Below are 51101 nucleotides of genomic sequence, written 5' to 3'. Positions count from 1 at the left end.
GTGCAGAAAAGCCTCCGACCGAGACGAACCTCCGACTAAGGCGGCCCAAGCGCCGGAGCGCCGGAGCGCGGAGCCTCGTTTACGGGTCAGCCACGAGGCGCCGACAAGCGGCTTGATCCAGCAGAAACCACTCTCAACCGCGCACGCCTATTCGGCTACGAACTCGACTGGTCCCCGGCGCCGCGGTCCGCATCGCCCGAGCGCAGGACGTCCAGTTCGTGACGGATCATCCGCCCGAGCTCGTCCGCGTCGAGCGTGCGCGAGCCTCCGTGCGCACGGAGGTGGAAGAGTGCGTCCAGTCGTTGCGTGCGCCACTCGTGTTCCGCCGCGGTGTCGGTGGCCGCCGCCGCACGGTGGATCTCGCGGTCGAAGAGGTTCGGCGAATCCATCTGGCGCTGGCGCACCTCGGCGGTCAGTTTGGACTTCAGCGGGTCTTCCTCGAAGTGGTCCGTGGCACGCAGCGCCTCGGCGTAGTTCCGCGCGGAGGCCGCATCGCCGTCGTCCTCCGCGAGGAAAGCCGCCATGGCGAGGGCGCCCTGGATGCTCTTCCAGCGGCCGAAGTTGCCGTCGAACGGCAGTTCGGTGAGGATGCCCAGTGCGCGCCAGGCGTTCGTGCGGTCGTCGAGCTCGACCAGCAGGAGGTGGGCCAAATCGCGGACGTCTTCAAGCTGCGCGCCGGCCTTGGCGTTGAATCCGCGGCTCAACCGCGCAACCGGCGCCAGCACGCGCTGGTCCCACGGATACTCACGGGCAATTGAGATGAGCACCGATTCGGGCGAACCCTCCTCGACAGGAATCACTGTGAGCTCGTCCAACGTCGCCTCTGGCGGGGGCTCCGTGGTGTGGACGCGCAGCGTCGACCCGCAGGCGATGGTGACGGTCTGTCCGCTCTCCAACGTTGCCTCGATGTAGGCGGGCGTCCCGAAGCTGTCCTGGACGGTGCGCAATCCGGTGACGGGGAGGCTCGGTGCGCCCGTGCGCGTGATGAAACGGTTGCCGGGCGCGACCTTCTCGGCGCGTACGGACCTAATGTGAGTCTGCTCCACGACGCTCCTACCGGCACCAGCCGACGTGGGCCAGCGCCTGCCGGATCAGGTTGCCGCGTCCGCCCTGGAACTCGTCCTGCACGTCGGGGCTCATTGCGTCCTCGGGACTCAGCCAGGTGAGCTCGAGGGCATCCTGGCGGGGGCTGCACTCGCCGCGCACAGGGATGATGTAGGCGAGGGAGACCGCGTGCTGCCGGTCGTCGGTGAGGCCGGTCTCCGAGGGGGAGGGGAAGTACTCGGCGATCGTGAACGGCACGGGGCTGGCGGGCAACTGTGGCATGGCCATCGGACCGAGGTCCTTCTCCATGTGCCGGACCAACGCCGCGCGGATGGTCTCGCGGTACAGCACCCGTCCGGAGACAAGCGTCCGGGTGAACTGGCCCTCTGCGTCCGCCGTGTACAGCAGGCCGATCTCGTTGACGTAGCCCAGCGGGTCCAGGCGCACCGGGATCGCCTCCACATACAGGATGGGAAGGCGCTGCCGGGCCTCGTAGAGGTCCTCGTCGGAGAGCCAGCCGGGGTATGGATCGGGGGTGCGCACGTTCATACGTCATGTTTATCCCATCACGGCGGTCAGGGCACGCCCCCATCCCGCCCGCGGACGGATTGCCCCGCAAGCGAACACCGCGGAATACCGCGGACGCCCAGGGGGTTACGCTAGATTGCCGCGGAACGACGGCGGCCGGCCCGCCGCCGGCCCCGCCCCGGTCCCGCAGTGGGCAATCGCTCGGGCCGCCGCTTCCCAGCCTCAGCCCCGCCCTTTCGAACCCGCCCACCGGCGGGTCCCTTTCCGGACAGGAACATCCGTGCAGAACACGAGCAGCCCCACCCCAGCGGCCGCGCTTGCCGACCCGAGGAGACTGACGGCCTCGTCCCGCACCACGATCGGCGTGCTGCTGGTCGCCTCCTTCGTGGTCATCCTCAACGAGACCATCATGAACGTGGCACTGCCGCGGCTGATGGTCGCCTTCGACGTCTCGGCGGACACCGTGCAGTGGCTCGCCACGGCCTTTATGCTCACGATGGCCGTGGTCATCCCGACCACCGGGTATCTGCTGCAGCGGTTCTCCGTCCGCAGGGTCTTCGTCCTCGCCATGGGGCTATTTTCCGCCGGAACGCTGCTCGCGGGTTTGGCCCCCGGGTTCGAGGTATTGCTCGGAGCCCGCGTGGTCCAGGCCAGCGGCACGGCGATCATGCTGCCGCTGCTGATGACCACCATCCTGAACCTGGTGCCGCCGTCCCGACGCGGCGCCATGATGGGCAACGTCAGCATTGTTATTTCCGTGGCCCCGGCCGTGGGACCGACGATTTCCGGCCTGATCCTGCAGTTCCTCGAGTGGCGCTTCATGTTCCTGCTGGTGCTCCCGATCGCCGTCGCCGCGCTCCTGATCGGCGCACCCCGGCTCGATCCCAAGGCCGACGCCGGCGACATGCCCTTCTCCATCCCTTCCGTCCTGCTGTCCATTCCCGGTTTCGGCGGCCTCGTGTACGGCCTGAGCCGGATCGGCGGAGGACACGACGGCGCCGCGGCACAGGGGCCCGACGCCGGTGCCATCGTCGCGCTGGTCGTGGCCCTGCTGTGCCTGGCCGCCTTCACGCTGCTGCAGTTGCGTTTGCAGCGCAGCGACCGGGCCGTCCTGGACCTCCGGCCCTTCACCTACCGTCCGTTCACCGTGGCGCTGTTGCTGATGGTGCTGGCCATGGTGGCGCTGTTCGGCGTCATCATCCTGCTTCCGATCTACCTGCAGAACGTGCGCGGGTTGGATACCTTGGGCACGGGGCTGCTGCTGCTGCCGGGGGGACTCCTGATGGGTCTGCTGGCCCCGTTCGTCGGCCGGATGTACGACCGCGTGGGCCCGCGCCCGCTGATGATCCCCGGATCGGTTCTGCTCGCCCTGGTGCTCTTCGCATACTCGCGGCTGACGCCTGAAACGCCGATCTGGATGTTGGTGACGATGCACCTGCTGATGTCGCTGGCCTTCGCGTTCCTGTTCACCCCGGCGTTCACCACGGGCCTGAACCCGCTGCCGCACCACCTGCATTCGCACGGCTCCGCGGTGCTCAGCACGCTGCAGCAGCTTGGCGGTGCCGCCGGTACGGCCCTGCTGGTGGGCATCATGGCGTCGTCGACCGCACTCTCTGCCGCCACGGGTGCGGGCCCGATCGCGGCGCAGGTGGACGGGTTCCGCGCCGGGTTCCTGACGGCGGCGATCGTCAGTCTCGGCGTCGTTTTCCTGGCCACCCTCCTTGGCAAGTCCACGGTGGAGGACCCGTCCGGCGAGTAGCCGCGCCGCTCCACCGCGCTCCACGTTTCGACGAAGGTAGGCGACCCCCGTCCCCGTTTCGACGAAGGTAGATGTCCGTTTCCGAACGAAAACGAGCATCTACCTTCGTCGAAAGGAGAGGGGTGGGCATCTACCTCCGTCGAAACGGCACCGGTCTTACCAGGCTGCGCGCCAGTACTGGGCCGGACGGGGGTTGTCGTCCCGCCCGAGTCCGAGTTCCTTCGCGGCCATGGCGGGCCAATGCGGCTGGACCAGTGCGGCGCGTCCGATGCTGACGCCGTCGGCGTGGCCGCCGGCCAGCACGTCCTCCGCGTGGTCCGAGTCCTCGATGAGGCCGACGGCCGTGACGAACGAATCGGTCCCCTCCAGTGCCTCCCGGACGGCGGCGGCCAGCGGAACCTGGTAGCCGGGGCCGGACGGACCGTGGAACGCGCCGATCCCGCCGCTGGAGAGGTCGAACACGGTGACGCCGAGCTCGCGCGCCTCGCGCACGAAGCGGACGGTGTCCGCGATGCGCCAGCCTCCCTCTACCCAGTCTTCACCGGAGAGCCGGATCGCCAGCGCCTTGTGGGCGGGCCACACCTCGCGGACGGCCGCGATGACCTCGCGGGCGTAGCGGGTCCGGTTCTCGAAGCCGCCGCCGTACTCGTCGGTCCGGGTGTTGGTCAGCGGCGAGAGGAACTGGTGGATGAGGTAGCCGTGCGCGCCGTGGATCTGGACGACGTCGAAGCCGGCAGCGTCCGCGCGCTCGGCCGCCTGGGCCCAGGCACGCACCGAGTCGGCGATGTCCGAGGTGGTCATCGCGCGCGGGGACGCCAGTTCGTGGATGTCGGTAGGCGACGGCGCGAGGGTCTCCCAACCGCCGTCATCCGCGGGGATGGAACCGCGGGCGCCGGCCGCGGCTGCCTCGGGCAGCCAAGGGTAGGTCGAGGCCTTGCCGCCGGCGTGGGCCAGCTGGATGCCCGCTGCCGCGCCTTGGGAATGGATGAAGTCGACGATGGGGGTCCAGGCGTCGCGCTGGGCGTCGTTCCACAGGCCGGTGTCCTGGTCCGAGATGCGCCCTTCGGGGACCACCGCGGTGGCCTCGGTGTAGACGATGCCGAAGCCGCCGGCGGCGCGTGCACCGAGGTGCATCAGGTGCCACGCGTGCGGGACACCGTCCTTGTCGGTCACAGAGTATTGGCACATGGGGGCCAGCGCGGTCCGGTTGCGCAGGCTCAGGCCGGAGCCGTCGGGGGTGGTCAGGGTCGCGGGTTCGAAAAGTAGTGGCACGTCCTTTGCAACCGGCGGAGTTAGACACGTATTCCCACGATGGGTTGTGTCTACTCGCTACTGGCTCTGGGTTACTCGACGGCGGGTCGCCCCATGATCCGGAGATCCGGTCCGCCGTCCGGGCAGGCGGTGTGGACTGTGAGCCCGGTTGGCCCCTCGAGGACCCTGGCCGGTACCCCCGCGTCGGCGAGCCGGTCCAGGAGACGGAACGCGTCGCCGTCGTACTCGAAGGAGAGCTCCAGCCCAATCACGGAACCTGCGCGGACACCTACTCGGCCGCCGTTTTTCGCGGCCAGTCGCACCATGTCTCCGATAGGCGCCAACTCCTTGGCCCCAAGGTCCCGGAGGGTTTTGACCGCGCCGGCGGCGTCGGGCGTGATCCAGAGGGGCATGACGTGTAGGGAGGGACCAGCTGGCTCCAGTCGCGGCTTTTCGGCGGTGGCCAGGATTTCTAGACCGTCCGGGCCGGCGATCACGGCGGTCCGATCGCGGGTGGACTCGCTGATGACGACGCCGGTGCCGGCCTCGCGCGTGCGGCTCGCGAACTCGTCGAGGTCGCCGACCTCGAACGCGAGGCGCGTCGTTCCGGCGGCCGGATCGGCGGCTCTCCTGCGTTGCAGCGCCACGCGCCCGTGGGCGGAATCGAACTCGGCCCAGTGGCCTAGATCAAGGGCCTTGACGAGCCCCAGACCCTCCAGCAGCCGGGTCCAGGCGTCGAGACGTTCGGTGGTCCGGATGGGGCGCAGTCGCAGCATGGTTCGATGCTAGGCCCCGCCGTAGCGGGCGACGAAGTTACGGAGGAGCAGGCCGGGCCAGCGGACGTCGGATCGGTAGGCCAATTCGGTGAGCGAGTCCGCTTCCGACGACGGAAAGTATCCCGCGTCACGGTAAATGTCTATGCGGGTGGCCAAGCCTCGGGCGTCCAATTCGGGGTGGAACTGCGTGGCGTACAGGTTTTCGCGGAACTTGAACATTTGCACCGGGCATGCGGGGGACCCGGCGAGCAGCACCGCGTGCTCCGGGAGCGACGCGACGGCTTCCTTGTGCCCGACGAACGCCGTAAAGGTCTCGGGCACACCGGCCGTGAGTGGGTCGCGGCGACCGGCCGCGGTCAGTGTCACTTCGGTGGTGCCCACCGGCTCGCCGTGGGTGCGGTCAAGGACTGCGCCCTGGTGCGTGCCTAGGGTGCCGACGCCGTAGCAGGCACCAAGGAACGGGAAGTCTAGTTCGACGACGACGTCGAGCAGGCGCCCCAGTTCCGCCTCGACCCGTAGCTGCACGGGCGACTTCCTGTCTCGCGGATCGGACGTGTTGAAGGGGCTGCCGCCGACCATGATGCCCGCGTAGTCCTCCAGCGCCGCGGCCCGCTGAGACGCGTCATCCGAACCGAGGCCGTCCGGGAGCGAACCCTTCTCCAGACGCACCACCTTCAGCCGTCCCGCATCCAGCCCGGACAGCTCCAAAAACCCGCGCAGCTCGTCCGCGGCGGCGGAATCGTCCTCACGGGTAGAAATCAGCAGAAACGGATTCTGCCCCACAGGCATCACGCGGCCCCGACCGCGGGTGGCGGAAAGGCCACGCCCTCGCCGACCACCCGTAGGAAGACCTGTGCGCCGGGCCGTGCGACGCCGGCATTCCAGTGCCTGATGCTGATGGTCTGGGCTGTTCCGGTGTGGTCGGGACGGTCGTCCAGACGGATGGTGACGGTGACATCCGGACCGAAATAGTCGGTTTCGATGATGGTGCCGTGGATTTCTCCGCTGCCAGCGATGCGGATCTGTTCCGGCCGCAACAGCAGTTTCATCGCGCCCTGGCCCGGGGGCAGCCGCACCGGGATGTGGCCCAACGCGCAACTCGCCAGCGATCCACGAACATCGGCGTCGAGGATCACCGCGTCGCCGAGGAACCGGGCCGTCTCAAGATCTGACGGCCGTGTGTAGACCACGAAGGGCGCTCCCACCTGTGCCAGCTTTCCGTCGCGCAGAATCGCCACTTGGTCGGCGAAGGACAACGCCTCCGACTGGTCGTGAGTGACCAATATCGTGGTGACACCGGCGGCGGCGAGTGTCTGTGCGACGGCCTTCCGCGTGGCGACGCGCAGGCCCGCGTCGAGGGCGGAGAAAGGTTCGTCGAGGAGCATCAGTTCGGGTTCGCGCGCCAACGCCCGAGCCAGCGCCACGCGCTGCTGCTGACCGCCGGAGAGCTGGTCCGGGCGGCGCCGGGCGTGTTCGGCTGTCAGCGAGACCATCTCCAGTAGTTCGACGACGCGGTCCTTGGCACGCCTACCCCGAAACCGTGCCCGGTTCAACCCAAAGGCGATGTTCGCTGCGACGTCCAGATGCGGAAAGAGCGCACCGTCTTGGGCGACCAAGCCGATGTTGCGCTGGTGTGGTGGGACCATATGTGCCCCTTCGGCGACCACGCGGTCATTGAGTCGCACCGATCCCTCGTCGGGAACCTCGAAGCCCGCGATGATCCGCAACAGGGTGGTCTTCCCGGACCCCGAAGGTCCGACGATCGCCGTCGTGGTGCCGCGCAGAACGCCCAGCGAAATATCATCCAGCGCGCGCGTGTTCGGGAAATGCTTGGAGACACCTGTGATGGCGAGGTGTTCGTGGCCGGTGTCGAGGGGGAGGGAAGTAGGGTTCATTTCTTCTCCTTGAAGACGCGCGCCACCAGAATCCACGTGGGAGCGATAGCGAGCAGGACGAGCAACGCGGCGTAGGGTGCGGCGGCGGCGTAGGCGTTGACGGACGTGTGTGTCCACAAGCGCGTCGCCAGCGTCTCCATGCCGGTGGGGCGCAACAATAGCGTGGCGGGAAGCTCTTTGATGGCGGTCAGCAGCACCAATAGCGCGCCGGAGGCGATCCCTGGCAACGCGAGCGGTAGCGTCACGCGGAAGAACACCGTCACCGGATTCCTACCGAGGGACACGGCGGCCTCCTCCGTGTGCGCCGACGTGAGCACGGCGGCACCGACGATGGGGCCGAGCGCCAGCGGCAGGAACAGCGTGCAGTAGGCCAAAGTCAGCAGCCATTGGGTCTGGTACAGAGAGTACAGAGTGTTCACACCGAGGAAGACGACGGCGAGGCCCACCACGATTCCCGGAATCGTGTGCGCCACGTATACCACCCGCTCCAGGTGACGCGCCCAACGCGCGCCGGACTTGGCGATCGCCAGGCCGAGCGGAATGGCCAGCGCCGTCGTGAGCAGGGCGCCGCCGCCCGCGGCCGACAGTGAACCGCCGAAGGCCTGGGCAACCTCCTGTAGGGACCCTGGGCGCGAAACGCCGCGGATGCTCCAGACCAACATCGCTCCCAGTGGGCCGCCCACGGCGACGACCACCAGCAGCCATGCCCCGGCGGCCCACACGAGTCCCGCCCCACCGAGGGCCAGCAGCGGATGGGGGCGGCGGGCTCCGGAACCGATGCGGGCGTAGCGTGTGCCGGTGCGCCGGAACCGTCCCTCAACCACCAGAACCAAGATGGTGATTAGCAGCAAAACAGAGGACAGTGACACGGCGCCCAAGCGGTCGAAGCCCATGTTGAATGAGGTAAAGATCGCGCGGGTGTAGGTGTCGACCCGCAGGATAGAGACGCTGCCGAAATCCGCGAGCACATACAGCGCGCAAAGTAACCCGCCGGCCGCCATGGCAGGCATCACCAGCCGCAGCGTGACGCGGAAGAACGTGCGGGCCGGGGACAGACCCAGCGAACGGCCGGCCTCCTCCTGAGAGGTGTCCACGGACAGGAGCGACGCGCTCACCGGAAGATACACGTAGGGGTAAGTGACCAGCGTGAGCACGAACGCGGCCGCCCAGAAGCCCTCGAAAGTCGACGTCGGATCGATCAGGTCCGCCAGCGACGACCACCCAAAGGCAGCGACGTAGCTGGGTACGGCCAGCGGCAGGGCGGCGGCCACCGCCAGCGCCCGGCGGCCGGGCACGTTCGTTCGCGTCGCCAGCACCGCGAGGCCTACCCCTATGGCTAGGCAGAGGATGGTCACTACGGCGACGAGCCCGAGCGACGTTGCCGTGAGGCGGCCAACGCGTTCGGTCAGCAGTTCCGCGAACAGCGCGTCGAGCCCGTACTCGCCGGTCCGGATAACCAAGTAGACGACGGGGATCAGTGCGACGGCGGCGGCCAGTAGGGCGCCGACGGTCAACACCGGGTGACGCGCCATCCAACCCCGGCCCCAAGTACGCCGAAGGGCGGCCACACCCTGCGGGTGCGGCCGCCCTGTCACCTCGGCTGGTGGAGAGATCAGGCGAGCCCGGCTTCCGTGATCATCTTGATCGTCGTCTCGAGGTCGTCGAGGTTGTTCAGGTCAACGTCAGGAACGTCGAGTTCAGTCAGTGCCGGCAGGCCCTTCGGGCCGGCGACGTCCTCGAGCATCGGGTATTCGCTGGTCTCCTCGGCGAAGTACTGCTGGCCCTCCGGGGAGAGGAAGTACTCCAACAGCTGCGACGCCTCGTCGTCGGCCGCGTGTTTGATCAATCCGATGCCGGAGATGTTCACTAGGGCGCCGACGTCGCCACCGGTGAACATGTGGTTGGCTGCCTTGAGTTCCTCGGCGTCAACGCCCTGTTCCTTGGCCAACTCGTACAGGTAGTAGTGGTTGACGAGGCCGAACGGGATCTTCCCGGCGTTGACATCGGCGACGATGGGGTTGTTTCCGTCACGGATAGCCGGATCGTTCCCGGCCAGGTCCGCCAAGTACTTCTCGGCGGCTTCGTCGCCCTTCATTTCGCGCAGCGCGGTCACGAACGACTGGAAGGAAGCATTCGACGGCGCGACCCCCACCTTCCCGGCGTACTCGGTGGAGTTGAGTTCCTCGACGGTGGCGGGGAGATCCGCTTCCTCCACCATGTCCTTGTTGTAGACGAGGACGCGGGCGCGCGCGGTGACGCCGGTCCACTCGCCGTCGTCGTCACGGAACTCCGCCGGGACGCTCTCCAGTAGCGATTCGGGCAGTGGCTCGAAAAGTCCGGCCTCGGCCACGGCGCCCAGCGCGCCGGCGTCCTGCGCCAAGAAGATGTCGGCCGGGGACTTGTCACCCTCCTCCAGCAGCTGGGCGGCCATAGCGGCCGTGTTTCCGTAACGCACGTCGACGGCGATTCCGGTCTCTTCGACGAACCGGTCGATGATCGGCTGCACCAGTCCCTCGTTGCGACCGCTGTAGAGCGTGATGCGGTCTTCGGTGGACCCCGCGGCGCCGTCCGCCGAGCTGGAACCGGACGGGTCGGTCGAACCTCCGCAGGCGGTCAGGCCAAGGAGCGCGGCCGCGGCAACTGCCGCAACGACGGGACGCTTCAGGTACATGCGAGGAGCCTTTCTTGGGTTTGCCGTGTCAGCTCGAGACGGCAGTATCAACAAATACACGACCAGCGCCTATTACACCATCTGCGTGTACCCAAATTGCGTATGTGACGGTAAGGACTCCCTGTTCTGGGTGTGGTGGCCACCGCGGGGATCATCACTTACGCTGGGTTCGGTTAATGACCATTAACCGATGACCGTATGCCCACACAGGAGGCCACAATGAGGATCGCCGAGTCAGTCGCGCTCGTGACGGGAGGGGCGTCCGGCCTGGGGGCCGCCACGGCCAAGGCACTGTACGACGCCGGTGCGTACGTCGTGCTCGTCGACCTCCCCTCCTCCGACGGCGCCGCCGCGGCCGAACGCCTGGGCGCCCGGGCGAGGTTCGCCGCGGCCGACGTGACCAGCGAAAGCGAGGTCCGCGCCGCCGTCGAACTGGCTTCCTCGCTGGGCCCGCTGCGCGTGGCCGTCAACTGCGCCGGCGTCGCCACCCCGGGCAAGGTCCTGGGCCGCGACGGCGTCCTGCCGCTGGAGGCGTTCGAGCGCGTCGTGCGGATCAACCTCGTGGGGACGTTCAACGTGCTGCGGTTGGCGGCGGAGGCGATCGCCGCGACGGAGCCGGTGGTGGATCCGGCGACCGGTACCGGGGAGCGCGGCGTGGTGGTCAACACGGCCTCCGTCGCCGCGTTCGACGGCCAGGTCGGCCAGCCCGCCTACGCCGCGTCCAAGGGGGCGGTGGCCGCGATGACGCTGCCGATCGCCCGGGAACTGGCCGGCAAGCTCATCCGCGTCGTGACGATCGCGCCCGGCATCTTCGAAACCCCGATGCTGGCGGGACTGCCGGCCCAGGCGCAGGAGTCGCTGGGCAAGCAGGTGCCGCACCCGGCCCGGCTCGGGAAGCCAGCCGAGTACGCGGCGCTGGTGGGCCACATCGTGGAGAACCAGATGCTCAACGGCGAAACCATCCGGCTGGACGGCGCCATCCGCATGGCGCCGAGGTGACCGCCGTGACGCGCGAGGACACTCACGCCACGGCGGCCGCCGCGGGACTGCCGAACGCCGACTTCCTGGCCGTGGAGGCGCAGCTTCCGCCGCGCGAACGCATCAAGCTGGCCGAGGTGCGCGAGTTCCTGGACCGCGAGGTGCTGCCGCACGCCTCCGGCTGGTGGAGCCGGGAGGAGTTCCCGCACCACCTGCTGGGCCGGCTCGGCGAGCTCGGCATCAGCACGCCGACCCGGCACGGGTATTCGCACCTGTTCCATGGCCTCCTGATCGCCGAGCTGGCGCGCGCCGACGCGTCGCTGGCCACGTTCTTCATGATCCACCACGACCTCTTCGTCGAGTCGCTGCACGCGTTCGGCACCGACCGCCAGCGGAGCCTGTATCTGGAGGACGCGGCGGCCCTGCGCACCACCGGCGCGTTCGCGCTGACGGAACCGGACCACGGCTCGGATGTTGCCCGCGGCATGGAGACGACGGCGCGGCGCGACGGCGACGAATGGGTCGTCAACGGACGCAAGCGGTGGATCGGCAACGGGACCTTCTGCGACCACATGCTGCTCTGGGCGAACGACGCCGACACCGGGGAAGTGCGCGGGTTCGTCCTGGACACCTCGCTGCCGGGTTTCACCGCCACGCGGATCGAGGACAAGATCGCGTTGCGCACGGTGCAGAATGCGGACATCGTGCTGCGCGACGTGCGGATTTCAGAGCTGGACCGGTTCCCCGGCATCGATTCGTTCGCGGACACCAACCAGCTGCTGCGCTCCAGCCGCATCATGGTCGGCTGGGTGGCGGTCGGCCAGCAGCTGGCCGCGTTCGACGTCGCGCGCGACTACGTGCTTCGGCGGCGGCAGTTCGGACGCCCGCTGGCGTCGTTCCAACTGGTCCAACAGCACCTGGCGCAGATGCTCGGCAACGCCACGGCGTCGTTGACGATGATGGCGCAGCTCGCGGCCCTGCAGCGTGTGGGGCAGGAGAACATGCCGCAGGCGGCGCTCGCCAAATCGTTCACGACCCTGCGGATGCGCGAGACCGTCGCGGCCGGGCGGGCGCTGCTCGGCGGCAACGGGATCGTCGCGGACCGGCGCATGGCCAAGATCTTCGCCGATGCCGAGGCGGTCTTCACCTACGAGGGCACCTACGACATCAACTCGCTGATCGTCGGCCGCGCGGTGACGGGAATTTCGGCCTTCGGCTAGCCCCGCGGACGGCCCCGGGCGCCGGAGGCGGGGCACCGGGACGCCGCGCGCGTCAGCAGACGCTCGGCTCGCCGCCCGCGGAGTAGACGCCGGTGGAGGAGATGACGCCGGTGCCGCCCAGGAGGACGTTCGTCCAACCCTCCGTGTTCGCCAGCGCGTCGGCAACCGGGGACGGCATGCACGATTGCCTGGTCAGCAGCAGCGGGGCGCCGTTGTAGGCGGCCGAGACCGCGCCCGTGAGGCCGTCAGGGTAGTTCGCGCCGGACGTGAAGAACTGCCGCTGCGATCCCGACCAGAAGTAGTGGTTGGCGATCGCCGCCGACGTCGCGTAGCGGTCGGCGCCGTACTTGCGCGTGACGGAAATGCCCGGCACCGCGGCCTCGATCTCCGCGACGACATCCGGCGAGACCACGCTCGGCCCGCCGGCGATGTGGACCGCCTGGGGCTTGAGCCGCCGGAGCGCGGCGGCGGTCGACGGCGGAAGGGCGTCGGTCTGTGTCAGCAGCAGGGGTTGTTTGGCCCGCGCCGCCACCGCCGCGAGCGAGAGCGCGTCGGGGTAGTTGCGTCCGCTCGCCAGGAAGACGGTGTTCGCGGAGCTCCAGGTGTCGGAGATGTCCTTGGCCGTTTCGTAGCGGTCCCCGCCCTGGAGCCGGGTCACCGGAGCGATGTCCGCGAGCTCTCGTTCGGCATCGGAGCCCACGGACAGCCCGCCGCCCAAGACATAGATGGCCTTCGGGGACAGTCGACGGATCTCGGACAACGTCTGCGACGGCACGCCCGCCTGCGGGGTCAACAACAGGGGCGCGTTCCTGGACACCGCAAACGCGGATCCGGATAGCGCGTCCGGGAAGTCGTTGCCGGACGCCACGACGACGGCGGGCGCGGCGGACGGGAACGTCTTGCGGGAGATGGCGACGGCGGTCTCGTACCGGTTGGCGCCTCCGAGGCGCACGGGCGCCAGTCGGGTCGGCCACACGTCGCCGTCACCCAGGTACTCCGTGGTCAGCCGGTAGGGGGTGGACCGCCGGTTGTTCGCGAAATCCTTGAGCGTGGCGAGGTCGCCGTTCCAGACGTTGCCGTCGACCTCCTGTGTGCTGCCGATCAGGTCGGCGGTGAAGGTGTACTGCCAGATGTTGAACGTCGTCCAGCCTTCGGGGAGTTCCCGCGCGTTCTTCGGCACGCTGGTCGCCGTCGGCACGAGCGAGACGTGGAGCGGCCAGTCCTTGAACGCCGTCGAGTCGCCAGTGCACACGTCCCACCACGATTGGGCCGTGTAGATCATCGGGAGGCGACCGGTGCGTTCCTCGACGGTGCTGCCGAAGTCCTCGATCCACGACACCATCTGGGCCGGCGTCAGGCCGTAGCACGCGTCGCCCTCGCCCTCGGGGTACGTCGTGCTGGTGTACGGGTTCCATTCGATGTCCAGCAGCGGGGGGAGCGTCTTGCCGTCGGCGGACCAGCCTCCGCCGTTGTCCATGAACTCGATGGCTTGGTCCCTGCCCGAGGAGTGCGCGGGTTTGGCGAAGTGGTACGCGCCGCGCACCATGCCCTGGTTGGCCGATCCGTTGTACTGCTGGGGAAAGTAGGGGTTCTTGTACAGGTTGGCGTACGGGCCCCACGACTCCGTGGCCTTGACGTACGCGAAGCGGGTGTCCTTGCCCCACGCGTAGCTCCAGTCCACGTTGCCCTGGTGGCCCGAGACGTCGACGCCCAGCACGCCGGGCGGACGCCAGGTGCGCAGCGATTCGGTGTTCGCCTGGATCTGCAGGGAGGCGGTTTCGGCGTGGAACACCCCGGATGTGCCCGGGGTGGGCGTGGTTTGGGGCTGTTCCGCGGCCGTTCCAGCGGCGACATCCTCCGCGGCGGCAGCGAGCCGCTCCAGTTCCTCGATCGTGGGAGCCTGCGGGTTGTCGGTCTCTTCGAGCCTTTTCAGCCCCTGGCCCATGTGGGCGTCCGCGGCTCCGGTGCCCAGCGCCGCGTAGGCCTGCTCCGAGAGCCGGACGCGTTCAGCCGCCCCCGGATCGCCGGCTGCCGCCAATTCCTTGCGCAGAGACGCGGCGGCCTGGGCGGCCTCCGAGGGATCGGGGGCGGGCTCCGTGGTCGCTGGGGCCGGTGCCGTGGTTACGGGGACCCGCACTGCGGGTTCGGCTTCCAGGGGTTGAGCCCCGGCGGGTAGGGCAACGGATGCGGCCAGCGCCAGGGCGACCGTTGCTGCGACGAGGTGGGAAACCGGGTTGCGGTGAAGCATAAACGTCCTGGGGTCGCGACCGCTCGGGGCCGTGTGAATGCAGGGAAGCATGGGGCTGGTGTGCTTCCAGTGTACCCGCGATGTTTCGTAAGGCTAGGGCAGTTGCTCCCCGGCGGTGACGGACAGGTCCAGGCGGTTGCCGTCGACCGGTGCCGGGCACACCGCGTGGGGAGTGAACGCAAAGGGATAGTCGAGTGTGCGGTTGAAGTCGAGGACCACCGTTCCATCAGCGGCCGGCGCGGCGGTCAGGAACCGCCACGCCGGCGTCGTGACCCCGTTGGTCTGGTCGTGGAAGGACAAGATCAATTCACCGGAGCCCCCGGCCACCGCCGTGAGCCGGTGCTCCCGGTCTTCCATCTCGAAAACCACTTCTCCCACGGCCGTCGCGGTCAGTCGCGTGTCGTCGCGATAGGTGGCGATCCCGACGCGCCGCGGGCGGTCGGCGGGTTCGAACCGGCCGGACACGACCCACGCCGCGTCGTGGGGAAAGGTCGGGACGCCGCCGAAATCGTCGAGCGCCGTGGTGCGGCGCTCGCGGGTGCGGACCATGTACCGCGCATCGCGCAGCCCCAGCTCGACGACCGTCGAGCCGCGCCGCACCCAGAGCAGGGATTCGCCCTCGCCCAGCGAACGGTGGTGCGTGCCCACCAACGGGACGTCCGGTTCCGTGGAGGCACCGCCGTCGTGCTCGACTACGCCCTCAGGCGCCGCGGCCTCCAGCACGGCGGCGCCACCGTCGACGCTCCACAGGCCGGGGAACAGATCGATCCTGCCCGGCGCGGCCGGTAGCCATTGGAAGGAGGTCAACGTGAGCCAGCCGTATTCGGAGGCGAGGGAATCCTCGCGGTTCCGGCGCCAGCGCTTCCAGGATTCGACGTCTGCCATGCAGCCAGTGTCCCATTAGTGTTGAGCGGTGCCTTCCTTCCGCGCCCAGCTGAACATCGTCTCGCTACGCCCCGGGCACCGCCCCGAGGCGGTGATGGAGGCCGCCGTGGAATCCCTCGCCGCGCGGCACCACGTCGAGGCCAACCAGCTGGACATCGTGGCCGGGACGCCGAGGATTACGTTGCGCTTCACGGTAGGCGACGACGAGTGGGACGGCGAGACGCGGCGTGCGTGCGAGTCGGCGGCACGGATGCGGGCCGCCGTCGAGGCCGTCGCCGTGACGGAGCGGCTGGTGGTCCTGCGGCGGATCCGCGGACGCTGGAGCCCGATGCGGCACCCCGGCGGCGGGTCCTAGAACTCGAGTCCTAGAACTCGGTGCGCTGGCCGCGGGCGGCGCGGCGTTCGGCGTGGCCGATCTGGTAGCGCCGGTTCTCGGTCGCGAGCAGCGTGATGAACGCACAGAGGCCCGCCATGATCGCCACCGCGGCGGATTCGTTCTGCCCGATCAACCGGGCCATCATCAGCCAGAAGAGGCCCCAAGCGAAGCCGATGGCCACCACGATCCGTCCGCGCTCGGACATGCAGAACGACACCGCGGCCCACGTGGCCCCGAGCAGCGCGACCACGCCCCACAGGCTCGCCGGCAGCAGCACGTCGATGCCGCGCGAGGTCAGCCAGACGCCCAGATTCATGGGTGCCACCACCAGCATCCATCCGAGGTATAGGCCCACGGGCGCGTCCACGAGGATCCGCTCCGTCCGGCTCCGGGCGGTGCGCAGGTTGAGCATGCGCAGTCCGTAGACGAGCAAACCCGTCGTGACGATGGAGATCCACAGCGACGTCGAGACCATGCCGTTGCGTGCGGCCAGCAGCCACAGCGCGCCCAACACCCCGGCGCCGCCCGCGACGTAACCGAGCGATCGTTGTCGGGGCGAGGACCGTTGCGTGGGGTGCCACTGGTAGGCGGCGAAGGCCCCGAGGGCAAGGAAGACGACGCCCCAGAGGGCAAACGAATCGACTTCGATCGAGAGCAGCGCGACGTCCGGATGGAACGGCGAATCCGGTGTGGCATGGACGGTGGTTCCGCCGAACCAGCCCAGTGCCGGGAATCCGAGGAACAGTGTCAGTGCCGCGGCCACGGAGACGGCTACGCGGCGGTAGGCGTCCTGCCGGTTCTCGGCCGGGTCCGGGTCCGTGGACGGGAGGTTGTACGGGGGAATGTAGATCGGTTCCTCGTCCGGCTCCTCGACCCAGACGGGCTGCCGCTCCGGAAGTTCCTCCTCCTCGAGGAGGTCGTCGATGGGGCTTTGTGGAAGCGTGTGCGAGGTCTCGATCGCCTGGCGCGCTCTTTCGACGAGGGTGGCATGTTGGGCGGCCGAGGCCGCCCGTTCGGCTTCCTCGCGCTTCAGGAGCTCTTCGCGGGCGCGTTCCGCCGCGGCCCGTTCGGCCTCCAGCCGCTTCGTTTCGGCGCGTTCGGCCGCCGCGGCGCGGTCGGCGGCTTCCTGGGCGGCGCGGGCGCGTTCGCGCACCCGGCGGGCGGCGGCGCGCTCCCGCGAGCGTTCGGCCGCGGCGGCCCGGCGGCGCCCCATGGCGTCGGACAGTTGGACGCGCGTCGTAGCCCAGTCGGGCTGGTGCAGGTTGTCGAACCAGTCGCTGAGTCGCTTGGGGGAGCCCGACGCGTCGACGGCGGGGCGGCCCGTGCCCATGTGACGCGCGGCGGGCGGCCTGGAGGGGGTCGGTGGGGTCGTGGGCCGGGCGGGCTTGTCCTGGGCGGACTTGCCCTGTCGCGGCGCGTTTTTCGCCGGCGCCGTGGGGCGCGGCGCCTCTGGCGGAAGGGCGTGAGCGTCGGCGGTGGATCCGGGCGCCCTGGGCGCGTCGGAGGTTGCGGAGCCGACCGGCTGGCTCGAACGGAGCCGCTCGAGCGCCGACGAGGTCGCGGAGGTCCCCTCGCGCGTCTCAGCCATTGCCGTGCATCCCTTTCGATCGCGAGTGGAGGGCCATCAAACCCGCCAGAACCACACCGACTAGCGTACCCAATGCCATCCCGATCATGGCGGAGGCCCAAGAGGGAAGTCCGGTTGCCGTACCCGTGGCGTAACCCAGCGACACCATCCAAACCGCCCAGAGCGCGGCGCCCACACCCGACAACACGAGGAAAGGCGCCAGCGGCACGCCGGCGATCCCGGCGGCGGCAACGGAGGCCGTCCGACCGCCGGAGACGAACCTCACGCCCACCAATCCGGCATAGGTGGTTTCCCGTCCGACGCGGTTGACCAGCCGAATGGTGTTGCGGTGGATCCAACGACCCCAGGCGAACCGGTCGAACCAGCGCGTCAGGCCATGCCGGAACACCAGATAGAGGGCGATGTCGCCGACCCAGCAACCCGCGGCGGCCACCAGGGCGGCGGCGGGCAAAAGCAGGTGCCCCTCGGCCGCGAGCGGGCCGGCGCCGAGCACGAGCAGTTCCGACGGAAGCGGCGGCAGGAGCGCGTCCAGCGCGACCAGCACGAACGTCAGCGGGTAGTACCAGGATCCGAGGTCTCCGGAAAGGGCGGCGTCCAGGCTCACTCCGGCCGCTCGCGAAGCGTCTGCCCCGAACGGTACTCGACCTCCGCGCCGGAGAGCGGATCGGTGAACGCGATGGAGCGGGCGAGCAGTTGCAGGGGGCGCGCATGGTCGTCGGGGGCCTGGTCCAGCAGGACGGGGTAGAACGCGTCGTTGAGGATCCCGCGTCCGAGCGCGGCCATGTGCACCCGCAGCTGGTGCGTCTTGCCGGTGTGCGGCTGGAGACGGAACAGCCCGACGTCGGTGCCCGCGTGCGTGCCCGCGCTCTTCCCGGTGCGCAGCAGCGAGATCCGGCTCTCGGCGTTCGGCGTCCCGGGCTCGACGACGGACAGCAGCGTGCCCTTCGTCTTGGCCATCCGGTTCCGGAAGACGACGGGACCGTCGTGGGCGGAACCGCCGGGGAGCGCGCTGACACACTCGTATTCCTTGCGGATCTGGCGCCTCTCGAACAGGATCTGGTACTTGCCGCGGGTGCGCGGGTTCGTCGAGAACAGGATGACGCCGGCCGTCGCGCGGTCCAGGCGGTGCATGGGAATCAGGTCGGGCAGGCCCAGCCGGTTGCGCAGTCTGACCAGGGCCGATTCCTGCACGAACCGGCCGCCCGGCGTCGTCGGCAGGAAATGCGGCTTGTCGACCACCAGCAGATCGTCGTCCCGGTGCAGGATCGTTTCGGTGAACGGGATGGGTTCCTCCGCCGGCAGGTTCCGGTAGTACCAGAGGAACTCGTGCGGGCCCAGCGGGGTGTGCGCGTCGAGGGGACGGCCGCCGAGCCCCACCACCTCGCCGTCGTGGAACCGCCGGACGATCCCGTCCGGGTCGACATGGCCGAACCGGTGCAGGACGTAGTCCATAACCGTGTCCCATTCGCCGTCCCTGGGCAGGCGCAGTCGCGTCGCGTTGACGCCGTCGCGCACGGGGAGGGGGGATTGCATGGCCATCCCCCCAGTGTCCCACGGTGCGACCGTGGCCCCGCGACGCCGGCGGGTCCGTTCAGCCCCCGACGTACGCGGCGAGGTGCTTGCCGGTGAGGGTGGAGCGGGCGGCCGACAGGTCCGCCGGCGTCCCCTCGAAGACGACCTTGCCGCCGTCGTGCCCGGCGCCCGGACCCAGGTCGATGATCCAGTCCGCGTGCGCCATCACGGCCTGGTGGTGCTCGATCACGATGACCGACTTGCCGGAGTCGACGAGTCGGTCGAGCAGGCCCAACAGGTTTTCGACGTCCGCGAGGTGCAGGCCGGTGGTCGGCTCGTCGAGGACGTAGACGTCGCCCTTTTCGGCCATCTGCGTGGCCAGCTTCACGCGTTGCCGCTCGCCGCCGGACAGCGTCGTGAGGGGCTGGCCGAGCGTGAGGTAGCCGAGCCCGACGTCGACGAGCCGGTCCAGGACCTTGTGCGCGGCCGGGGTGCGGGCGTGCCCGGAGCCGAAGAACGCCTCCGCCTCGGCCACGGACATCGCCAGGACCTCCGAGATATCCAGGCCGCCGAGGGTGTACTCCAGCACGGCGGCCTGGAAGCGCCGGCCCTCGCATTCTTCGCACGTGGACTCCACGGTCGCCATCACGCCGAGTTCGGTGAAGAGGACGCCCGCGCCGTTGCAGGTGGGGCAGGCGCCCTCGGAGTTGGAGCTGAAAAGGGCCGGCTTCACGCCGTTGGCCTTGGCGAACGCCTTGCGGATCGGTTCGAGCAGTCCCGTGTAGGTTGCCGGGTTGCTGCGGCGCGAACCCTTGATCGCGGCCTGGTCGATGACGACGACGCCCTCGCGGCCGGCGACCGAGCCGTTGATCAGCGAGCTCTTGCCGGAACCCGCGACGCCGGTGACGACGCACAGGATGCCGAGGGGGATGTCGACGTCGACGCAGCGGAGGTTGTGTGTCGACGCGCCGCGTACCTCGAGGGCTCCCGCGGGCGCGCGCACGGAGTCCCTGAACCGGACCCGGTCGTCGAGGTGGCGGCCCGTGACGGTGTCGCTCGCGCGCAGGTCCTCCACGGTGCCCTCGAAGCAGACGCGGCCGCCCTCCGTGCCCGCGCCGGGGCCCAGATCGACGACGCGGTCCGCGATGGCGATCGTCTCCGGCTTGTGCTCGACGACGAGGACCGTGTTGCCCTTGTCGCGCAATTGCAGCAGCAGCTGGTTCATGCGCTCGATGTCGTGGGGGTGGAGGCCAATGGTGGGCTCGTCGAAGACGTACGTGACGTCGGTGAGCGAGGACCCGAGGTGGCGGATCATCTTGGCGCGCTGGGCCTCGCCTCCGGAGAGCGTGCCGGCCGGCCGGTCCAGGGAGAGGTAGCCGAGGCCGATCTCGGCGAACGAGTCGAGCAGGTGCTGCAGGCCCCTCAACAGGGGAGCGACCGTGGGCTCCTCGAGGGTTCGGACCCAGACGGCCAGGTCGCTGATCTGCATCGCGCACAGGTCGGCGATGCCCCGGCCCTGGATCTTGGCGGACCGGGCCTCGGGGCTCAGCCGCGTCCCGCCGCACTCCGGGCAGGCCTGGAACGTGATGGCCCGCTCGACGAAAGCGCGGATGTGCGGCTGCATGGCCTCGACGTCCTTGGAGAGCATGGACTTCTGGATCTTCGGGATCACGCCCTCGAAGGTGAGATTGATGCCCTCGACCTTGATCTTCGTCGGCTCCTTGTACAGGAGGTCGTCGAGTTCCTTCTTGCTGAACTTCGCGATGGGCTTGTCCATGTCGAAGCCGGCGCCGCTGAAGATACGGCCGTACCAGCCGTCCATGCTGTACCCGGGGATGGTCAGCGCGCCCTCGGCGAGGGACTTGCCGTCGTCGTACAGCGCGGTGAGGTCGAAGTCGGAGACCGCCCCCGTGCCTTCGCAACGCGGGCACATCCCGCCGAGGTAGAGTACGTTGCGCACCACGCTCCGCTCGGTCCGTCCGCCCTTCTCGGTGCTCATCACCCCGCTGGCCTTGCGCGTGGGGACGTTGAAGGAGAACGCGGTCGGCGGGCCGACATACGGGGCTCCGAGCCGGCTGAACAGGATCCGCAGCATCGCGTTCGCGTCCGTGACCGTCCCGACCGTGGAACGCGGGTTGGCGCCCAGTCGCTCCTGGTCCACCAGGATGGCGGTGGTCAGCCCCTCGAGCGCGTCGACCTCGGGGCGCGCCAGCGAGGGCACGAAGCCCTGCACGAACGCGCTGTAGGTCTCGTTGATCATGCGCTGGGACTCGGCGGCGATCGTCCCGAAGACCAGGGAGCTCTTGCCGGAGCCGGACACCCCGGTGAACACCGTGAGCCGCCGCTTCGGAATCTCGACGCTGACGTCCCTGAGGTTGTTCACCCGGGCGCCCTGCACGCGGATCACCGCGTGCGTGTCCGCGGCGTGGGGCACGGCGCCCGGGGCGTCCGTCGGCGCTGGCGTGCTCATCGCTGCTCCATCGTCGTGGCCCGGCACCGCCGGGCGCGGTTAGTCGTCGATACGGAAGCCTAGCTTGATCGCCACCTGCCAGTCGGCGACCTTGCCGTCGACGATGTGGCCGCGGATCTGCCCCACCTCGAACCAGTCCAGGTTGCGCAGGGTCTTGTTCGCCTGGGCCACGGCGTTGTCGACGGCCGCCTCGACGCCGTCCGGGGACGTGCCGACGATTTCGGAAACGCTGTACACGTGGTTCGCCATGGGAGATCCTCCAAGTATCGGCGGCCCCGACCTGCGCGGGGCCCGTTCGGCCAACCTACCGCCGCGGTGCGCGTCCGTCCATGGCCGTCCGCCGCCGGCGTCCGCGGTCCCCTCAGCGGGCGGTGCCCGCCGAGGCGGCCACGTTGCTCGGCAGCGACTGGCACTGGGGGCACCAGTAGAGTTCTGCCGTTTCGGTGAGCTCGTGGGCGATGTCCTGTCCGCAGCGCGGACACGGCCGCCCGGCGCGCCCGTAGACCCAGTGCGGTTCGGGATGCGCGGCCGGGGTGGTGACGCGGCGGGCGCTGTCCTTGTTGGCGTGCAGCAACTGGTGGGCCAGGTCGACGACGAGCCGCAGGTCCGGCACCTCGCTCACCGGAAGGTGCGGGTGCACGCGGGCGAGGAAGAGCATCTCGGACCGGAAGACGTTGCCGAGCCCGGCGATCAGCCGCTGGTCCACCAGCGCGTGGCCGATGGCACGGTCCGGGGAGAGCAGCAACCGCCGCGTGGCCTCTTCGGCGTCCCAGTAGTGGCCCAGGGGGTCGGGACCCAGGTGTCCGACGACGGCGGGTTCCTCGACCGTGCGGATCACCTGCAGGGACGCCAGCTCGAAGCCGATGGCGTGGAAGTCGTTGTTCTTCAGGACGCACTTGGCCTTGAACGCCGGTGAGCGCCAGCGCTCGCCGGGGGCGTAGACGTCCCACCGCCCCTCGCCGGCGAGATCGCAGTGGATGCTCAGTTCACCCAGGCGGATGAGGAGGTGCTTGCCGCGGGAGACCACCGATCCCACGCGGGATCCCGCCAGGCTCAGGCCGATGTAGCGCGGCACGCGGAAATCGGTCGACCGCAGGACACGACCGGTCAGGGCCGCGTCCAGCATCCGCGCCATGCGGTGGACACTGTCTCCCTCAGCCAATGAACATCACGTCCTCGATTGCGGTTCCCCTACCTCTTGCAATCCTTGCATGAACGCGCACGTTGCGGGCGGGAAATGTCCGGCGGATCCTGCGGGCGGCCGTATTCGGGGTGTTCACAGGCGGAACCGGATGCCGCTGGGGGACGAATAGAAGCCCGCCTCCAGCAGCGCGGATCCGAGCGCCGAATCCAGGATCGGCAACCCGTTGGCCCGTTCCATGGACATCTTGTCCACCCGGGCGGTCCGCAGCGCGGCGACCAGCGCGCGGGACGCGGCGGCGAGCGCGCCGGCGTCGTTCCCGAAGGCCAGCACGGTCTTGCCGCCGCGTTCGACGTACAGGCACAGCGCCCCATCCACCAGCACGACGACGGCGCCCGCCTTCCGCCCGGGGCGGTGGCCCGTGGCCGCGGGGGAGTTCGGGGACGCCTCCAGCGCGGGCCACGGGAGGGCGGCCCCGTAAGGGTTCGCCGGATCGGTGGCGGCCAGGGCGACGGCTGCCGGAACCCGGCCGGGCGTCCCGGCGGAGGAACCGGCGCCTCCCGCCGCGGAATCCGCCGCGTGGACCGCGTCGAGGTCGGTGTCCCGAGTGTGGCCGCGGAGCCGGTCGACCGTCGCCGGGACGGAGAACTGCGCCGCCCCGAGGCGTTCGATGAAGTAGCCGCGGCGGGTCCGCCCGGACTCCTCCAGCCGGCTCAGGACCCGGTACAGCAGCCCGAACCCGCCGGGGACGTCCTCGGCCATCACGGAGCCGCGCGTCAGCACGCCGTAGCGGTCCAACAGGTACTCCGCCGTGGCGTGGGCCCGCAGTGTGGGGTCCGCCTCCGGCGCGGGCAACCGCGACCAGCGTCCGGCGGCCCCGGGCAGCGAAGGCGTGGCGAGTGCGGCAGCGCCGGGCCGCAGTCCCGCCCCGCGTGCCTCGGTGGCGAGGCCGGCGTCGTGCATTCCGGGTCCGCGCATGCCGCGGAGCCGGCCGATGCGGGCCGCGCGGGCGCGGGGAGCGCCGGCGCGCTGCTTGTGCGCGGTCCGTCCCCCGCCCAGCAGGCCGCGCACCGGGGCGAAGGTATCGTTCCCGACGAGGCCGGCCCACACCAGTTCCCAGAGCGCGCCGAGGATGTCCACGTCGTTCAGGGCAGAGTGGGCTTCCCGCACCGGTTCGGCCAGCTGCCGGAAGAAATAGCCCCCTCCCGTGCCGAGGACGTCCAGCAGGGATCGGTGCACCGCGCCCGGCTCGAAACCCGACTGAGGGGTCAGCGTCAGCGGCGCGTGTTCGGCCAGGTGCAACGACACCCAGCCGTCGTTTCCCGCCAGGCCGCCCGCCCCGGACCACAGCACTTCGCCGGTGGCCATGAGCCCGTCGAGCATCGCCGGCTGGTAGTCCCGGACGCGCGCCGGCAGCACGAACGTCTCCCAGGCGCTCGCCGGGACCGGGACGCCGGAGAGCTGGTCGATCACGGTCGCGACCCCGTCGATGCCGCGCAGGTTCTCGCCGACGAACTGCCATTTGGGGAGGAACCGCCCGTAGGTGTCGGTGTCCACGGGCTCGACCTCGGCCCGGAGCGCGGCCAGGGAACGGCGGCGGATCTTCCGCAGGACCTCGGCGTCGCACCATTCGCTGGGCGCCGGGCGCGCGGCGTCGTCCGTCTGCGCGGTTTCGGTGGGCCGGAACTCGCCCTCGACGACGCGGCCCTCCGTGCCCAGCCGCCGCAACACCGAGAGCACGACGGCGGTGCCCAGTCCCAGCCGCTCCGCCGCCTCGGCGGCGGTGAACGGGCCGTGGGTGCGGGCGAAGCGTCCGACGAGGTCCCCGAGCGGGTCCGCGACCGGCTCGATGAAGGCCAGCGGCACGCCAATCGGCAGGGGGACCCCCAGCGCGTCGCGCAGCCGGGAGGCGTCCTCGATCGCGGCGTGCACCTGCCGGCCCGCGACGTTGACGGTCAGGGCGCGGTTCGCGCGCACCAGCGCCCGGACGTGGGCCTCGGCGCCCCCCGACCCCGGATCGGGGTGGAGCCGGCGGTCGATGTCCCCGGCCCCGAGCGGGCCCAAGAGGCGCAGCAGGTCCGCGGTGCCCTCGAGGCCCTTGAGTTTGCGGTCCTCGGTGAGCCGCTGGAGTTCGGCCTCCGTGCGGGCGATCACCGCCGGTTCCAGGAGCTCGCGGAGTTCGGCGCGGCCCAGCAGGTCGTTCAGGAGCCCGGGGTCCAGCGACAGGGCGGCGGCGCGGCGCTCTGCCAGCGGGGAATCGCCCTCGTAGAGGAACTGGGCGACGTAGCCGAACAGCAGGGACTGCGCGAACGGCGACGGTTGGCGGGTGGTGGTCTCCAGGATCCGGAGCTCGCGCTTGCCGATGGCCGCGGCGATGGCGCGCAGCGCCGGGAGGTCGTACACGTCCTGGAGGCACTCGCGGACGGTCTCGAGGATGATCGGGAACGTCGGGTACTTCCGCGCGACGTCCAGCAGTTGGGCCGACCGCTGGCGCTGCTGCCACAGGGGCGTCCGCTTGGCGGGGTTCTGCCGCGGGAGCAGGAGCGCCCGCGCCGCGCACTCGCGGAAGCGCGAGGCGAACAGCGCGGAGCCGCCCACCTCCGCGGTGACGATCGCGTCGAGCTCGTCCTCCTCGAACAGGAACAGCTCGGCACCGGGCGGTTCGTCCTCCATCATCGGGACGCGGAGCACGATCCCGTCGTCGGCCGCCATGGCGGAGCCGTCCAGGCCGTAGCGCTGGTGCAGGCGCGCGCCGACGGCCAGGGCCCAGGGGGCGTGAACGGGCAGGCCGAAGGGGGAATGCAGCACCACGCGCCAGTCGCCGAGCTCGTCCTGGAAGCGCTCGACCACCAGCGTCGTGTCGTTCGGGACCACGGTCGTGGCCTCTTGCTGTTCGCGCAGGTAGGCGGTGACGTTGGCGGCCGCCCACGCGTCCAGGCCCGCGGCCGCGAGGCGGGCGCCGGCGTCGTCCGGGGTGGAGGCGGCGAGCTCGCGCCGGAAGGCCCCGAGGGCCCGCCCGAGCTCCACGGGGCGGCCCAGGGAGTCGCCCTTCCAGAACGGGAGCTTGCCCGGTTGGCCGAACGCTGGGGAGACCAGGACGCGGTCGTGCGTGATGTCCTCGATCTTCCAGCTGGTGGCTCCGAGGGCGAACACGTCCCCGACGCGCGATTCGTAGACCATCTCCTCGTCGAGCTCGCCCACGCGCCGGCCGCCCTTGGCGGCGTCCTCGGAACCGACGAGGAAGACGCCGAACAACCCGCGGTCGGGGATGGTGCCTCCGCTGGTCACCGCGAGCCGCTGGGCGCCGGGGCGGCCGAGGATGGTGCCGGCGCCGCGGTCCCAGACGATCCGCGGTCGCAGCTCCGCGAACTCGTCGGACGGGTACTTGCCGGCCAGCAGGTCCAGCGTCGCCTCGAACGCGGAGCGCGGCAGGGACGCGAACGGCGCCGAGCGGCGGACGACGTCGAACCACTCCTCCGCGTCGACGGAGCCGAGCGCCGTGGCCGCGACCGTCTGCTGCGCGAGGATGTCCAGCGGGTTCGCGGGGATGGACAGCGGTTCGATGCCGCCGGCGCGCATGCGTTCGACCGTCACCGTGGTGTTGACCAGGTCCCCGCGGTGCTTGGGGAAAAAGACGCCCTGGGAGACCTCGCCGACCTGGTGGCCGGCGCGGCCCACGCGCTGCAGGCCCGAGGCCACCGAGTTCGGAGATTCGACCTGGACCACGAGATCGACCAGGCCCATGTCGATGCCGAGCTCGAGGGACGACGTCGCGACGACGCAGCGCAGGCGGCCGGACTTCAGGTCGTCCTCGATCTGGGCGCGCTGGTCCTTGGACACCGAGCCGTGGTGGGCGCGCGCGAGGAGCGGCTCGGCGCCGGACGTCGAGCCCGCCTGCGCCATCAGTTCCGCGGGCGGGCCGTTCCGCGGGGTCCGCTCGGTCCCGGTCCCGGTCCCCGGCGCGGTGTCCGGCCGTACCCACGGATCGTCCGGGCCCGCCATCGCGCGCTGTTCGTTGATCTCGTTCAGCCGGGCCGTGAGGCGCTCGGCGAGCCGCCGCGAGTTGGCGAAGACGATCGTGGACCGGTTCGCCTCGATCAGGTCGACGATCTTTTCCTCGACGTGGGGCCAGATGCTGGCCTGCGGCTGCAGCCCGGACGCCGCCCCGAGGTCGTGGGCGGCCGCGGCCGCGGGCAGGTCCGTCATGTCCTCCACCGGGACGGTGACCGTGAGGTCCCACCGCTTGGTGGACGGCGGGGCGACGATCCGGACGGGCAGGGCGCCGCCGAGGAACCGGGCCACCTCCTCGCGGGGCTCGACGGTGGCGGAGAGCCCGATCCGCTGGGCGGGCTTCGGCAGCAGCGCGTCGAGGCGTTCGAGCGACACGGCCAGGTGGGCTCCGCGCTTGGTCCCGGCGACGGCGTGGACTTCGTCCAGGATCACGGTGTCGACGGCCGCGAGCGTCTCGCGGGCCTGGGAGGTCAGCATCAGGAACAGCGACTCCGGGGTGGTGATCAGGATGTCCGGTGGCCGGGTGAGCAGGCGGCGGCGGTCCGCGGGCGGCGTGTCCCCGGAACGGACGCCGACCGTGATCTCGGGGGCGGGCAGCCCCAGCCGGGCGGCGGTCTGGGTGATGCCGATCAGCGGGGACCGGAGGTTCCGCTCCACGTCCACGCCGAGGGCCTTCAGCGGGGAGATGTACAGGACGCGCGTTGTGCGTCGCGGGGCCTTCTCGGGTTCCGGCCGGTTGTTCGACTCGCGGATAAAGGAGTCCAGCGCCCAGAGGAACGCCGAGAGCGTCTTGCCGGATCCGGTCGGGGCGACCACCAGCGCGTTGTCTCCGGCCGAGATCGCGTCCCAGGCACCCAACTGCGCCTCGGTCGGCGCGGCAAAGGCACCCCTGAACCATTCGCGGGTGGCCGGGGTGAAGCGGTCCAGCACCGTGGTTGCGGTCGACTCTTTGGCCATCGGCCTTAGCCTACGCCGCGCCCCCGACGGGTTGGGTGGCCTACTCCTCGGGCTTGGCGTCCGACTCCGTGCCCGACTCCGAATCGGGCGTGGGCTCCTCCTCGGACAGCTCGTAGGGGCCGACCTCGAGCAGGGGGACCGACGTCGAGGCGCAGGCGGTGGCGCTGCGCTTGATGTAGTTGGTTTCGCCCCCGTCCCGCAGTGCGACGGCGAGCAGGGTCGCCTCGGTGGGGCGGCAGTCGGCGGGATCGATTTTCCCCGCCTGGCGTTCGCGCACGGTGGCCGTGACGGTCGCTTCGGACCCGACGACCATCTCGGGAGCCGGCGTTCCCGCGTTTTGGGCCGGGGCGCCGACGATCAGGCCCTCGTTCACCTGGTGGGTGACGATCGGGTGCCCGGCGAGGGTGCAGGCGTCCCCCTGGTTCGTGAGGTGCAGGGAACGCGTGGTGCCGCCGGCGTCGGCGCCGCCGGCGAGGTCCTCCAGCGTGACCTCGAAGTTCATCGCGCTGCAGGGTTCGTCCGCGGAAGGCGTCGAAGTGTCGGCCGCCGAGCCGGATGAGGAAGCGGCCGACGACGGCGAGGGAGCCGGCGTCGTACTCGTTGACGGCGAGGACGGCGTGGCCGAACCCGACCCGTTCGAGGAGGTCCCGGCGTCGGGCCCGGGGGCCGAGCATCCGGCCAGGGCGAGGGCCGGGATGGCCAGTGCGGCCGCGATCAGGGTCAGTGGACGCCGTGTCATGGTGCTGCCTTCCTCGAAGGGATGTGTTCCCGTACCACCACGCTACCCGCGCCGGCCGGCACCGTCGGGACTATTCGTGGTGGTACGGGCGTCCCGCGGCGATCTCCTGCGCGCGGTAGAGCTGCTCGGCGAGGATCAGCCGGACCAGCTGGTGCGGGAAGACCAGCTTGGAGAGGCTCCAGACGAAGTCGGCGCGCCGGTGGACGGAGTCGTCGACCCCGTAGGCGCCGCCGATGGCCAGGACGACGTTCCGCGAGGCGTCGAGCGGCGCCCGCAGGGTGCCGGCGAGGCCGGGCGAGTCGATGTTTTTGCCGCGCTCGTCGAGGAGGACGAGGAAGTCGCGCTCGCCGACCTTGGCGAGGATGCGCTCGGATTCCTCGGTGCGCGCGGCGGTGCCCTCCCGGGAGGAGTGGGGGAGGAGTTGCCACGCGAGGTCGAACGGTTTCTTCATGCGCTTGTCGTAGCGTCCGATCCCCTCGGCCACCCAGGATTCGTGCTTCTTGCCTATGGCGATGATCTTCAGGGACATGGGTCTATCCTTTCAGGAATGCGAATCGAACCGGTGACCGCTTGGTTGCGGACAACGTTGGGGAAGCTCCCCACGGGGCTGGGGCCGTACGGCGCGATGTGGATCACACTCCTGATCGGCGGGGCCTTCGTCGTGGCGTTGGCGGCCGTGGCCGCGGAGGTCTACGAGTCGGTCGCGGCGGACAACGGCGTCGCCGGGGTGGACCGGCCGCTGCTGAGCTGGATGATCGGCCTGCGGACGCCCGAACTGAGTTCGGCGACCACGATGTTCACGCACGTCGGCGGGACCATCGGCATGCCGGCCCTGGCCGTGGTGGTGATCGCCGTGCTGTCCCGGGTGAGCAGGTCGTGGCGCCCGCTGATCCTGGTGGGGATCACGGCGCTCGGGTCCCTGGCGATGACGGTGGTGGGCAAGAACGTGATTGGCCGTGCGCGGCCGGACCTGGCCGACGCCGTTCCCCCGTACGAGGCATCGCCGTCGTTCCCGAGCGGGCACACCCTGAACGCGACGGCGATCATCGCCGTGATCGCGTACCTGTGCTGTCTGGAGATCGACTCCACGCTGGGGCGGGTTGCGGTAATCCTGGGCTGCTCGCTGTTTGTGGTGCTGATGGGGATCAGCAGGGTGTTTCTGGGCCACCATTGGTTCACGGACGTCGCGGCGGCGTGGGCGCTGGGGCTGGCGTGGTCCGCCTTGGTGGTTTTGGCGCACCGCGTGTTCCGCACCGTGCGCAGCGTCCGGCGGGAGCGCGGACTCCCGGCGTCCGGCGCGGAGCCGCGCTAGCGTGGCCGGATGAGCGCACCCGTAGTTACCTACACTTTCGACGTATCGACCCTGAGCGCGGACTCGCTGGAAGGTGGGTTCTTCGTCGGGTAGCCGGCGCCGCCGTCGTCCGCGAAACACCTCGCCGTTCTGCGTGGCAGCTACCGGGCGCTGGTGGCGCTGGAGGACGGGCGGGTGGTCGGTTTCATCACGGCGGTCTCCGACGGCGTCGCGACATCGTTCATCCCGTGGTTGGAGGTCCTGCCGGCCCGCCAGGGCCGCGGGATCGGCAAGGAACTCGTCGAGCGCATGGTGGCCGAACTCGGGCACCTGTACTCGATCGATCTGGTGTGCGACGACGACGTGGTGCCTTTCTACGACAGGCTCGGGTGGCGCCGGGCCAATGCGATGGTCAGGCGGAATTTCGAAGCGCTTTAGACTCGCCTGAATTGACGTTTTACAAAAACGTGACCGACTAGTAGTGTCGTGCCATCTCTTCGCTAACCCAACGGCGCGAGACAAGCACAGAGATGCCCCTGCCGACTGAGACCGGCAGGGGCATTGTGCTGTCGGCTATGCATCGTAGATGTCGCGTGGGTGCCCGGCCCGGAGGATGGTCACAAGGAGCTTGTCGTCTTCGATTTCGCAGATGACCTGTAGGTCCCGGCGCGCACTCTCCATCACGGGCAGGTAGTTTCCTGATCAGCTTTGCTGCCGCGCTGGTGTATTCGACGCGGTAGCTCATGTAGTGAGGTCGGCCACCAAATCATGGTGGCTGATGCGCACGCCGTCATCCTCGGTTTTGTCGTAGGCCGCGATGTCCTTGGCGAACTCAAATTCCTCAAGCGCCTCAAAGTCTTCGACGCCAACGACGACGGCGGCGAGTTTCCCGTTCCGCGTGACACCGATGCGTTCGTCGGCGTACATCGCCCGGCCCAACACGTCGGAAAGCTGGTTGCGAAGTTCGCGGGTTGAGACCTCGCTGGTGACGGATTCCGTGTGTTCAGTGTGTCAACTGATGGAACTGTATACACAAAAGGCTTGTTTCCGGTAAGCAAAAACCCCTGGTCCCTTATCTACAAAGGGAGCCAGGGGTTTTGCCATGTGGCGGTGACGGTGGGATTTGAACCCACGTTGGCTTTGACACCAAACAACATTTCGAGTGTTGCACCTTCGGCCGCTCGGACACGTCACCAGACTGGTCCACTGTACCGGAGCCGGGGACTCTGCCCAAAACCGGGGCTCCGTCGTCGTCCCCGGTCCGTTCGTCGCCTGGGGCTCAGCGCAGGCGGGCGAAGAACTCCCGCAGGAGGGTGGCGGACTCCGTCGCCCTCACGCCGGGAAACACCTCGACCCAGTGGTTCAGGCGCGGCTCGCGCAGGACGTCGAACACCGAACCGGAGGCGCCGGCCTTCTCGTCCCACGCGCCGAACACCACCCGGGGGATCCGCGCCAGGACGATCGCCCCGGCACACATCGCGCACGGCTCCAGCGTCACCACCAGGGTGCAGTCGGCGAGGCGCCACCCGTCGCCGTCGCCCCGGTCGCGCAACGCTGCGGCGGCCGCTCGGATGGCGACCATCTCCGCGTGGGCGGTGGGGTCGCCGTCGGCCTCCCGCTCGTTGCGGCCGGTCGCGAGGACGGCGCCGTCCGGACCGACGACGACGGCGCCGATTGGCACGTCGCCCGTGGCCAGCGCGCGGCCGGCCTCGTCGAGGGCCAGTCCCATCCACGCGCGATGGTGCGCATCATCCCGGATCACCGTCCAACCTTAGTTCAGGCGCGGGGGAGGGCTGGTAGTTTTGGGGGCATGCGCGTACAGGTAGTCGACCACCCGTTGGTGGCCCACAAGGTCTCGGTCCTGCGGGACAAGAACACCCCCTCACCGGTCTTCCGGCAACTGACGGACGAGCTGGTGACTCTCCTGGCGTACGAGGCCACCCGCGAGGTGCGGACGGTCGACGTCGAGGTGGAGACCCCCGTCGCGAAAACCATGGGCACGGCGTTCGCCAAGCCGACCCCGCTGGTGGTCCCGATCCTCCGCGCCGGGCTCGGCATGCTCGAGGGCATGACCCGGCTGGTGCCGACCGCCGAGGTCGGTTTCCTGGGCATGGCCCGGAACGAGGAGACGCTGGACATCATCACCTACGCCGAACGCCTCCCCGCGGACCTCACCGGCCGCCAGGTGTTCGTGCTGGATCCCATGCTCGCGACCGGCGGAACGCTGGTGGAGGCCATCAAGTTCCTCTTCGACCGCGGCGCCGACGACGTCACGTGCATTTGCCTCATCGCGGCGCCGGAGGGCATCGAGCGCCTCGAGGCCGAACACGGCGCCGACGACCGGGTCCACCTGGTGTTGGGTTCCCTCGACGAGCGCCTGAACGAGAAGTCCTACATCGTCCCCGGCCTCGGCGACGCCGGCGACCGCCTCTACGGACTCGCCCACTAGCCGCCTGCCGCTACTCCCCGTCCGCGCCCCCCGAAGTGGACATTACCGAGGGTTAACTACCAGAGGAAATGTCCACTTCGCGGGGTTGGGAGGGTGTGGTCAGAGGAAGGGCGACCCTGAACTCCGTGCGTCCGGGCTCGCTGGCGACCGAAATGTCGCCGCCGTGCGCCTCAACGATCGCCTTGACGATCGGAAGGCCGAGGCCTGTGGTTTCGTCGTCGCCCGACCGGGCGGCGTCGGCCCGGGTGAAGCGGGAGAAGACCTTCGGCAGGAATTCCGGGTCGATTCCCTCCCCGGAGTCCGCGACGGTCAGGACCGCGCGGCGCCCGTCCGCTTCCCGCGCCAGGGTCGCCTCCACGACCGTTCCCTCCGGCGTGTGCTTGTGGGCGTTGGACAGCAGGTTGTTCAGGACGCGCGCCAGCTGTCCGGCGTCGCCGTGGACCACCAACGGGACGGACGGCAGGTCCAGCCGCCACTGGTGTTCGGGCGCGGTGACCCGGAAGTCCCGCGCGGCCTCCGCCACCAGGAGCGTCAGGTCGACCTCGCCGGGGGTCGGCTGCTGGCCCTCGTCCAGCCGGGCGAGCAGCAGCAGGTTTTCGACCAGCGAGCCCATGCGCCGGCTCTGCTCCACGATCCGGTCCAGCGACCGCTGCCCGTCCGGGCTCAGATGCTCCGTGGCGGACACGAGTTCCGAGTAGCCGCGCACCGAGGCCAGCGGGGTGCGGAGCTCGTGGGAGGCGTCCGCGACGAAGCGGCGCATCTTCTCCTCCGACGCCTGCCGCGCCTCGAGAGCGGATTCGACGTTGTCCAGCAGGGCGTTCAGCGCGTGGCCGACGTTCCCCGCTTCCGTTCCGGGCTCGGAATCGGCCGGCGAAACGCGATGGGCGAGCCGGACCTCGCCGGCGTCCAGCGGCAGGGTCGCCACCGAGCCCGCGACGGCGGACACCCGCTCCAGCGGGCGCAGCGATCGCTGGATGATCAAGGACCCGATGAGCCCGGTAGCCGCGACGCCCGCGCCGGACACCAGCAGCATGGTCCACGAGAGCGACGCGAGCGTGTTCTCCGCCGGGCGCAGCGGCAGCCCGGTGATCAGTGTCCACCCGGAACCCGATCCGGGATCGACGGAAACGGCCATTAGCCGGTATTCGCCGAACGACAGGCGGATATCGACGGGGGAGGCGCCGGGCGTCACCGCGGCGATCGCATCGGCGTCGTCCTGGGTGAAGTCCGAAATGTCCCGCCGGTCGCCGGTCTCCGAATCGAGGACGCCGCCGATCTGCAGCGTGTTGCCGATCAGCCGGGCGTTCAGGGTGCCGGACGCCTGGCCCGGCGCATTGAGCGGATCGCTGCCGTCGCCGCGCCCGCCGAAGGCCGAGGCCCGCTCCGAGGCGAACGCCAGCTGCTCGTCGACCTGCGCGTAGAGGGTGGAGCGCATGGCGGTGTGCGTGATGAGCCCGATCACCAGGCAGACCAGGGCCAACAACGCGACGACGGCGGCCAGCAGCCGCGCGCTCAGCGACCGACGGCGAGGGGTCACGGCGCCCGGCGTCACGTGGCGGGCTTGAGGACGTACCCGGCGCCGCGCACGGTGTGGATCATGGGTTCGCGTCCGGCGTCGATCTTCTTGCGCAGGTAGGAGACATAGAGCTCGACGATGTTCGCCTGGCCGCCGAAGTCGTACTGCCACACGTTGTCCAGGATCTGCCCCTTGGACATGACGCGGCGCTTGTTTTCCATCAGGTAGCGAAGAAGATCGAACTCCGTGGCGGTCAGCGTGATTTCCTCGCCGCCGCGGACGACCTCGCGCATGTCCGTGTTGAGGACCAGGTCCCCGACCACCAGCTCCACCGGGTTGGCGGACGCGGCGCCGGAGCGCTCGACGATCCGGTGCAGGCGCAGCAGGACCTCCTCCAGACTGAACGGTTTGGTGACGTAGTCGTCGCCACCCACGGACAGTCCCTCGATCCGGTCCTCGACGGCGTCCTTGGCGGTGAGGAACAACGCCGGCACGTCCGGCTGGAACGAGCGGACCTTGCGCAACACCTCGGTCCCCTCGAATCCGGGGAGCATCCAGTCCAGCACCAGCACGTCGGGGGAGTAGGAGCGGGCGGCCGCGACGGCGGTGGGACCGTCGTGGGCCACCTGGACATCCCAGCCCATCATGCGCGCGCCCATGCTGACCAATTCGGCGAGCGAAGGCTCGTCGTCGACGACCAGCGCACGGATGGGGGTCCCGTCCTGGTGCTCCAGACGGGGGAGCTGGCTGGGGCTGAAACGCGAGTTGGTCATGGATCCACTTTCCGGCCCGTGAATGGGCCTGACCTGAGACGCACCTGTGGCGGCGCTGTGAGGCCGCGCCCAGGCTGTTCGGCTGGTTCGCGCTGCTGCCGGAGCGGCGTGGTGCGTTGGACGGCGTGTTCGTTCAGCCTAGCGCCGGTCATACCGCGGTGGCGCCGGTCCCGCCGCTGTTGCGGTGGGAATTCGAGCGCGGATGCCGCCGGGGATTCCACCTTGATCGGCGGAGCATAGTCAAGGCGGGAGTGCCGTGTCCAGCGGTCGTGCATATTTATGCATACGTGGACATTGCGCTCGTATGCGCCGCGACTGTTGGTCATATCTGCCAACTGCAATCGAGATGCATGTACATCGGGACCGGTGTCGGCGGGGAATTTCTCGCAAGTGACCAAAGTGAACTGCGTCACATCCACGGTTGTTCGTCTCACAATGTGGAACGGGTGCATGAATATTACTTGCGGGTTCGATTTATTACGCGCAAACTGGTTTTTGTGAACATCGACGCAATAGCACCTGAAGCGACAGGGCCAACGTGGGGCCACGGAGTTGGCCGCGCGCGGAGCTGTTGTCGAATGCAGGCCTAGCCCTCCCCACACGGGAACCGCCAGGCCAGACCCGCGCCCCCGTCCTCCGTCACCACGGACCGCCGGATGGCGCACCCGCAGCATTCACGCCGATCACAGACTCTTCGCACAGTTACGAGGTATCAAGATGTCCGTCACTTCCGGATACGTCCACATCTCCATCCGCAACGCCCAGAACCGCGCCGCGGCCGCCCAGCGGCAGCCGGTTGGACGGTCATCGTTCGCCGCGCCCGCCGGCTTCCGCCAGCTCCACGCGGTGCCCGGTGGACAGGATGCGCAGCCGATGACCGCGCCGACACCAGTGGTCGCCGGAAACGGAATTCCCGGCCCCCAGGAGGTTACGCCGGACACGGCGGCCCGTGGTTTCGTCCTCTATGTCGGTCTCGACGAGTCGGCCGCGCAGGCCCAGGGGACTTCGCTGGGCAAGCTTGCCACGCAGGTCCGCGCCTTCCTCCAGACGCTGGCCCCCGAGGCCCAGACGCACGCCGCCGTTGCCTTGGCCCCGGCCAACGCCACCGGCGACAACATCGACGTCGTGCGCCAGGCGCTGGGCGACCCGACGGTCTCCCGCCGCCCGCGCACCGAGACCCCGGCCCGACCCGCACAGGCCTCGCAACGCCTCTCCGGCGTCCTGATCGATCTCTCCCGCCGCGAGGTGCACCTCGACGGCGAGACGCTCAACCTCACCTTCAAGGAGTTCGAGCTGCTGAACTACCTCGTCGAGAACGGCTCCCGCACGGTCGGCCGCGACGAGTTGCTGGGCAACCTGTGGCGCAACGCCGAGGAGATCCCGAACGAGCGGACCATCGACGTGCACATCCGCCGCCTGCGCTCCAAGCTGGGACGCCTGGCCAACACCGTCCGCACGGTCCGCGGCCAGGGCTACCGCTTCTACGAGCACCCCGAGGTCGTCGTCTGGGCCGCCCCGGAATACAGCATCTAGCCCGAGCGGCTCGCTGCGGCTCCGCTTCGGCGGGCCGGGCGCAGGCCCTTGCGTGAACCGCAGTCCCCCGCTGGGGTCTGCGCGCCACGCAGGGGCCTGCGCCCGTCTGCGCCTACGCTGGAACCATGAGCGACCACCACATCAAGCGTCTGCTGGTCCTGCGGCACGCGAAGTCGGACTACCCCTTCGGCGTCCAGGACCACGACCGCCCGCTGGGATCCCGCGGCGAGCGCGAGGCGCCCCTGGCGGGACGGTGGATGGTGGAAAACGGGATGGTCCCGGACTACATCGTGTGCTCCGACGCGCTGCGTGCACGCTCCACCTGCGCGTGGGTCGGCAGCGAGCTGGGCGAGAAGGGCCCAACGCCGTACCTGGACAGCCGCGTCTACGGCGCCGATTCCACGGCGCTGCTCTCGATCATCAACGAGACGCCGGAGACGGTGGGAACGCTGCTGGTGATCGGCCACCTGCCGACCGTCCAGGACCTGTCCATGCGGTTGGCCTCGGTCGATTCCTTCGAGGAAGACGTCATGGAGATGGCCACCCGCTACCCCACGCTGGGGCTCACGGCCATGGAGATCACGAAGCCCTGGGCCGAGCTGGACGGCCGCGATGCCCGCATCACGCATTTCGTGGTGCCGCGGCCCTGAGCCTCGGGCAGGAGCGAACCCTGAACTTCGGCATGGCGAAGTCGAAAGTGCGGCGATAGGCTGGAACCATGTCCGTCTCTGAGCTGTCGTCGAGTACCCAGAACTACCTGAAGGCGGTGTGGGGACTGTCGGAATGGTCTTCCGCAGCCGTCACACCGACGTTGATCGCGGAGAAGACCGGCCTGAAGCTGTCGTCCGTGTCGGACGCCGTGCGCAAGCTGTCCGCGCAGGGACTCCTGAGCCACGCGCCCTACGGCGCAGTGGAGTTCACGGACGCGGGGCGGGCGCATGCGTTGGCGATGGTGCGTCGCCACCGGTTGCTCGAATCCTTCCTGGTGGGCGTTCTTGGCTATTCATGGGACCAGGTCCACGACGAGGCGGACAACCTGGAGCATGCGGTTTCCGACTTCATGGTGGACCGCATCGACAGGCTGCTCGACTTTCCCAGTCGCGATCCGCACGGGGATCCGATCCCGTCCGCCGACGGCACCGTGGTGATTCCGGACGCGGTGCAGTTGACGGCCATGGCTGCCGGAGCGCGGGTCGTGGTGGAGCGCATTTCGGACGACGACCCGGCGCTCCTGCAGTTCTTCCAAGAGCATGGTGTGGTTGTCGGTGCGGAATTGGTGGTGAGCCAAGGCGCTCCGTTCTCCGGCGTTTTGGACGTTCACGTGGCCGGGGCGGACTCTCCCGTGCCGCTGGGCAGTGCCGCCACCGACGCGCTGTACGTGTCGGCCGCGGGGGACGCCCCGGGGGTAGCCGCTAACCCGCCCGCGTGACCTCATCGGCGCACGTCCCCGACGGCGACTCGCGCCAGTCCCGGACGATGCCGGGGGCGGGGAGCTGCCGGCGTCGTCTTCCGGTGAGGACCCTGGTGGCAATGAGCCCGTGCCTGGGGCCGAAAAGGTACGCGAGCAGGAACGCGGCGCCTTGGGCGAGGACGACCATTCCGCCGGACGCGGTGTCCAGGTAGTAGCTCAGATAGAGACCGGCGACCGCGCAGACCGCGGAGATCGCGGGAGCGAGGAGCAGCATGCGGCTGAAGCGGTCCGTGAGCAGATACGCGGTGGCGCCGGGGATGATGAGCATCGCAACCACCAGGATCACCCCGACGGCCTGCAGGGCCACCACGGCGGTGAGGGCGAGCAGCCCGAGGAGGGCCGCGCCCAGAATCCTCGGGTTCAGCCCGAGGGCATGCGCGTGCGTCCTGTCGAAGGCAAACAGGGTGAAGTCGCGCCGCTTGGCGACCAGGACGCCAAAGGTCACCGCGCCGAGGGCGGCGATTTGGGCCAGGTCGGACCACGAGACGCCGAGCAGGTTGCCGAAAATGATGTGGTTCAGGTCGGTTTGCGAGGGCGTGACGGAGATCAGCACCAGTCCGAGGGCGAACAGGACCGTGAAGACGATGCCGATGGCGGCGTCCTCCTTGACTCGGCTGGTGTCCCGGACCGCGCCGATGAGTGCGACGGCGAGGAACCCGAAGACGACCGCGCCCAGCGCGAACGGAGCGCCGACGATGTGGGCCAGCACGACGCCGGGCAGAACGGCGTGGGAAACGGCGTCTCCCATCAGCGACCATCCGATGAGCACGAGCCAACAGGACAGCACGGCACACACGAGCGAGGCGATCAAGGTGGTTGCGAGGGCGCGGACCATGAAGTCGTAGCCGAGCGGTTCGACGAGGAAGTCTAGGGGGTTCATGCGGCGCCTCCCCGTTTGAGGACGTCCAGGCCGAAAGCCTGGGCGAGGTTGTGCGGTTGGAGGACCTCTCGCGGGTCACCGTGCATGAGCACGCGGCGCATGAGGAGGACCGCCTCGTCCGCCAAGTCCGGGAGGGCATGCAGGTCGTGCGTCGAGACCAGGATGGTCGCGCCGCCGTCGGCGAGTTCGCGGAGGAGGCCGACGATGGTGGCCTCGGATCGCTTGTCCACGCCGGCGAACGGCTCGTCCAGGAGCAGGACGGTGGCTCCCTGGGCGATGCCGCGCGCCACGAACGCGCGCTTCCTCTGCCCGCCGGAGAGCTGCCCGATCTGCCGGCTCGCATACTCGGTGAGCCCGACCCTCTCGAGCGCGTGGTCCACGGCGTCGTTGTCGGTCTTCTTCGCGCGCCGGGTGAAGCCCATGTGGCCGTAGCGGCCCATTGTCACGACGTCCCGCACGGACAGGGGGAACGCCCAGTCGACGTCCTCGCTTTGGGGCACATACCCCACGGCGCCGGATCTGCGCGCACTCGACGGACTGGCGCCGTCGATGCGAACCGTGCCACGGTCGGGACGGACCATGCCCATGATCGTCTTGAACAGCGTCGATTTCCCGGACCCGTTCATGCCGATCAGGCCGCACACCCGGCCGGAATCGATGCTTATGGTCGCGTCGTCGAGGGCCAGCACCTCTCCGTAGTGCACGGTGACGTGCTCGATCTGGATGGCTGGTGTGGTCATGGGTTCTTCCCGGTGAGTGCGTCGACGATCACGGCAGTGTCGTGCCTGATCAGGTCGAGGTATGTGGGCACCGGTCCGTCGGCCCTGGAAAGGGAGTCGACGTAGAGCGTGCCGCCGAAGTTCGCGTCGGTGGCCTCGACGACCTGTCGCATGGGCGCATCGGACACGGTGGACTCGCAGAACACGGCCTTGATCCGGTTCTCGCGCACGAACTCGATCGCGGAGGCGATCTGCTGCGGAGTGGCTTGCTGCTCGGCGTTGACGGCCCAGATGTACCTCTCCGTGAGGCCCGAGTCCCGGGCAAGATAGGAGAAAGCCCCCTCGCAGGTGACCAGCGCTCGTTCGTTCTTGGGCAGGGGGGCGAGGCTGTCGACGAGCTCGTCCTGCACGGCCTGCAGTTCGGCCTTGTAGGCTTTGCCGTTCGCCCGGTAGTCGCCGGCGTTGGCCGGGTCGAGCTCGCTGAACGCCTCGACCATGTTGTCGACATAGACCTGCACATTCATCGGGCTCATCCACGCGTGCGGGTTGGGCATGCCGGCATAGGCGTCCTCCGTGATGCCGATCGCCTCGACACCCTCGCTGACGACCACGTGCGGGACATCCAGATCCTGGACGAACTGGGCGAACCAGGCCTCCAGGTTCATGCCGTTGTCGAGGATGAGATCCGCCTGGGACGCCTTGCGGATATCGCCAGGGGTGGGTTCGTATCCGTGGATTTCGGCTCCGACCTTGGTGATCGACTCCACCCGGAGGTTGTCGCCCGCCACGTTCTCCGCGATGTCGGCGAGAACGGTGAACGTGGTGAGCACCACGGGCCGGCCAGCGTCGTCGGCGGCCGCATCCATTCCCGTGCCCCCGCACGAGGCAAGGGAAACCGCCAGTGCCGGGACCGCGGAAATCGCTGCGAGACGGCGGATGAGAGTGCTTGACGACAGTGTCATGGGTTCTTCCTTTTATGCCGATGGCGGGACGAGTCAGGTGCGCCCTCCCGCGGTCGGCCCGGATCTTGGCCGTGGCGTTCAGGTTGCCATCCCTGCGACCTAGCATAACTCGATTGTTCGGCATGGCGTAGTTTTCAGCGTTGCTATTCCGTAGTGGTGATGCTGGAGTCCGTGGAAACGCATGCGGCGCCGCCAACTGCCTGAGGCCGCGCCGCCACCGTCGCCCCCGGGGCTTCGGGGTGCGACGCCAGGGCCTGTCCCAGCGCAGGATTTCCGCTGCCGCTAGATCGTCGGCGGATCCCGACCGTGGTTAAACAATAGAGGAGCCGCGATTTCTCGCGGCTCCTCTTACTGTGCGCCCAAAGGGATTCGAACCCCTGACCTTCTGTTCCGTAGACAGACGCTCTATCCAGCTGAGCTATGGGCGCTCGGTCCGTGGCTCACGCCGTTGACCTCGAACAACTATACAGACTCTTCGGGGAGGTGCAAACTTGGGCCAAGGGCGGGGTTCCCGAGCGTGCGCCCGCGGGTTGCGTGAGGAAGTGTGACTAGACCGGTCTACGTGACCTTTGTCACACTAAAGGGTGCTAGTGCCGACGAAAAGCCCGAAATGGCGCGGTTGTGCTCGGATCGGACGGCGCCGGTGGCGACCTTGGTCACAAACCACCCCCAGCGCGGAGATCTAGCATCAATAACACCTATTCAGCCCAATGGAGGGAACGGATATGAGCGAGAGCTCCGACCAGCAGGTCCTTGAAAACGGGGCCGCGCCCACGACCCACGCCGAGCTTGCCGCATGGGTTGCGGAAGTTGCCGAGCTGACCCAGCCGCAGAACGTCTATTGGGTCGACGGCAGCGCTGAGGAGAACACGCGCCTGACCTCCCAACTGGTCGAAGCGGGAACCTTTGTGCGGCTCAACGACGAGCTGTTCCCCAATTCCTTCGCGGCGTTCTCCGATCCCAAGGACGTCGCGCGCGTCGAGGAGCAGACGTTCATCTGCTCGGAGAACCGGCGGGACGCCGGCTTCACGAACAACTGGATGGACCCGGCCGAGATGAAGTCCAAGTTGACCTCCATCTTCACCGGATCGATGCGCGGGCGCACCATGTACGTGATCCCGTTCGTCATGGGCCCCCTCGACGCCGACGAGCCGAAGTACGGCGTGGAGATCACCGACTCCGCGTACGTCGTGGCCTCGATGCGCATCATGGCGCGCATCGGCACCGACGTCCTGCGCAAGATGGAGGCCGAGGAGGCGTTCTTCGTCCCCGCGCTGCACTCCGTGGGAGCGCCGCTCGCGCCCGGCGAGGACGACGTCGCCTGGCCGTGCAACGAGGAGAAGTGGATCGTGCACTTCCCCGAGGAGCGCTCCATCTGGTCCTACGGCTCGGGGTACGGCGGCAACGCCCTCCTCGGCAAGAAGTGCTACGCCCTGCGGATCGCCTCCGTCATGGCCCGCGACGAGGGCTGGCTCGCCGAGCACATGCTGATCCTCAAGCTCACAAGCCCCGAAGGCAAGGCGTACAACGTCGCGGCCGCCTTCCCGTCCGCGTGCGGCAAGACCAACCTCGCGCTGCTCGACCCGACCATCGACGGGTGGAAGGCGGAGACGCTTGGCGACGACATCAACTGGATGCGGATCGGCAAGGACGGCGAACTCCGCGGCGTCAACCCCGAATACGGCCTGTTCGGCGTCGCGCCCGGTACCGGCTGGGGCACGAACCCCAACGCCATGCGCGCCATCACCAAGGGCAATTCCATCTTCACGAACGTCGCGCTGACGGACGACGGCGGTGTCTGGTGGGAGGGCATGACGGATGAGACCCCCGCGCACCTGACCGACTGGCAGGGCAACGAGTGGACCCCGGACTCGGGCAAGCCGGCGGCGCACCCGAACTCCCGCTTCTGCACGCCGATCGACCAGATCGACATGCTGGCGCAGGAGTACTACAGCCCGAACGGCGTCGAAATCCACGCGATCCTCTTCGGCGGCCGCCGCAAGACCACGATCCCGCTGGTGACCGAGGCGCGTTCCTGGACCAACGGCATCTTCATGGGTTCCACCCTTTCCTCGGAGACCACCGCGGCCGCCTCCGGCGCCGTGGGCGTGCTGCGGCGCGATCCGATGGCGATGCTTCCGTTCATCGGCTACGACGCCGGGGACTACCTGAACCACTGGGACTCCATCGCGGCCAAGACCAACCCCGAGCGCCGTCCGCGGATCTTCTTGGTGAACTGGTTCCGCCGCACCCCCGGGGGCGGATTCGCCTGGCCCGGGTTCGGCGACAACTCGCGCGTCCTGAAGTGGGCGATCGAGCGCATCGAGGGCAAGGCGGACGCGAGGGAGACGCCGATCGGCTACGTGCCCACCGGCGAGTCCCTGGACCTGACCGGACTGGAGGACTTCACCCCGGCCGACGTCGAGGTCGCCGTGAACGTCGATCCGGAGGAGTGGAAGGCGGAGCTCGCCTCCATCGAGGAGTGGTACGCGAACTTCGGCGAGTCGCTCCCGCAGTCCCTGCAGGACGAGCTGGCGGGCCTGAAGGAACGCCTGGCGGTCTAACGGCCGCCTGTTGGCGGAAGGGCGCGCCCGGGTTCGGGTGCGCCCTTCCGCGCGTCCGGGGCCGGTCCGCGGCACCATAGATGACAATGCACCTATGGTGCTGGCACGATGTATCCATGATTCTCGCGCGGTTGATCCTGGGGCTGTTGAGTCTCGCCCCCATGACCGGTTACGACCTCAAGAAGCATTTCGACTCGAGCATCAACCACTTCTGGAACGCAGACAAAGCGCAGATCTACCGCACGCTGGCGCATCTGGTCCGCGACGGCATGGCGACGGTCAAGACCATTCGTCAGGAAAACTATCCGGATCGACAGGAGCACCACATCACGGCCGCGGGACGCAGGACGCTACAGGAGTGGCTCCAGGCGCCACTCGACGCGCAGCCCGGGCGCGAGGCCTTCCTGGGGCGCGTCTTCTTCGCCGGTGAACTCGACCGCGACGCCGTCCTTGGGCTGTTCGCGGCGCGCAGGTCCGAATCCCTGACCTTGCTGGGGGAGTACCGGATGCAACGCGAGGAGATCGGTACCGCGGCCGAAACGGAGCGCCGCGCCTTCCTGATGGCCGCGACCCTCGACAACGGCATCCGCCACGTGGAGGCCGAGCTCGAATGGCTGGACACCGTGGAAGGACGGTTGCCGTGAACGGGCATTCGCGGGCGGTGGCGCCCGCCGGGCGGCCAGATCCGGCGTCGTACCCGGAAACGCACGATCCCATCCGGCCCCGCGCCGACGGCCGCGCGCCGCGGACCCTGCTTTTCCTGCATGGCGGAAACGTGGCCAACTGGATGTGGGATGCGCAGGTCAAGGGGTTCCCCGAATACCGCAGCTTCACGCCGCACCTTCCCGGGTTCGGCGCACGCTCCGGCGAGGAATGGGAAGGCCTGGACAGCGCGGCGGACGACGTCGCAGCCTTTGTCGCCGACGCCGTCGAGGAGGGCGGCGTGCACGTCGTCGGACTCTCACTCGGCGGGGTGGTGGCCCTGCGGCTCCTGGCGCGCCATCCGGAGCTGGTGACGAGCGCGCTGGTCTCCGGTGTTCCCGTCCGGGGGATCGACGGCGCGACGCGGCAGTTGGCGCGGCTGCAGATCCGGCTGTGGGGACGGGAATGGTTCTGGCGCTTCCAGGCGGGGGCGTTCGGCATTCCGCCGCACGACCGCCAGCTGTTCACCGACCACGGCGTCAGCATCCGGCCGGAGAACGCGCGGCTGATCATGGACGAGGTCTACGCGGGCGGCCTGCCCGACGGTCTGCGCGCCTACACGGGACCGCTGCTGGCGGTGGCCGGGGCCAAGGAGCCGCCGGTGATCCGCCGGTCCTTCGCCGATCTCGGCGAGGCGCTGCCGCAGGCCGTCTTCCGCGTTGCCCCGGGGATGCACCACCAGTGGAGCATCGAGGATCCGCTCCTCTTCAACGCCATGGTGCGATCGTGGGTGGAGCGCGGCGAGCCGCATCACCGGCTGGCCATGCCCCCGGCCTAACCCACCACCCGTCCAACCCACCACCGGAAGTGGACATTTCCTGGCTTTGTTAGCCGCGGAAATGTCCACTTCGGGGGTGGGGTGGTTAGGCCGCGAGCCAGAGGTCCGGCCCGAAGACCTCGTAGTGGATGCGCTCGGCGGGAACGCCGCCGGCGATCGCCTGGGAACGGATGGCGCGCATGAAGGGTAGCGGGCCGCACAGGTACAGGAACGCGCCCTCGGGGAAATCTACGGTGGAGAGGTCCATGAGGCCCGGGGTGGACTCGATCCCGCCCGTGGGATCCTGGGTCTCGAGCCACAGGCGCAGTTCCGCGTTGGGCAGGCTGTCGACGGATCCGAGCATCTGCTCGCGCAGGGCCCAGCTTTCCGCGTTCTGCTCGGCGTGCAGAACCAGGATCCGGCGCTGCGACGAACCGTCGGCGAGCGACTGGAGTGCCGATGCGCTGGGCGTGCAGCCGATTCCCGCCGTGGCCAGGACGATCGGCGCGTCGGAGGTCGCATCGATGGTGATGTCTCCGTAGGGGTTGGACAGTTCGACGACGTCGCCGACGCGCAGGTTGTTGTGGAGGAACGGCGAGACCTCGCCGTCGCCGTCCAGCTTTGTCGTGAACACGCGCTCGGTGGTGGACGCCACGGCGTCCGACAGGGAGTACTGCCGGCACTGGCGGAGACCGTCTTCGACCGCGATGCGGATGGACACGTACTGCCCCGGTTCGGCGACCGTGACCGGCGTTCCGTCTGCCGGCGCGAAGCGGAAGGTCACGGATCCCGTGCCGGCCGGTTCGCGGGACACCAGGGTCCAGGGGGTCCACATCTCGCCGTTCGCCTGCCGGGAGTAGAGGCCCTTCTCGATCTTGATCAGGGCGTCGGCCATCAGCCAGTAGACCTCGGACCAGGCGGCGGCGACCGCGGGCGTCACGGCCTCGCCCAAGTCGTCGGCGATGGCGGCGAACAGGTGCTCATAGACCACCGGGTACTGCTCCTCGACGATCCCCAGCGAAGCGTGCTTGTGGGCGATCCGCGCAAGCACGGCCTCCGGGAGCGTGTCCGGATTCCGCAGCAGGTGCGAGGCGAACGCGGCGATCGCACCCGCCAGGGCCTTCTGCTGCGATCCGTTGCGCTGGTTGGCCCGGCTGAAGGTGCCGTCCAGGAGCCCGGGGTGCTCGGCGAACAGTCCCGCGTAGAACTTCTTGGTGATCTCGCCAATCCGTTCGGCGATGATCGGCAGGGTGGCTTCGATGACCGGTCGCGACGTGTCCGACAGCATATGTGCTCCTTGGAGAGAATACTTGCCTTAGATATGCAAGATTTATATCTCAGTTCTACACCGCGTAGAAAAGGATGGCAAGTCGGGGTTGGCCAGTGGTTAGGGCAGCCGGTCGGGCGCGGCGGGAAACGGCAGCCTGATCATCGTGTTGTCTCGTGTCAGGGACTCGATCGTCAGGCCGTCGAGCTCGGCGTAGAAGGCCTCTCGCGCGCGGTTGAGCGCGCCGCGCAGGCGGCAGCCGGCTAGCAGCGGGCAGTCCCCGGCCGTTTCCGAGGTGCAGCCGACGACGTCGAGCTGGTCGTCCAACGAACGCAGCAGTCCTCCGACACCGAGCGCGAGCCCCGCCGCGCTGATCCGCGCGCCGCCCGTGCGTCCGCGGGTGACGTCGAGCGCGCCGAGGCGGCGTAGTTCCAGCACGGCCTTGCTGACGTGGTGGTAGGGCACGGTGATGGCGGCCGCGATCTCGCGGCTGGACAGCTGCGTCTCGGGACGGGATCCCAAGAGCATGAGGGTGCGCAGGCAGACGTCGCCGAAGGCATTGAGCTTCACCCGTCCATTGTCACAGGTACGGACGCCACGTGCGCACGCCCCCGTCGGCGCAAGGCGCGGGGCGGCGCGGGGTGGCGAAAGCCGAGCGGCCTACGCCCAGACGAGTTGCTCGCCGGGTTCCGCGCCGGGCTCGTCGAAGGTCCATGCCCCGTCCTCGCCGGCGGGCGGGGTGTAGGCCTGCACGACGGCGACGGCGCCCCCGAGGCGGTGTTCCGCGTTGGCGTGGATGGCGTCGCGCTGGTCCTCGACCAGAACGACGTCGGAAACCAGTGCGACGGCGGTGAACGCGTCGCGCTGTTGCGCCAGCAGCTCCACGAGGTCCGCCATCATCGCCTCGGCGTCGATGTCCGCCTCGGGATCCTCCTCGTCCTCCGGCGGCTGGACGGCCAGCAAGCGGAGCTCGCCCTCGGCGTCGGAGTCCTCGGCGGGGGCCTCGAGCCCGATGCCGAACGGGAGGAACACGCCGTTGGTCTCCAGCTGTTCCCGGGCGACGCCCAACGCGGTGCCCAGGATGCGGTTCAGGTCCACCTGCGCGCCTTCGCTGAATTCGACGGTGGGGTTCTCGGTCGGGTCCGTGGTGTTGTCGCTCATGCGTTGCTCCTGACGATGTTGAGTACCTGGTCGCGGATTCGTTCCATGGTTTCGGGGTCCTTGGCCTCGCCGTTGTAGCGCAGGAAGGGTTCGGTGTTGGAGGGGCGGAGGTTGAACCAGAAGGAGCCGTCGATGGCGGTGACGGTCGTGCCGTCCATGGACGCGACCGTGACGTCCTGGCCCAGGCAGGCGTCCAGGACGTGCGCGACGGCGGCGTCCTTGTCGTGGACCTCCGAGTTGATCTCCCCGGAGGAGAAGTACGGTTCGTATTCGGCGGCCAGGTCGCCGAGCGGGCGGTCCTGTTCGCCGAGCGCCGCGAGGACGTGCATGGCCGCCAGCATGCCAGTGTCCGCGTTGAAGAAGTCGCGGAAGTAGTAGTGGGCGGAGTGCTCGCCGCCGAACACCGCGGACTCCTTCGCCATGATGGCCTTGATGAACGAGTGGCCGACCCGGGTCTCGACGGGGCGGCCGCCTTCGGCCAGGACCAGTTCCGGGACCGCGCGGGAGGTGATGAGGTTGTGGATGACCACCGGGGTCTCCTCGCCGCCGGCGCGGGCGCGGGCGATCTCGCGTCGGGCCACGAGGGCCGTGACGGCGGAGGGGGAGACGGGGGCGCCCTTTTCGTCGATGACGAAGCAGCGGTCGGCGTCGCCGTCGAACGCCAGTCCGATGTCCGCGCCGTGGCGCACGACGGCGGCCTGCAGGTCGCGGAGGTTCTCCGGCTCCAGCGGGTTCGCCGGGTGGTTCGGGAAGGTTCCGTCGAGCTCGAAGTACAGCGGAACGATCTCCAGCGGCAACCCCGGCAGCAGCGTGTCCCCGAGGACGGCGGGGGTCGTCATGCCGGCCATGCCGTTGCCGGCGTCGACCACGACCTTCAGCGGGCGGATGCCGGAGAGGTCCACCAGCGAGCGCAGGTAGGCAGCGTAGTCGGCGAGCACGTCGGCGGTGTCGACGGCGCCGGCGGGCGCGTCGCCGGAGACCGGCAGGCCCTCGTTCAGGTAGGTCTGGGCCAGGTCGCGGATCGCGTAGAGGCCGGTGTCGGAGGACACCGGGACGGCGCCGGCCTTGGCCATCTTCATGCCGTTGTAGGCCGCGGGGTTGTGGGATGCGGTGAAGACGACGCCGGCCGCCTCCAGGGTGCCGCACGCGAAGTAGAGCTCGTCCGTGGAGATGAGCCCGAGCATGCGCACATTGGCCCCGCGGTAGGACGCCCCGCGCGCGAACGCTCCGGCGAACTCCGGGGAGGAGGGGCGCATGTCGCCGCCCACCAGGACGGTGGCGCCGTGCAGGCCCAGCACGTCCACGAACGCGGCGCCGACGGCCTCGACGCTCTCGGCGGTGATGGTGTCGCCGACGAGGCCGCGCACGTCGTAGGCCTTGAAGGACTGGGAAAGATCGATCTCGCTGGTCACCGTTCGAGCTTAGCCGCTGGGGACCGGCGTCGCCGTTATCCACATTCCGGGTCCCCGTGGCAACGCGTCGGATGGGGCTGGGATACTGGGGGAATGGTTGACACGGCGACGATGGAATTGCGGGACGGCGCGACTGAGGTCCTCCGGAGGCTGGTGGGGCGCGGGGACGCGGCTTTCCACGAGGGACAGTTCGAGGCCATCGAGGCCCTGGTCGACGGCGGCCGGCGTGCGCTGGTGGTGCAGCGCACCGGTTGGGGGAAGTCCGCGGTGTATTTCGTGGCGAGCCTGTTGCTGCGCGCCCGCGGCGCGGGGCCTACGCTGATCGTCAGCCCGCTTCTTGCCCTGATGCGGGACCAGGTGGCCGCGGCCGCCCGTGCCGGCGTCCGGGCCGAGGCCATCAACTCGGCCAACGCCCTGGACTGGGGCCAGATCACGGCGAAGCTCGACGCCGACGAGGTGGACGTCCTGCTGGTGTCGCCCGAGAGGCTCAACAACCCCGTCTTCCGCGAGCAGCAGCTCCCGGAACTCGTCCGGCGCATGGGCCTGCTGGTGATCGACGAGGCACACTGCATCTCCGACTGGGGCCACGACTTCCGTCCCGACTACCGGCGCATCAAGGACCTCATCACCGCGCTTCCCTCCGCCGTGCCCGTGTTGGCCACCACCGCCACGGCAAACGAACGCGTGGTCCACGACGTCCAGGACCAGCTGGCGGTGGGCGGGACGGACGTCTTCACGCTCCGCGGACCGCTGGCGCGCAAGTCGCTGCGCCTGGGCGTGCTGCGGTTGCCGAGCCCCCGATCGCAGCTGGCGTGGCTGTTGACGCACCTGGGAGACCTGCCCGGCAGCGGCATCATCTACACCCTCACCGTCTCGGCCGCGGAGGACATCACCCGCCTGCTGCGCGACGCCGGCCACAACGTCCGCGCGTACACCGGACGGACGGACTCCGAGGAACGGGCCGGTTCCGAGCAGGCGCTCAAGGACAACCAGGTGAAGGCGCTGGTCGCCACCAGCGCCCTCGGGATGGGATTCGACAAGCCGGACCTGGGATTCGTGGTCCATGTCGGCGCGCCCAGTTCCCCCGTCGCCTACTACCAGCAGGTGGGCCGCGCGGGCCGCGGCACGGACAACGCCGACGTCCTGCTGCTCCCGGGCAGCGAGGACCGGGAGATCTGGCGCTACTTCGCGACGGCGTCGATGCCCGACGAACGGCGTGCCCACGCGGTGCTCTCCGAGCTCGCGGCGGCGGGTGGAGCCGTCTCCGTGCCCGCGCTGGAGGCGCGGGTGAACATCCGGCGCACGCCGCTGGAACTCCTCCTGAAGGTGCTTGCCGTCGACGGCGCGGTGGAACGCGTCCAGGGCGGTTGGACCCGGACGGGGGAGGAATGGTTCTACGACGCCGAACGCTACAGCCGGGTGGCGGCGGCCCGCGTCGCGGAACAGAATTCGATGCTGGACTACGAGAACTCGACCGGCTGCCGCATGGAGTTCCTGGCACACGCGCTGGACGATCCCGATGCGGCACCCTGCGGCCGCTGCGACAACTGCGCGGGGCCGTGGTACGCGGAATCGATCGGCGAGGACGCGCGCGACAGCGCGCAGGCGGCGTTGGGGCGCGTCGGCGTGGAGCTGGAGCCGCGCCTGATGTGGCCCGGGGGCATGGACCGGTTGGGCGTGCCGCTCAAGGGCAAGATCAAGCCGGAGGAGCAGGCCTCGTCCGGGCGGGCGCTCGCGCGCCTCACGGACCTGGGCTGGGGAGGCCGGCTGCGCACGCTGTTCTCCTCCGCGGGCGGTGGCGAGGAGGACCAGCCGATCGACGACGCCATGCTGCGGGCGTGCGTGCAGGTGCTGGCGCAGTGGGGATGGCGCGAGCGCCCCGTGGCGGTGGTGAACATGCCGTCTAGGACCAGGCCCGTTCTGCTGCGTTCCTTCGCGGAAGGGATCGCGCGGATCGGACAGCTTCCCTATGCGGGGGAGCTGGAGTACCCGCACGGCGGTCCACGCGGGGAATCCGGCGGCAGCAGCGCCTTCCGCCTCGCTGCCGTGTGGGACCAGATGGCCGTGCCCGGGGAACTGGCCGCGCGGTTGGCCGAAGTCCGCGGACCCGTGCTGCTCATCGACGACTACGTGGACAGCAAATGGACCATGACGGAGGCGGCACGCGTGTTGCGGCGGGCCGGCGCGGACGAGGTGTTGCCGCTGGCGCTCGCGATTAGCGCCTGATCCACGCAGGGCCGCGGTCCGGACGCGGAAACGGCGCTGCGGTTATGCCCGGCGCCTTCCGGCCCTAAAATCGAAGGCATGGAGACTCTGTTGTGGGTACTGGTGCCGTTGCTGATCCTCGGGATCGGGTGGTGGTGGCTTGCTCGCACGCGCCGGCGCACGTCGGACCAGGTCGCAGCCGCGATCGGCCCGCAATCCGCGGCGGACGCCGCCGCCCTGCTCGACACGGAATCGCACCGGGCCGTCTACCGCAAACTGGCGACGGGCGACTTCATGGGCGCCGTCCAGGCCTATCGGGTCGCGACGGGCCAGGGCATCAGGCAGAGCATCATCGCGATCCGCAGCCTGGAGACCCACCCCCAGGTCCACCGGGCTCCCGCGTCTCCGGTGGATCAGCGTGACGCCGCGCAACCGGCACCGACGGATCCCGCGCCTCCGTCGACGCCTCCCAACGAGGAGGCGGTGGCGGACGCCACGGGGACGACGAATGCCTCGGAGGGGACGGGCGGCGCGGAGCGGGCGGACGGCACGGATCAGCCCGCCTTCACCGAAGACCGGAACGACATCGAACCGGCGGACGCGACGGCGGACGCAACCGCGGACGATCCGCGCACGCCCGGCGGCGATGCGCTGACGATCCCCGACGACTGGACGGAGCAGTTCGGCAGTTCGTCCAGCCAGACCACGTCCACCTTCCGCATCAGTGCCGAGGTGGACGGAAACATGCGGGAGTTCAGCACCGAAGAGCTGCCCCCGGCCGAATACGACCAGTTCCAGTCGCTCATCCGCGACCACGACTTCACCGGCGCGGCCGCCCTGATGGCGAGGTTCTCCGGGCTCGAGGAAGACTCCATCCGGCGGCTGCTGGAATCCGCCCCGGTCGAGGGGCCGGCCAGCGCCGCTTCGAAGAACGTGTCCGACTTCAGCTTCGAGGGGGACGGCCCCGACGGCCGCGTGAGCTTCAGCGCTGCCGACCTCCCGGGGGGTGACCGCCAACTCTTCCTCGACCACGTGGGGGCCGGACGCACCGACGAAGCCGCGGCGATAGTCCACCGGCACACCGGTTTGCCGATCGGGGTCGTCGTGAAGCTGTTGTCCGCCTTCGGCGGTCGGCACTAGCGCCTGCGGCTTAAACAAAGCGACTCCCCCGGAAAACCGGGGGAGTCGATCCGCGGAGACGGGGGGATTTGAACCCCCGGTCGAGTTTAACCCCGACCCTTCATTAGCAGTGAAGTCCATTCGGCCGCTCTGGCACGTCTCCATGCTGTCAACCAGCCCCCCAAGACTACCCAACACCGGGGCGCCATTCAAAAACGGCGGTCGGACGGCCCCTCGCCGGTACCCCGCCGGTCCCCGACAGGCCGCTAGA

At 69.4% G+C, this 51101-nt stretch carries 44 protein-coding genes, 3 tRNA genes and 1 pseudogene; 15 read left to right on the top strand and 33 right to left on the bottom strand.

From position 1 onward, the window contains the following. Positions 1 to 155 precede the first annotated feature (155 nt). Positions 156 to 1046, bottom strand: coding sequence for a DUF6707 family protein (locus ACHAAJ_RS13830; protein ID WP_435728770.1), 891 nt, complete (start codon positions 1044 to 1046; stop codon positions 156 to 158). Positions 1047 to 1053: 7 nt separating this feature from the next. Then, the gene (locus tag ACHAAJ_RS13825) at positions 1054 to 1593 is read right to left on the bottom strand and encodes an NUDIX hydrolase family protein (protein ID WP_435728769.1); all 540 of its coding nucleotides are present in this window, start codon (positions 1591 to 1593) and stop codon (positions 1054 to 1056) included. 259 nt (positions 1594 to 1852) lie between these two features. Between ACHAAJ_RS13825 and ACHAAJ_RS13820 the strand changes: the two genes are divergently transcribed. Further along, positions 1853 to 3331, top strand: coding sequence for an MDR family MFS transporter (locus tag ACHAAJ_RS13820; RefSeq protein WP_435728768.1), 1479 nt, complete (start codon positions 1853 to 1855; stop codon positions 3329 to 3331). A 156-nt stretch (positions 3332 to 3487) separates the two neighbouring features. Here ACHAAJ_RS13820 and ACHAAJ_RS13815 read toward each other — a convergent pair whose 3' ends face one another. From ACHAAJ_RS13815 to ACHAAJ_RS13790, 6 genes are all read right to left on the bottom strand, one after another. Next, positions 3488 to 4603, bottom strand: a complete 1116-nt coding sequence (locus tag ACHAAJ_RS13815) for an NADH:flavin oxidoreductase/NADH oxidase (RefSeq protein ID WP_435728767.1) — start codon at positions 4601 to 4603, stop codon at positions 3488 to 3490. Between the two features lie 71 nt (positions 4604 to 4674). After that, positions 4675 to 5358 carry a VOC family protein gene (locus ACHAAJ_RS13810; protein ID WP_435728766.1) on the bottom strand — a complete coding sequence of 228 codons (684 nt, stop codon included), beginning with the start codon at positions 5356 to 5358 and terminating at the stop codon, positions 4675 to 4677. A gap of 9 nt (positions 5359 to 5367) precedes the next feature. Continuing rightward, the gene (locus ACHAAJ_RS13805) at positions 5368 to 6147 is read right to left on the bottom strand and encodes a glutamine amidotransferase (RefSeq protein WP_435728765.1); all 780 of its coding nucleotides are present in this window, start codon (positions 6145 to 6147) and stop codon (positions 5368 to 5370) included. Further along, positions 6147 to 7253: an ABC transporter ATP-binding protein gene (locus tag ACHAAJ_RS13800; RefSeq protein ID WP_435728764.1), complete on the bottom strand. Its 1107-nt coding sequence runs from the start codon at positions 7251 to 7253 to the stop codon at positions 6147 to 6149. Before ACHAAJ_RS13800 ends, ACHAAJ_RS13805 begins: the two co-directional genes overlap by 1 nt. After that, complete coding sequence (locus ACHAAJ_RS13795; RefSeq protein WP_435728763.1) at positions 7250 to 8785, bottom strand: ABC transporter permease; 1536 nt, start codon at positions 8783 to 8785, stop codon at positions 7250 to 7252. The genes ACHAAJ_RS13800 and ACHAAJ_RS13795 overlap by 4 nt, the downstream gene beginning before the upstream one ends. A gap of 80 nt (positions 8786 to 8865) precedes the next feature. Continuing rightward, positions 8866 to 9924 (bottom strand): iron ABC transporter substrate-binding protein, encoded by a 1059-nt coding sequence (locus ACHAAJ_RS13790; RefSeq protein ID WP_435728762.1) that lies wholly within the window; start codon positions 9922 to 9924, stop codon positions 8866 to 8868. 219 nt (positions 9925 to 10143) lie between these two features. Between ACHAAJ_RS13790 and ACHAAJ_RS13785 the strand changes: the two genes are divergently transcribed. Then, complete coding sequence (locus ACHAAJ_RS13785) at positions 10144 to 10923, top strand: SDR family NAD(P)-dependent oxidoreductase (protein WP_435728761.1); 780 nt, start codon at positions 10144 to 10146, stop codon at positions 10921 to 10923. 5 nt (positions 10924 to 10928) lie between these two features. Continuing rightward, on the top strand, positions 10929 to 12122 hold the full coding sequence (locus tag ACHAAJ_RS13780; protein WP_435728760.1) for an acyl-CoA dehydrogenase family protein: 1194 nt from the start codon (positions 10929 to 10931) through the stop codon (positions 12120 to 12122). 52 nt (positions 12123 to 12174) lie between these two features. Here the strand turns inward: ACHAAJ_RS13780 and ACHAAJ_RS13775 are convergent, their stop codons facing one another. Then, entirely contained in the window at positions 12175 to 14370 is a 2196-nt protein-coding gene (locus tag ACHAAJ_RS13775; RefSeq protein WP_435728759.1) for a cell wall-binding repeat-containing protein, read from the bottom strand. Between the two features lie 93 nt (positions 14371 to 14463). After that, positions 14464 to 15255 carry a DUF1684 domain-containing protein gene (locus ACHAAJ_RS13770; protein ID WP_435728758.1) on the bottom strand — a complete coding sequence of 264 codons (792 nt, stop codon included), beginning with the start codon at positions 15253 to 15255 and terminating at the stop codon, positions 14464 to 14466. Positions 15256 to 15283: 28 nt separating this feature from the next. Here ACHAAJ_RS13770 and ACHAAJ_RS13765 point away from each other — a divergent pair, with 28 nt between their 5' ends. Next, positions 15284 to 15610, top strand: coding sequence for a hypothetical protein (locus ACHAAJ_RS13765; protein ID WP_435728757.1), 327 nt, complete (start codon positions 15284 to 15286; stop codon positions 15608 to 15610). 10 nt (positions 15611 to 15620) lie between these two features. Here ACHAAJ_RS13765 and ACHAAJ_RS13760 read toward each other — a convergent pair whose 3' ends face one another. The 9 genes from ACHAAJ_RS13760 to ACHAAJ_RS13720 form a co-directional block, all read right to left on the bottom strand. Beyond that, positions 15621 to 17219, bottom strand: a complete 1599-nt coding sequence (locus ACHAAJ_RS13760; RefSeq protein ID WP_435728756.1) for a TspO-related membrane protein — start codon at positions 17217 to 17219, stop codon at positions 15621 to 15623. Further along, positions 17212 to 17823: a DedA family protein gene (locus tag ACHAAJ_RS13755; RefSeq protein ID WP_435728755.1), complete on the bottom strand. Its 612-nt coding sequence runs from the start codon at positions 17821 to 17823 to the stop codon at positions 17212 to 17214. The genes ACHAAJ_RS13760 and ACHAAJ_RS13755 overlap by 8 nt, the downstream gene beginning before the upstream one ends. Beyond that, a complete protein-coding gene (locus ACHAAJ_RS13750; protein WP_435728754.1) occupies positions 17820 to 18752 on the bottom strand; it encodes a pseudouridine synthase in 933 nt (310 codons plus the stop codon). The genes ACHAAJ_RS13755 and ACHAAJ_RS13750 overlap by 4 nt, the downstream gene beginning before the upstream one ends. A gap of 58 nt (positions 18753 to 18810) precedes the next feature. Further along, entirely contained in the window at positions 18811 to 21201 is a 2391-nt protein-coding gene (locus tag ACHAAJ_RS13745) for an ATP-binding cassette domain-containing protein (RefSeq protein ID WP_435728753.1), read from the bottom strand. Between the two features lie 39 nt (positions 21202 to 21240). After that, entirely contained in the window at positions 21241 to 21450 is a 210-nt protein-coding gene (locus ACHAAJ_RS13740; RefSeq protein ID WP_435728752.1) for a dodecin, read from the bottom strand. 112 nt (positions 21451 to 21562) lie between these two features. Further along, positions 21563 to 22336, bottom strand: a complete 774-nt coding sequence (locus ACHAAJ_RS13735) for an Fpg/Nei family DNA glycosylase (RefSeq protein ID WP_435728751.1) — start codon at positions 22334 to 22336, stop codon at positions 21563 to 21565. A 141-nt stretch (positions 22337 to 22477) separates the two neighbouring features. Next, positions 22478 to 27310 (bottom strand): ATP-dependent helicase, encoded by a 4833-nt coding sequence (locus ACHAAJ_RS13730; RefSeq protein WP_435728750.1) that lies wholly within the window; start codon positions 27308 to 27310, stop codon positions 22478 to 22480. Positions 27311 to 27350: 40 nt separating this feature from the next. Beyond that, positions 27351 to 28049, bottom strand: a complete 699-nt coding sequence (locus tag ACHAAJ_RS13725) for a DUF4232 domain-containing protein (RefSeq protein ID WP_435728749.1) — start codon at positions 28047 to 28049, stop codon at positions 27351 to 27353. Between the two features lie 70 nt (positions 28050 to 28119). Beyond that, entirely contained in the window at positions 28120 to 28578 is a 459-nt protein-coding gene (locus ACHAAJ_RS13720; RefSeq protein ID WP_435728748.1) for a 23S rRNA (pseudouridine(1915)-N(3))-methyltransferase RlmH, read from the bottom strand. An 18-nt stretch (positions 28579 to 28596) separates the two neighbouring features. On the opposite strand from ACHAAJ_RS13720, the gene ACHAAJ_RS13715 reads away from it, so the two are divergent. After that, on the top strand, positions 28597 to 29361 hold the full coding sequence (locus ACHAAJ_RS13715; protein WP_435728747.1) for a phosphatase PAP2 family protein: 765 nt from the start codon (positions 28597 to 28599) through the stop codon (positions 29359 to 29361). Positions 29362 to 29490: 129 nt separating this feature from the next. After that, positions 29491 to 29778 carry a GNAT family N-acetyltransferase gene (locus ACHAAJ_RS13710; RefSeq protein ID WP_435728772.1) on the top strand — a complete coding sequence of 96 codons (288 nt, stop codon included), beginning with the start codon at positions 29491 to 29493 and terminating at the stop codon, positions 29776 to 29778. Between the two features lie 303 nt (positions 29779 to 30081). Here the strand turns inward: ACHAAJ_RS13710 and ACHAAJ_RS13705 are convergent. The 3 genes and pseudogenes from ACHAAJ_RS13705 to ACHAAJ_RS13695 form a co-directional block, all read right to left on the bottom strand. Next, positions 30082 to 30309, bottom strand: a pseudogene (locus ACHAAJ_RS13705) (type II toxin-antitoxin system prevent-host-death family antitoxin); the annotation flags it as partial. A gap of 136 nt (positions 30310 to 30445) precedes the next feature. Then, positions 30446 to 30535: transfer RNA gene (locus ACHAAJ_RS13700), tRNA-Ser, on the bottom strand. An 84-nt stretch (positions 30536 to 30619) separates the two neighbouring features. Next, a complete protein-coding gene (locus tag ACHAAJ_RS13695) occupies positions 30620 to 31069 on the bottom strand; it encodes a nucleoside deaminase (RefSeq protein WP_435728771.1) in 450 nt (149 codons plus the stop codon). A gap of 81 nt (positions 31070 to 31150) precedes the next feature. Between ACHAAJ_RS13695 and upp the strand changes: the two genes are divergently transcribed. Continuing rightward, a complete protein-coding gene (upp, locus tag ACHAAJ_RS13690; protein ID WP_435728746.1) occupies positions 31151 to 31789 on the top strand; it encodes a uracil phosphoribosyltransferase in 639 nt (212 codons plus the stop codon). Positions 31790 to 31841: 52 nt separating this feature from the next. Here the strand turns inward: upp and ACHAAJ_RS13685 are convergent, their stop codons facing one another. Beyond that, a complete protein-coding gene (locus ACHAAJ_RS13685; RefSeq protein ID WP_435728745.1) occupies positions 31842 to 33326 on the bottom strand; it encodes a sensor histidine kinase in 1485 nt (494 codons plus the stop codon). Between the two features lie 11 nt (positions 33327 to 33337). Beyond that, a complete protein-coding gene (locus tag ACHAAJ_RS13680; RefSeq protein ID WP_435728744.1) occupies positions 33338 to 34078 on the bottom strand; it encodes a response regulator transcription factor in 741 nt (246 codons plus the stop codon). Positions 34079 to 34795: 717 nt separating this feature from the next. Here ACHAAJ_RS13680 and ACHAAJ_RS13675 point away from each other — a divergent pair. The 3 genes from ACHAAJ_RS13675 to ACHAAJ_RS13665 all read left to right on the top strand — a co-directional run bounded on the left by ACHAAJ_RS13675 (position 34796) and on the right by ACHAAJ_RS13665 (position 37040). Beyond that, the gene (locus ACHAAJ_RS13675) at positions 34796 to 35611 is read left to right on the top strand and encodes a winged helix-turn-helix domain-containing protein (RefSeq protein WP_435728743.1); all 816 of its coding nucleotides are present in this window, start codon (positions 34796 to 34798) and stop codon (positions 35609 to 35611) included. Between the two features lie 125 nt (positions 35612 to 35736). Further along, positions 35737 to 36261 (top strand): SixA phosphatase family protein, encoded by a 525-nt coding sequence (locus ACHAAJ_RS13670; RefSeq protein ID WP_435728742.1) that lies wholly within the window; start codon positions 35737 to 35739, stop codon positions 36259 to 36261. Between the two features lie 68 nt (positions 36262 to 36329). Beyond that, positions 36330 to 37040: a metal-dependent transcriptional regulator gene (locus ACHAAJ_RS13665; RefSeq protein WP_435728741.1), complete on the top strand. Its 711-nt coding sequence runs from the start codon at positions 36330 to 36332 to the stop codon at positions 37038 to 37040. Here the strand turns inward: ACHAAJ_RS13665 and ACHAAJ_RS13660 are convergent. The 4 genes from ACHAAJ_RS13660 to ACHAAJ_RS13645 form a co-directional block, all read right to left on the bottom strand. After that, entirely contained in the window at positions 37024 to 37962 is a 939-nt protein-coding gene (locus ACHAAJ_RS13660; protein ID WP_435728740.1) for a metal ABC transporter permease, read from the bottom strand. The genes ACHAAJ_RS13665 and ACHAAJ_RS13660 overlap by 17 nt on opposite strands. After that, on the bottom strand, positions 37959 to 38702 hold the full coding sequence (locus ACHAAJ_RS13655) for a metal ABC transporter ATP-binding protein (protein WP_435728739.1): 744 nt from the start codon (positions 38700 to 38702) through the stop codon (positions 37959 to 37961). Before ACHAAJ_RS13655 ends, ACHAAJ_RS13660 begins: the two co-directional genes overlap by 4 nt. Beyond that, complete coding sequence (locus ACHAAJ_RS13650; protein ID WP_435728738.1) at positions 38699 to 39643, bottom strand: metal ABC transporter substrate-binding protein; 945 nt, start codon at positions 39641 to 39643, stop codon at positions 38699 to 38701. The genes ACHAAJ_RS13655 and ACHAAJ_RS13650 overlap by 4 nt, the downstream gene beginning before the upstream one ends. A 354-nt stretch (positions 39644 to 39997) precedes the next feature. Continuing rightward, a tRNA-Arg gene (locus tag ACHAAJ_RS13645) sits at positions 39998 to 40071 on the bottom strand. Positions 40072 to 40368: 297 nt separating this feature from the next. Here ACHAAJ_RS13645 and ACHAAJ_RS13640 point away from each other — a divergent pair. From ACHAAJ_RS13640 to ACHAAJ_RS13630, 3 genes are all read left to right on the top strand, one after another. Continuing rightward, on the top strand, positions 40369 to 42207 hold the full coding sequence (locus ACHAAJ_RS13640; protein WP_435728737.1) for a phosphoenolpyruvate carboxykinase (GTP): 1839 nt from the start codon (positions 40369 to 40371) through the stop codon (positions 42205 to 42207). 116 nt (positions 42208 to 42323) lie between these two features. Further along, a complete protein-coding gene (locus tag ACHAAJ_RS13635) occupies positions 42324 to 42851 on the top strand; it encodes a PadR family transcriptional regulator (protein ID WP_435728736.1) in 528 nt (175 codons plus the stop codon). Continuing rightward, a complete protein-coding gene (locus ACHAAJ_RS13630; protein WP_435728735.1) occupies positions 42848 to 43687 on the top strand; it encodes an alpha/beta fold hydrolase in 840 nt (279 codons plus the stop codon). The genes ACHAAJ_RS13635 and ACHAAJ_RS13630 overlap by 4 nt, the downstream gene beginning before the upstream one ends. Before the next feature lie 85 nt (positions 43688 to 43772). Here ACHAAJ_RS13630 and ACHAAJ_RS13625 read toward each other — a convergent pair whose 3' ends face one another. The 4 genes from ACHAAJ_RS13625 to ACHAAJ_RS13610 all read right to left on the bottom strand — a co-directional run bounded on the left by ACHAAJ_RS13625 (position 43773) and on the right by ACHAAJ_RS13610 (position 47506). After that, the gene (locus ACHAAJ_RS13625) at positions 43773 to 44954 is read right to left on the bottom strand and encodes a globin domain-containing protein (protein WP_435728734.1); all 1182 of its coding nucleotides are present in this window, start codon (positions 44952 to 44954) and stop codon (positions 43773 to 43775) included. A 99-nt stretch (positions 44955 to 45053) separates the two neighbouring features. Continuing rightward, positions 45054 to 45503 carry an Rrf2 family transcriptional regulator gene (locus tag ACHAAJ_RS13620; RefSeq protein WP_435728733.1) on the bottom strand — a complete coding sequence of 150 codons (450 nt, stop codon included), beginning with the start codon at positions 45501 to 45503 and terminating at the stop codon, positions 45054 to 45056. Positions 45504 to 45593: 90 nt separating this feature from the next. Further along, entirely contained in the window at positions 45594 to 46094 is a 501-nt protein-coding gene (locus ACHAAJ_RS13615) for a hypothetical protein (protein WP_435728732.1), read from the bottom strand. Continuing rightward, a complete protein-coding gene (locus tag ACHAAJ_RS13610; protein WP_435728731.1) occupies positions 46091 to 47506 on the bottom strand; it encodes a phosphomannomutase/phosphoglucomutase in 1416 nt (471 codons plus the stop codon). The genes ACHAAJ_RS13615 and ACHAAJ_RS13610 overlap by 4 nt, the downstream gene beginning before the upstream one ends. Before the next feature lie 93 nt (positions 47507 to 47599). On the opposite strand from ACHAAJ_RS13610, the gene ACHAAJ_RS13605 reads away from it, so the two are divergent. Both ACHAAJ_RS13605 and ACHAAJ_RS13600 read left to right on the top strand, forming a co-directional pair. After that, a complete protein-coding gene (locus tag ACHAAJ_RS13605; RefSeq protein ID WP_435728730.1) occupies positions 47600 to 49732 on the top strand; it encodes a RecQ family ATP-dependent DNA helicase in 2133 nt (710 codons plus the stop codon). Positions 49733 to 49810: 78 nt separating this feature from the next. Then, complete coding sequence (locus ACHAAJ_RS13600; protein WP_435728729.1) at positions 49811 to 50851, top strand: hypothetical protein; 1041 nt, start codon at positions 49811 to 49813, stop codon at positions 50849 to 50851. Positions 50852 to 50904: 53 nt separating this feature from the next. Here the strand turns inward: ACHAAJ_RS13600 and ACHAAJ_RS13595 are convergent. Beyond that, positions 50905 to 50993, bottom strand: a tRNA-Ser gene (locus ACHAAJ_RS13595). Between the last annotated feature and the right edge of the window lie 108 nt (positions 50994 to 51101).

The sequence above is a fragment of the Arthrobacter arnarulunnguaqae genome, from assembly GCF_051262515.1.
Classification (GTDB): domain Bacteria; phylum Actinomycetota; class Actinomycetes; order Actinomycetales; family Micrococcaceae; genus Arthrobacter_N.
This window is presented reverse-complemented; position numbering and strand designations above follow the sequence as displayed.

What these genes read in the sequence shown, in the direction of transcription:
- ACHAAJ_RS13825 (WP_435728769.1), bottom strand. Translation starts at nt 1,593, where the DNA reads ATGAACGTGCGCACCCCCGATCCATACCCCGGCTGGCTCTCCGACGAG.
- ACHAAJ_RS13810 (WP_435728766.1), bottom strand. Translation starts at nt 5,358, where the DNA reads ATGCTGCGACTGCGCCCCATCCGGACCACCGAACGTCTCGACGCCTGG.
- ACHAAJ_RS13805 (WP_435728765.1), bottom strand. Translation starts at nt 6,147, where the DNA reads ATGCCTGTGGGGCAGAATCCGTTTCTGCTGATTTCTACCCGTGAGGAC.
- ACHAAJ_RS13800 (WP_435728764.1), bottom strand. Translation starts at nt 7,253, where the DNA reads ATGAACCCTACTTCCCTCCCCCTCGACACCGGCCACGAACACCTCGCC.
- ACHAAJ_RS13795 (WP_435728763.1), bottom strand. Translation starts at nt 8,785, where the DNA reads ATGGCGCGTCACCCGGTGTTGACCGTCGGCGCCCTACTGGCCGCCGCC.
- ACHAAJ_RS13790 (WP_435728762.1), bottom strand. Translation starts at nt 9,924, where the DNA reads ATGTACCTGAAGCGTCCCGTCGTTGCGGCAGTTGCCGCGGCCGCGCTC.
- ACHAAJ_RS13785 (WP_435728761.1), top strand. Translation starts at nt 10,144, where the DNA reads ATGAGGATCGCCGAGTCAGTCGCGCTCGTGACGGGAGGGGCGTCCGGC.
- ACHAAJ_RS13775 (WP_435728759.1), bottom strand. Translation starts at nt 14,370, where the DNA reads ATGCTTCACCGCAACCCGGTTTCCCACCTCGTCGCAGCAACGGTCGCC.
- ACHAAJ_RS13770 (WP_435728758.1), bottom strand. Translation starts at nt 15,255, where the DNA reads ATGGCAGACGTCGAATCCTGGAAGCGCTGGCGCCGGAACCGCGAGGAT.
- ACHAAJ_RS13760 (WP_435728756.1), bottom strand. Translation starts at nt 17,219, where the DNA reads ATGGCTGAGACGCGCGAGGGGACCTCCGCGACCTCGTCGGCGCTCGAG.
- ACHAAJ_RS13750 (WP_435728754.1), bottom strand. Translation starts at nt 18,752, where the DNA reads ATGCAATCCCCCCTCCCCGTGCGCGACGGCGTCAACGCGACGCGACTG.
- ACHAAJ_RS13745 (WP_435728753.1), bottom strand. Translation starts at nt 21,201, where the DNA reads ATGAGCACGCCAGCGCCGACGGACGCCCCGGGCGCCGTGCCCCACGCC.
- ACHAAJ_RS13740 (WP_435728752.1), bottom strand. Translation starts at nt 21,450, where the DNA reads ATGGCGAACCACGTGTACAGCGTTTCCGAAATCGTCGGCACGTCCCCG.
- ACHAAJ_RS13735 (WP_435728751.1), bottom strand. Translation starts at nt 22,336, where the DNA reads ATGGCGCGGATGCTGGACGCGGCCCTGACCGGTCGTGTCCTGCGGTCG.
- ACHAAJ_RS13730 (WP_435728750.1), bottom strand. Translation starts at nt 27,310, where the DNA reads ATGGCCAAAGAGTCGACCGCAACCACGGTGCTGGACCGCTTCACCCCG.
- ACHAAJ_RS13725 (WP_435728749.1), bottom strand. Translation starts at nt 28,049, where the DNA reads ATGACACGGCGTCCACTGACCCTGATCGCGGCCGCACTGGCCATCCCG.
- ACHAAJ_RS13720 (WP_435728748.1), bottom strand. Translation starts at nt 28,578, where the DNA reads ATGTCCCTGAAGATCATCGCCATAGGCAAGAAGCACGAATCCTGGGTG.
- ACHAAJ_RS13715 (WP_435728747.1), top strand. Translation starts at nt 28,597, where the DNA reads ATGCGAATCGAACCGGTGACCGCTTGGTTGCGGACAACGTTGGGGAAG.
- ACHAAJ_RS13695 (WP_435728771.1), bottom strand. Translation starts at nt 31,069, where the DNA reads ATGGGACTGGCCCTCGACGAGGCCGGCCGCGCGCTGGCCACGGGCGAC.
- upp (WP_435728746.1), top strand. Translation starts at nt 31,151, where the DNA reads ATGCGCGTACAGGTAGTCGACCACCCGTTGGTGGCCCACAAGGTCTCG.
- ACHAAJ_RS13680 (WP_435728744.1), bottom strand. Translation starts at nt 34,078, where the DNA reads ATGACCAACTCGCGTTTCAGCCCCAGCCAGCTCCCCCGTCTGGAGCAC.
- ACHAAJ_RS13675 (WP_435728743.1), top strand. Translation starts at nt 34,796, where the DNA reads ATGTCCGTCACTTCCGGATACGTCCACATCTCCATCCGCAACGCCCAG.
- ACHAAJ_RS13670 (WP_435728742.1), top strand. Translation starts at nt 35,737, where the DNA reads ATGAGCGACCACCACATCAAGCGTCTGCTGGTCCTGCGGCACGCGAAG.
- ACHAAJ_RS13665 (WP_435728741.1), top strand. Translation starts at nt 36,330, where the DNA reads ATGTCCGTCTCTGAGCTGTCGTCGAGTACCCAGAACTACCTGAAGGCG.
- ACHAAJ_RS13660 (WP_435728740.1), bottom strand. Translation starts at nt 37,962, where the DNA reads ATGAACCCCCTAGACTTCCTCGTCGAACCGCTCGGCTACGACTTCATG.
- ACHAAJ_RS13655 (WP_435728739.1), bottom strand. Translation starts at nt 38,702, where the DNA reads ATGACCACACCAGCCATCCAGATCGAGCACGTCACCGTGCACTACGGA.
- ACHAAJ_RS13650 (WP_435728738.1), bottom strand. Translation starts at nt 39,643, where the DNA reads ATGACACTGTCGTCAAGCACTCTCATCCGCCGTCTCGCAGCGATTTCC.
- ACHAAJ_RS13640 (WP_435728737.1), top strand. Translation starts at nt 40,369, where the DNA reads ATGAGCGAGAGCTCCGACCAGCAGGTCCTTGAAAACGGGGCCGCGCCC.
- ACHAAJ_RS13635 (WP_435728736.1), top strand. Translation starts at nt 42,324, where the DNA reads ATGATTCTCGCGCGGTTGATCCTGGGGCTGTTGAGTCTCGCCCCCATG.
- ACHAAJ_RS13625 (WP_435728734.1), bottom strand. Translation starts at nt 44,954, where the DNA reads ATGCTGTCGGACACGTCGCGACCGGTCATCGAAGCCACCCTGCCGATC.
- ACHAAJ_RS13615 (WP_435728732.1), bottom strand. Translation starts at nt 46,094, where the DNA reads ATGAGCGACAACACCACGGACCCGACCGAGAACCCCACCGTCGAATTC.
- ACHAAJ_RS13605 (WP_435728730.1), top strand. Translation starts at nt 47,600, where the DNA reads ATGGTTGACACGGCGACGATGGAATTGCGGGACGGCGCGACTGAGGTC.
- ACHAAJ_RS13600 (WP_435728729.1), top strand. Translation starts at nt 49,811, where the DNA reads ATGGAGACTCTGTTGTGGGTACTGGTGCCGTTGCTGATCCTCGGGATC.